At 62.3% G+C, this 40,375-nt stretch carries 28 protein-coding genes and 2 pseudogenes; 24 read left to right on the forward strand and 6 right to left on the reverse strand.

What is annotated here, in order from left to right; translation table 11 throughout:
- Positions 1 to 6: 6 nt before the first annotated feature.
- Complete coding sequence (locus CN933_RS29945) at positions 7 to 1,407, reverse strand: DUF3300 domain-containing protein (RefSeq protein WP_010967358.1); 1,401 nt, start codon at positions 1,405 to 1,407, stop codon at positions 7 to 9.
- An 860-nt stretch (positions 1,408 to 2,267) separates the two neighbouring features.
- Here CN933_RS29945 and arcA point away from each other — a divergent pair.
- The 5 genes from arcA to CN933_RS29980 all read left to right on the forward strand — a co-directional run bounded on the left by arcA (position 2,268) and on the right by CN933_RS29980 (position 7,043).
- Positions 2,268 to 3,497, forward strand: a complete 1,230-nt coding sequence (arcA, locus tag CN933_RS29955) for an arginine deiminase (protein WP_102763286.1) — start codon at positions 2,268 to 2,270, stop codon at positions 3,495 to 3,497.
- Positions 3,498 to 3,532: 35 nt separating this feature from the next.
- A complete protein-coding gene (locus tag CN933_RS29960) occupies positions 3,533 to 4,537 on the forward strand; it encodes an ornithine carbamoyltransferase (protein ID WP_010967360.1) in 1,005 nt (334 codons plus the stop codon).
- Between the two features lie 2 nt (positions 4,538 to 4,539).
- Positions 4,540 to 5,514, forward strand: coding sequence for a carbamate kinase (arcC, locus tag CN933_RS29965; protein WP_010967361.1), 975 nt, complete (start codon positions 4,540 to 4,542; stop codon positions 5,512 to 5,514).
- Positions 5,515 to 5,732: 218 nt separating this feature from the next.
- Positions 5,733 to 6,203, forward strand: coding sequence for a hypothetical protein (locus tag CN933_RS29970; protein ID WP_010967362.1), 471 nt, complete (start codon positions 5,733 to 5,735; stop codon positions 6,201 to 6,203).
- A gap of 405 nt (positions 6,204 to 6,608) precedes the next feature.
- The gene (locus CN933_RS29980; protein WP_102763287.1) at positions 6,609 to 7,043 is read left to right on the forward strand and encodes a potassium channel family protein; all 435 of its coding nucleotides are present in this window, start codon (positions 6,609 to 6,611) and stop codon (positions 7,041 to 7,043) included.
- Positions 7,044 to 7,521: 478 nt separating this feature from the next.
- On the opposite strand, the gene CN933_RS29990 is transcribed toward CN933_RS29980, so the two are convergent.
- Positions 7,522 to 8,463 (reverse strand): 2-dehydro-3-deoxygalactonokinase, encoded by a 942-nt coding sequence (locus CN933_RS29990; RefSeq protein ID WP_102763289.1) that lies wholly within the window; start codon positions 8,461 to 8,463, stop codon positions 7,522 to 7,524.
- 84 nt (positions 8,464 to 8,547) lie between these two features.
- Between CN933_RS29990 and CN933_RS29995 the strand changes: the two genes are divergently transcribed.
- The 10 genes from CN933_RS29995 (at position 8,548) to CN933_RS30045 (ending at position 18,921) form a co-directional block, all read left to right on the forward strand.
- Positions 8,548 to 9,477 carry a dihydrodipicolinate synthase family protein gene (locus CN933_RS29995; protein WP_180980853.1) on the forward strand — a complete coding sequence of 310 codons (930 nt, stop codon included), beginning with the start codon at positions 8,548 to 8,550 and terminating at the stop codon, positions 9,475 to 9,477.
- Entirely contained in the window at positions 9,474 to 10,643 is a 1,170-nt protein-coding gene (locus CN933_RS30000; protein ID WP_102763306.1) for a mandelate racemase/muconate lactonizing enzyme family protein, read from the forward strand. Before CN933_RS29995 ends, CN933_RS30000 begins: the two co-directional genes overlap by 4 nt.
- Before the next feature lie 32 nt (positions 10,644 to 10,675).
- On the forward strand, positions 10,676 to 11,941 hold the full coding sequence (locus tag CN933_RS30005) for an ABC transporter substrate-binding protein (protein ID WP_102763291.1): 1,266 nt from the start codon (positions 10,676 to 10,678) through the stop codon (positions 11,939 to 11,941).
- An 82-nt stretch (positions 11,942 to 12,023) separates the two neighbouring features.
- On the forward strand, positions 12,024 to 12,929 hold the full coding sequence (locus CN933_RS30010) for a carbohydrate ABC transporter permease (RefSeq protein ID WP_014989919.1): 906 nt from the start codon (positions 12,024 to 12,026) through the stop codon (positions 12,927 to 12,929).
- A gap of 11 nt (positions 12,930 to 12,940) precedes the next feature.
- On the forward strand, positions 12,941 to 13,771 hold the full coding sequence (locus tag CN933_RS30015) for a carbohydrate ABC transporter permease (protein ID WP_003532212.1): 831 nt from the start codon (positions 12,941 to 12,943) through the stop codon (positions 13,769 to 13,771).
- 1 nt (position 13,772) lies between these two features.
- Entirely contained in the window at positions 13,773 to 14,861 is a 1,089-nt protein-coding gene (locus tag CN933_RS31675) for an ABC transporter ATP-binding protein (RefSeq protein WP_164827847.1), read from the forward strand.
- A 1-nt stretch (position 14,862) separates the two neighbouring features.
- Positions 14,863 to 15,843: an NAD-dependent epimerase/dehydratase family protein gene (locus tag CN933_RS30030; RefSeq protein ID WP_102763292.1), complete on the forward strand. Its 981-nt coding sequence runs from the start codon at positions 14,863 to 14,865 to the stop codon at positions 15,841 to 15,843.
- Positions 15,822 to 17,531, forward strand: coding sequence for an SMP-30/gluconolactonase/LRE family protein (locus CN933_RS30035; RefSeq protein ID WP_102763293.1), 1,710 nt, complete (start codon positions 15,822 to 15,824; stop codon positions 17,529 to 17,531). Before CN933_RS30030 ends, CN933_RS30035 begins: the two co-directional genes overlap by 22 nt.
- A 9-nt stretch (positions 17,532 to 17,540) precedes the next feature.
- Positions 17,541 to 18,308, forward strand: a complete 768-nt coding sequence (locus CN933_RS30040; protein ID WP_164827403.1) for an SDR family NAD(P)-dependent oxidoreductase — start codon at positions 17,541 to 17,543, stop codon at positions 18,306 to 18,308.
- Positions 18,309 to 18,477: 169 nt separating this feature from the next.
- Positions 18,478 to 18,921, forward strand: a complete 444-nt coding sequence (locus CN933_RS30045; RefSeq protein WP_088198147.1) for a VOC family protein — start codon at positions 18,478 to 18,480, stop codon at positions 18,919 to 18,921.
- 45 nt (positions 18,922 to 18,966) lie between these two features.
- Here the strand turns inward: CN933_RS30045 and CN933_RS30050 are convergent, their stop codons facing one another.
- On the reverse strand, positions 18,967 to 19,557 hold the full coding sequence (locus CN933_RS30050; RefSeq protein ID WP_102763295.1) for an SOS response-associated peptidase: 591 nt from the start codon (positions 19,555 to 19,557) through the stop codon (positions 18,967 to 18,969).
- 57 nt (positions 19,558 to 19,614) lie between these two features.
- Here CN933_RS30050 and CN933_RS30055 point away from each other — a divergent pair.
- Positions 19,615 to 20,107: pseudogene (locus CN933_RS30055) on the forward strand (SOS response-associated peptidase family protein).
- On the opposite strand, the pseudogene CN933_RS32170 reads toward CN933_RS30055, so the two are convergent.
- Positions 20,104 to 20,220, reverse strand: a pseudogene (locus CN933_RS32170) (DNA polymerase IV); the annotation flags it as partial. The pseudogenes CN933_RS30055 and CN933_RS32170 sit on opposite strands and share 4 nt — an antisense overlap.
- 3 nt (positions 20,221 to 20,223) lie before the next feature.
- On the opposite strand from CN933_RS32170, the gene CN933_RS30065 reads away from it, so the two are divergent.
- From CN933_RS30065 to CN933_RS30080, 4 genes are all read left to right on the forward strand, one after another.
- A complete protein-coding gene (locus CN933_RS30065) occupies positions 20,224 to 21,339 on the forward strand; it encodes a putative 2-aminoethylphosphonate ABC transporter ATP-binding protein (protein ID WP_102763296.1) in 1,116 nt (371 codons plus the stop codon).
- Between the two features lie 5 nt (positions 21,340 to 21,344).
- Entirely contained in the window at positions 21,345 to 23,387 is a 2,043-nt protein-coding gene (locus tag CN933_RS30070) for a putative 2-aminoethylphosphonate ABC transporter permease subunit (protein WP_102763297.1), read from the forward strand.
- Positions 23,388 to 23,571: 184 nt separating this feature from the next.
- Positions 23,572 to 26,910 carry a M10 family metallopeptidase C-terminal domain-containing protein gene (locus CN933_RS30075; protein WP_102763298.1) on the forward strand — a complete coding sequence of 1,113 codons (3,339 nt, stop codon included), beginning with the start codon at positions 23,572 to 23,574 and terminating at the stop codon, positions 26,908 to 26,910.
- Positions 26,911 to 26,983: 73 nt separating this feature from the next.
- The gene (locus CN933_RS30080; protein WP_102763299.1) at positions 26,984 to 27,385 is read left to right on the forward strand and encodes a hypothetical protein; all 402 of its coding nucleotides are present in this window, start codon (positions 26,984 to 26,986) and stop codon (positions 27,383 to 27,385) included.
- Between the two features lie 38 nt (positions 27,386 to 27,423).
- Here CN933_RS30080 and CN933_RS30085 read toward each other — a convergent pair whose 3' ends face one another.
- A complete protein-coding gene (locus tag CN933_RS30085) occupies positions 27,424 to 28,215 on the reverse strand; it encodes a LytR/AlgR family response regulator transcription factor (RefSeq protein WP_102763300.1) in 792 nt (263 codons plus the stop codon).
- On the reverse strand, positions 28,203 to 29,354 hold the full coding sequence (locus tag CN933_RS30090) for a sensor histidine kinase (RefSeq protein WP_102763301.1): 1,152 nt from the start codon (positions 29,352 to 29,354) through the stop codon (positions 28,203 to 28,205). Before CN933_RS30090 ends, CN933_RS30085 begins: the two co-directional genes overlap by 13 nt.
- A gap of 230 nt (positions 29,355 to 29,584) precedes the next feature.
- Here CN933_RS30090 and CN933_RS30100 point away from each other — a divergent pair, with 230 nt between their 5' ends.
- From CN933_RS30100 to CN933_RS31680, 4 genes are all read left to right on the forward strand, one after another.
- On the forward strand, positions 29,585 to 36,433 hold the full coding sequence (locus CN933_RS30100; RefSeq protein ID WP_180980854.1) for an autotransporter outer membrane beta-barrel domain-containing protein: 6,849 nt from the start codon (positions 29,585 to 29,587) through the stop codon (positions 36,431 to 36,433).
- Positions 36,434 to 36,632: 199 nt separating this feature from the next.
- The gene (locus CN933_RS30105; RefSeq protein WP_102763302.1) at positions 36,633 to 37,544 is read left to right on the forward strand and encodes a sulfurtransferase; all 912 of its coding nucleotides are present in this window, start codon (positions 36,633 to 36,635) and stop codon (positions 37,542 to 37,544) included.
- Positions 37,545 to 37,651: 107 nt separating this feature from the next.
- On the forward strand, positions 37,652 to 38,866 hold the full coding sequence (locus CN933_RS30110; RefSeq protein WP_180980855.1) for a YeeE/YedE family protein: 1,215 nt from the start codon (positions 37,652 to 37,654) through the stop codon (positions 38,864 to 38,866).
- Positions 38,867 to 39,247: 381 nt separating this feature from the next.
- Positions 39,248 to 39,835: a DUF6969 family protein gene (locus CN933_RS31680; RefSeq protein ID WP_180980856.1), complete on the forward strand. Its 588-nt coding sequence runs from the start codon at positions 39,248 to 39,250 to the stop codon at positions 39,833 to 39,835.
- Positions 39,836 to 40,375: the final 540 nt, after the last annotated feature.

The following is a 40,375-nucleotide window of genomic DNA, read 5'->3' on the forward strand; positions in this document are numbered from 1 at the left end:
AGCCGCTCACCGCCTGCCGCCGCCACGGCCGCCGCCACCGCGACCACCGCCGCGGCCGCCCCCTCCCATCGGCGGCCTGCCGCCGCCGCGACTCATCTGCGGCCGCCCGCCGCCTCGTTGCCCGCCGCCCATGCTGTGGCCGCCGCGCCGTGAGGCAGACACCTCCCGCCGGCCGGAGTTGACGTTGCCCAGCCCGGACGGTTTTTTCGGCCTGTTCTGCGCCTTGGAAGCCATCTTCTTCTTGCCTGCTGGCCGATTGGCCGAGGACTTCTTGCCCTTGGGGCGGTTCACACCAGCTTTCGCGCCGCTGGATTTCGCCTTTGCCACCGCCTGTCCGCCGCCGGGCTTTGCGGTGGGACGTGCCGCGGCGTCCCGTCTCGGCTGCGCCTTCAGGCCCTCGAGCGTGCTCTTGCGCACGTCCTTTAGTTGGCTGGCGCCACCGCCCGGTCCCGACTTCAACCGATCGCGATTGATCTCGGTGGCGCGGTTACGGATGTTGTTGTCGCCGTTCGCCTTGATATTGTTTTTTAAGTTCGTCCTGTCCAACTTCTGGAGCTGGTCGCGATCGAACTTCAGCTTGCTGCGGTCGACATTTTTCCAATCGATGTCGTTCCACTTGACCTTGCCGTCTATATCGACGTTGTTGAAGCAATTGTCGCAGTCCACATCAATGTCGCCGCCCCAGTCTCCGCCCCAGACCCCCCAGTCGTCCCAGTCGACGATAGCGCCGAAGACCGCGCCGGTGACCGCCCCGGCAAAAAAGGCTGCGCCCGGGTAGTAATAGGAGGGATAGGGCGTGTCATAGTAGTCGATGGGCACCGGCGCATAATCCGGCTCGTACAGCATTTCCGGAGGATATTGCGGCACGTAGATAGTCTCCGGATTCGCCGACTGGATGATGATGTTGTCGCCCTCCTGGACCACCGTCATCTTGTCGTCCGACTTGATAATGTCCTTGGCTACCGCTTCGTCGCGCAACTGCTGGATCGCAATCAGCACGTCCTTCTGCTGATAGGCGACCGCTTGACCCAAGGCCTGCGTCCATTCAAGGTCGTCACTCATCATCTTGACGACGTCGGGATAGTTCAGCAGCGAAATTACGCTGCCATCCCAGCTTTCCTTCGGCTTGAGGTCAGGCTTCTTTTTGTGGTTCTCAAGAAAACGCTCCGCCTCAACGATCTGTAAGGGGTATAGCGACACAGCTGAAATCAGTGCAACCAGCTCGTCCGGGTAAAGCGCAATCCGCGCCACCAGGACCTCCAGTTCGTCGTCAGTCAACGGCTCCGGGGTTGATGCCACGGTACCGGTTGCAGCTTTCGTCGGTTCTTGTGCAAGTGAGCCGTTGACTTGCATCGACAGCATGAGCGTCATTGCGCCCGCAAGTGCAAGGGTCATCCCTCTCATCATCTTTCCGCCTCCCAGGGGCCGGGTCTTTCGCGATTATCAAGATCGTGCTGACGTCAATGCGGCCGCGCGGCCGCGATCTCGGCTTCGAGTGCGCCGCGCCGAATGCGCACCCCTCATCTTTCTTCCCTGACAGATGGAGCGGCGAGACATGCGGGCTATGCGAGCCCGGTCCGCGATTGCAGCGTCAGACCTGATCCGCGGTGGCGGGCTCTCTGCAATCTGCACCAGGTTACGGGCGAACGGTGGTTGTCGGTGCGCGCGCTGCTGGGGCCGGCTTTGGCACGGAGCCCGTAGTTGATGGAGGCGGGTTCTGGGCGGCGGCCCTACGCTTCAGTAGGTAAGTATTAATGGGCTGTCTTTTTCCGTCGATTTGGCGTTGGTTGATGTCGATGCCTTCATAATACTCGTCTGCAGCCGCTGGCACGGCGGCGCCCAGGAATAAACAGAAGGCCACCATCACCGCCCGGATGAATGGAGTCGTGCTCATTTTCTGATTCCTTCGCTGCGATTGGCGCAAACCCATTTTTAGTTAGTTCCGAACGACAAGTCGTTGATCGTGGTCAAGAACGAGAAAAAATCCGGCGTTATGCGGGAGCTGCTTTGGCGCGAATGGACATGCGAGCACTTGATCGCACGGTGAAGTTACATTTTTGGGAGAATTGTTCCTGATCAATGCCGGCGCTTGCGCAAAGAATTATTCTATCCGCAGCGAAATACTGAGGGGGCATCCAAAGGCTGCAGAACTGTTTGGCCTCTGGCCAAAATACTCTTCCGCAAGCGTTGGTATGACCGACCCAGCCCGACTTTCGTCGAATTTCGACCAACGCAGGCGAGTCTGAGTGTCGCGGAAGGAGATGCCAATGCGTACTGTCGGTGTCCATTCGGAAGTCGGTAAGCTCAGAACGGTGATGGTCTGCAGACCTTCCTTGGCTCATCAACGACTGACGCCGGGCAATTGTCACGACTTGCTTTTCGACGATGTCATCTGGGTGCATGAGGCGCAGAAGGACCATTACGATTTCGTTCTAAAAATGGAGGAAAGAGGGGTGGAGGTCCTCGAGTTGCACGACCTGCTGAGCGACACCCTCATCGATGCCGAAGCGCGCAAGTTCGTGCTTGATCGCCGGGTCACCCCGAACGTCATGGGATCCCAGATCGCCGAGCTTATGCGTCCTTGGATGGAGGAAATGGACTCCAGGCGGCTGGCTGCCTTCCTAATCGGTGGGATCTCTATTGCAGACCTTCCCGAAGGACAGGGCAAGGCTCTTATGGCATCTGCCTTCCACTCCACCCAGTTCGTTCTCCCTCCGATACCCAACACATTGTTTCAGCGCGATCCGTCCTGCTGGATCTATAACGGAGTAACCTGCAATCCAATGTTCTGGCCGGCGCGGCGCGCGGAAACCCTGATCCAAAGGGCGGTCTACAAGTTTCATCCATCCTTCAAGGGCGCGGCCTTCGACATTTGGTGGGGCGACTCCGACGAGCAGTTTGCCAATGCCACGATGGAAGGCGGCGACGTCATGCCCATCGGCGACGGTATCCTGCTGGTGGGAATGGGTGAGCGGACCACCTACCAGGCGGTCGGCCAGGTTGCCAAGGCGTTGTTCAAGGCCGGCGCCGCTACTCGCGTCATCGGTTGCCTGATGCCGAAGAGCCGGGCGGCGATGCACCTCGACACGGTATTCACATTCTGCGATCGCGACGTCGTGACGCTCTTCGCCGACGTTGTAGATCAGATCCGCTGTTACAGCCTTTTCCCTCTCGACGACGAGGGAAATTTCGAGGTGCGGCAGGAAGATCGGCCCATGCTTGAAGTTGTTGCCGAAGCTTTGGGCGTCGACAAGCTTCGCACTATCGCCACCGGCGGCAACACCTATGAGGCTGAGCGCGAACAATGGGACGACGGAAACAATGTCGTCGCGCTCGAGCCGGGAGTAGTCGTTGCCTACGATCGGAACACGTATACCAACACCCTGCTCCGCAAGGCAGGCATCGAGGTGATCACAATCCGCGGCTCCGAATTGGGCCGAGGACGCGGCGGCGGTCATTGCATGACGTGTCCGATTTGGCGAGAGCCGACTGACTGACTTTGCAACCGGGTTTCAGCAAATGGAGCAGCACCATGAGTTTCAATCTCCGAAATCGCTCGCTTCTGACCGTGCAGGACTACACACCGCGGGAGTTTCGTTATCTCGTAGATCTCGCCCGCGATCTGAAGCGCGCGAAATATGCGCGGACCGAACAAGAACACTTGAAAGGCAAGGAAATCTGCCTGATCTTCGAAAAAACATCAACGCGTACAAGATGCGCATTCGAAGTTGCCTGCTCGGATCAAGGCGCTAATGTTACCTATCTTGACCCTGCCGGCTCGCAGATCGGGCACAAGGAGTCTTTCAAGGACACCGCCCGCGTACTAGGCCGCATGTACGACGCCATCGAATACCGCGGCGCCTCACAAGCCGGTGTAGAGACTCTCGCGAAATATGCGGGTGTGCCGGTCTACAATGGCCTCACCGACGAGTATCATCCCACGCAGATGATCGCCGACGTTATGACTATGCGCGAGCATAGCGACAAGCCGATCAGCGAAATCAAGTACGCCTATATCGGCGACACCCGATCGAACATGGGTCATTCTCTGCTCATTGTCGGCTGTTTAATGGGCATGGATGTGCGCATATGCGGTCCCCGATCTCTGTGGCCGTCAGAAGAATATCAGACTATCGCGAAAAGACTTAAGGCTCAGTCTGGCGCGCGCCTCATGATCACGGACAATCCGAGGGAAGCAGTGGAGGGAGTTGACTTCATTCACACGGACGTCTGGGTTTCGATGGGTGAGCCGAAGGAGGTCTGGAAAGAACGCATTCAGTTGCTTACGCCCTATCAGGTCAATGCCGAGTTGATGGCCGCAAGCGGCAACCCGCAAACCAAGTTCATGCATTGCCTCCCGGCTTACCACGATACCGAGACCACTATCGGAAAGCAGATTTCCGATGACTACGGGATGTCGGACGGTCTCGAGGTCACTGACGAAGTGTTCGAGTCGCAAGCGAACATAGCATTCGAACAGGCCGAGAATCGCATGCATACGATCAAGGCACTGCTGGTTGCAACCCTGGGAGACTGACTATGCGCGTCGTGATCGCCTTAGGTGGCAATGCGCTCCTGAAACGAGGGGAGCCGATGACCGCCGAAGTACAACGTCAGAACATCAAGATAGCGGCCGAGGCTATAGCGCCGATCGCCGCCGAGCATCAGATCGTGGTTACTCACGGCAATGGACCGCAGGTCGGGCTATTAGCCCTGCAGGGATCCGCATACAAGCCCGAGGAGGCCTATCCGCTCGATATACTTGGAGCCGAAACCGAGGGCATGATCGGCTACATGCTGGAGCAGGAACTTGGAAACGTCCTTCCTTTCGAGGTGCCGCTGGCAACAATCCTCACGATGGTTGAGGTCGACGGCAACGACCCTGGATTTCAGAATCCCACCAAGTTTGTTGGCCCAGTTTACGACGCAAGCGAGGCGGGAGAGCTTCATCAGCAAAAAGGATGGGTATTCAAGCAGGACGGGAATAAATGGCGTCGCGTGGTAGCCTCGCCGATTCCCAGGCGTATCTTCGAGCTTCGCCCTATCCAATGGCTTCTCGACAAAGGTGCTGTTGTCATCTGTGCCGGCGGTGGCGGAATTCCGACAATGTATGAGCGGGGAAAGGAACGGACACTGATTGGCGTGGAAGCGGTTATTGACAAGGATCTCTGCTCGGCCCTTCTTGCCCGGGATATTGAAGCAGACCTGCTCATATTGGCGACCGACGCAGAAGCTGTATTTACCGGATGGGGAACCCCGGAACGGAAGGCAATCTTCAAGACGAATCCCCGCCGGCTAGGCGAGTTCTCGTTTCCTGCCGGGTCTATGGGACCAAAGGTCGAGGCCGCTTGCCATTTTGTGAATGCAACTGGGCGCGTTGCGGCAATAGGTGCACTGGCCGACATTCCAGCAATGGTGCGTGCTGAGCGGGGCACCATCATAAGCTCGTCGTTTTCTGACATCACGTGGCACGTTGAGGTTCCAATTCCAGGTCCGGCCTCCCGTCCAGTCTAGATTGTCTGCGCACCGTCGGCGGGTACGAAATCGTGATTGCCTTCGAGGTGACGGATAAAGGTCACTGGAACCTCCGATATTCAAAAGCGCCCTTGCGTGAAAAGGTGCAACTGCGAGCAAAGAAATCCCAAATGGCCTCCGCAGTGGCGAAGGCCGCACTGATAACTATGCTGCGAGATGCGGCTTCCGATCCGTTTGACTGAAAGTGGAGCAAGGAAATGGCTGAAAAACAACATATCGACTTGGAGGCCGCACCTGCGAGCGCCAAGGACCTGCGTATGCAACTCCTTCAACGACAGATGGAGGAGATGGAGAAGGAGCGACAGTTCAAAGCGGTACAGGAGCAGAAGCTGACTGACTTTGCCGGCGTATTCCTCGAGGAGCACGTCACGCCAGAGGAGGTCGCCGTCGTGCGCCGCCTCGTGGCGAACGCCGTACGCGACGGAAAATTCGAGGCGATGGTTTACAGCTTCCCTTCGAATCTTTGCACCGATAGTGGCCGCGCAATAAACAGCGCCGACCGCGATTGGCCGCAGACCCTCCAGGGCAAGGCGAAGGAATTCTACGAACGATATCAAAAATTCGGCAAGCCTCAGGGCTTCAAGCTGAAAGCTATGATTGTCAACTTTCCGGGTGGAATGCCGGGTGACGTGGGCTTTTTCCTGAACTGGGCTCCTGATGACGCTTAGGAATGAAGCCTGCATTCCCGAGTTAGGCGACGCCTGGACGACAGACCTCTTGTCGAGACAGTTCTCCGGAGTTGAGCACGACTTGTTAGGCCTAGTCCAAGCCTATGGATTGGCGCATCGTCTCCTGATCGCCGCTCAGAACGTATCTTGCTGGAGCGCCTCCTGGACGCGCCGGCAGAAAGCGTGACTCAATCGCAAATTTCCGGCGGGCATTTCAATCCTGCCGTGTCGCTGGGGCTGCCGTGACCGGCCGAGTTCCGATCGCCCGCGTGGTCGCTTAGTCATCACGCAGGTCGCAGGCGCGATCATTGCCGTCGCGGTACCTTATGTGATTGCCACCGGCAAGGCGGTGTTCGCTACACTGTCGGCGGCGACAATGGCGCGTTCTGGTCGACCCGCCACGGTATGGAGGCATGGGTGCTATTTCGGCTGGCTATCGCGTGCGGTCTTATTGCGGCAACCGTCGCCGTTCAGGCGTCCTTCATGTCCGCCGGACTTGGTGTTTTTCGCAGGCTGGAAGAAGATCGCCGAGATTTTCTGCTTCGTTACCCGACGGTGACGACCGTCATCTGGATGGTCTACCTGATCGTTCCGATCGCACTTGATGTCGTGCTCTGGGCCACTTTCTATTATCTCTCGCGAGCGCTGCCTGACTTTGAAGACGCGCTCTACTTCTCGACCGTCACATTCACGACGGTCGGCTATGGCGACATCGTTCTCGGCAGAGACTGGCGCCAGGTTGCAACTTTCGAGGCCGTCAATGGCTGGATCATCTTCGGATGGGCAACGGCACTGATGATGGCCGTCATCCAGCGTCTGCATTTTCGCGGGAACGACTAGGCAGGGCCCACGGCCGTGAGTGGCGAACGCTGTGCACTCACGCCGGTGGCTGCTGCTCATCGTCATCCTGCCCGTGATTACATCATTGTTCAGTGTGCTGCCAATCAAGGGCTGCACGACCCCCGGCAGCGGACGGGTTCAGAGGCGATTGACAGTTCGGCACTCGGCCCGCTCGCCAGTTAAGCGATGGCGAAAGGCATCATTGCGAAGGAGACGTTCCTTCTTCCGCAGGAGCGGGCCCCAAAGGTAGATGCCACCGCGGGCGTCATAGAGGCGCCATGTCGCCCGCAAATCTCCCGAGCCTGAACCTCGGAGATCGCCGTTTTTCTTTTCGAGGGCAACGGAAAGGGGGGCCACTATTCAACCTCGGGCCCGACGATCAATGGCCGGCAAACACCGGGTAGGACGCGATCTGGGCGAAGAGTTGGTCGCGGTGTCTTGGTTCCCATTGGCCGTGATCAATCGGGAGATCGCTCTTTTATTTCGCGGCGAGGCGATGCCGCCGCCAGATCGTTAGCGCGCCGCGGATCGCCGCGTCGGCAGGCGCGGGCGCGAGTTTCACCCCGAAGTTTTCTGCCACCCTCCCATAGACCTCGACAAGATCGTCGTCTCCGACGACCGCGATCGTGTCACCCTCCTTGAACCAGCCACCGGTCCGAGCCTCTACGAATTCCCACCCGATGATGAGACCGGAAAGGCGGCTTTTCATTTCATCCGGCGCAATGGCGCCCGCAAGCCAGCCGGTCCGAACGGCAAAGAGCCGGGTCAACAAGCCGCCGGCGCGGGTGCTCTCTTCCTGCGCGAGCGCAACGCCTTCCGCGAAGGCGTCAGCGGCGTGATCTCGCTCGGCGGTGGCGACTTTCGACAGGAAGGAATGGTCGGCCAGCGTCGCGTAGATCTCACCGGTGACGAAGGTGCGGAACCGCTCGATGTGGCCGCCGCGGATCTCGGCCCATTTGGCGTGGGTTCCGGGAAGGACGACGATTATGTCCCTGTCGAGGCCGAAGCCGACAAGCTGCGCCTCCTCTCCGCGCATGACGTCCGGAAATGGGAATCCGGTGGGATCAGTCAAGCCAGGCAGGAAAGTGATTCTGTTCCCTTCCGGGAGGCCCTCGGTGCGGGCCGCTGCGGCCACATCCGCTGCGCTTGCCGGGGTCGGCACATAGGGCATCTCGATCCATCCGTTGCGGCTTCCAATCATCCCTGCCGCCACGATATCGAGGGGCCCATACTCGGCGCGCCAGGATGCAAGCGCCTCGCTGACGACGCGCCCATGCTCCCCTTTCGCGATCGACTGAATGCCCCGTTCGCCTTCCTTTTGATCGACGAGCGAGCCGTCCGATCTCACCAGGAAAGCCCGAAAGCCTGTGGTGCCCCAATCGAGCACGACCGTGACGGGTTCGAACGCAGAGTTGGACAAGGTCGATCTCCTTCGAAGTTCGATGATTGACACGACCTATCATGTCCGCGTATGGTCCACAATATAGAAAACAAGTCTCACAATATGGATCGTCTTATGCGGCTGACAGGAATTCTCCCGGTTCTCCCGACCCCTTTCACCGAAACGGGTGTCGACCTTGATGCCATGCGCCGCATCGTTCGTTTCGCTTTGGATGCCGGCGTAGCGGGTGTGGTCTTCCCAGGCTTTGCAAGCGAGGTGGAGGCGTTAACGGGGGAGGAGCGTCAAGCCCTTCTCAAGGTGGTCGCGACCGAGGTGGGGGACCGCGTACCAATCGTGGCCGGCGCCAGCGCGCCGACGGTGGACGAAGTCGTCGCGTATGGTCGACAGGCGCTCGGGCTCGGAATCACGCGGCTGATGATCCAGCCGCCGAAACCGATCGGTGCCGGCGCCGGTGCGGTGACGGCTTTTCTCGCGGCCGCGGCCGCGCAACTGCCCGAGGTGGAAATCATCCTTCAAAACGCCCCGGCGCCGCGTGGTTCGGATCTCGCTCCCGAGGCAGTCCTCGAAGTCGTCCGTCGGGTTGCAGCCGTTCGCTACGTCAAGGAGGAGACGCTGCCCGCGGGGCCGGCGATTACGGCCATCCTGGCGAACGCACCGGAGCATATGCTTGGCGTCATCGGCGGCGGAGGAGCCCGCTACATTCTGGACGAGTACGATCGAGGCGCATGTGCGGCTATGCCGGCACTGGAAATCGCCGATCTGCATGCCGCACTCGACCGCAGTTACCGTGACGGTCGTGGAAGCGAAGCGCGGGCGCTTTACGTCAAGTCTCTACCTCTGTTGGTGTTGCAGGCCGTTTACCGTATGCGCTTGACAAAACATGTGCTCGGCTTGCGTGGGGTTCTCGACAACCCCATTGTACGCGCGCCGACGCCGGATCTCGATGCTTTGGCCGTGCGGGACATCGAACGATGCTTCGAGGAGTGTGGCCTCGAGTCCGTCGGGGCGGACAAATGGAGGCGGACAAAATGAGCGATCGCGTCAAAAAAATCGAAAGCTTCACTCTGACGCTGCCGCGCGAAACGCCTTATCTCGGCAAACCGCGGCCGGGGGAGGAGCCGAACGGGCGCGGTTATCTAGTGCGCAAGGCCAACCGGACCGTCTATCCGACATTCGATCGCAGCGTGCTCGTGCGCATTGAGACCGAGAATGGTGCCGTCGGATGGGGCGAGACCTACGGGCTGGTTGCCCCACGCGCCACGGTGGAGATCATCGATGATCTCCTTGCGGATTTCACGATTGGCCGCGACCCCTTCGATGCGGCGGCTATCCATGACGATCTGTACGACCTCATGCGGGTGCGCGGCTATACCGGCGGCTTTTACGTCGATGCGCTCGCTGCGATCGACATCGCCCTATGGGATCTGGCCGGCAAACTCGCGGGACTGCCTGTATGCAAGCTTCTCGGCGGGCAGCGGCGCGATCGTATCGCGGCATATATCTCCGGGCTGCCCGAGGATACGCGCGCCAAACGCGCAGAACTCGCCGCGGCCTGGCAGGCAAAGGGATTTTCGTCTTTCAAATTCGCATCGCCGGTCGCCGACGACGGCGTCGCGAAAGAGATGGAAATCCTGCGCGAAAGGCTGGGTCCGGCCGTGCGCATCGCCTGCGACATGCATTGGGCCCATACCGCAAGCGAGGCAGTCGCGCTCATCAAGGCGATGGAACCGCACGGACTGTGGTTCGCCGAGGCGCCGGTGCGCACCGAAGATATGGACGGCTTGGTCCGGGTCGCCGAGAGTGTCTCGACGGCCATAGCTGTCGGCGAAGAATGGCGAACCGTTCACGATATGGTGCCGCGCGTCGCTCGCCGTGCGCTCGCGATCGTGCAGCCTGAAATGGGTCATAAGGGGATCACCCAATTCATGCGCATCGGCGCATATGCCCATGTCCACCACATCAAAGTCATCCCTCACGCAACGATCGGGGCCGGCATTTTCCTTGCTGCGAGTTTGCAGGCGAGTGCGGCGCTGGCGAATGTCGACTGCCACGAGTTCCAGCATTCGATCTTTGAACCCAACCGGCGGCTTCTCGTCGGCGATATGGATTGCCTGAACGGCGAGTACGTCGTGCCGACCGGCCCAGGTCTCGGCGTCGAGCCGTCAAAGGAGGCTCAAGGGCTGCTCAAGAAGCATTGAAAGAAGATTCTCTCGGAGGAGTGGAGGAGAAAATGAAGACCATCGGAAAATACGCCGTCGCGGCAACGGTGACCGCAATGCTTGCCTGCGCCGCCTCGGCGGCGCCCGCAAGCGCGGAAGTGCTCAAATTCGTGTCATGGCAGAAGGATGAGAAGGGCATCGGCGACTGGTGGGGTTCGGTGATCAAGGAGTGGGAGGCGAAGCACCCAGGCAATACGATCGAGTGGACCAAGGTCGAGCGCAGTGCCTACTCCGACACGATGACGACACTGTTTGCTGGCGGCACGCCGCCGGATATCGTCCACCTGGCCTCGTTCGAGTTCCAGACCTTCGCCAATAATGGCTGGCTTGAGGATCTTGGCCCCTGGGTCGAGAAGGCGGGGCTCGAGCTCGACGGCTGGAGCGGGCAGGACATCTGCAACTTCCAGGATACGACCGTCTGCATCATGATGCTCTATTACGGCACGATCTTCGGCTACAACGAGGAGATGTTGAAGCAGGCGGGCGTCGACGTACCTACGAATTACGAGGAATTCCTTGCCGCGGCTCGAGCGACGACCAAGGACCTGAACGGTGATGGCATTGTCGATCAGTTCGGAACCGGCCACGAAACCAAGGGTGGCGGTGGCCAGTACATAGCCGAGATGGCGAGTTACCTTTTCGACGCCGGCGCGCGCTTCACCAATGCCGAAGGCGAGGTGACCATAGACACCCCTGAGATGGTCGAGGGGCTGACGCGCTGGAAGACGGTGGTCAAGGAAAACCTGACACCGCGCGATCTATCGGCCGGCGAAGTCCGCAAGCTCTTTGCCGATGGAAAGATCGCGCTGAAGGTCGACGGTCCCTGGATTTACTCCATCATGCAGCAGGGAGCGGCGAAGGATAAGCTGAAGCTCGCAAGCGTTCCCTTCGACCCGCCGCTCGGCGGCTCCTCCAACATTCTCGCCATGCCGAGCGAGATTACCGAAGAGAAGAAGCAGCTTGTCTGGGATTTCATCGCAATTGCGACTTCCGACAAATTCCAGACCAGCTTCGCGACGCTTGCCGCCTCAACGCCGCCGAGCCCGCGCGCCGATCTCACCGAAGCCAAGGCGCAGATTCCGCATTTCGACCTGATGGCGCAGTCGCAGAAGGCAGCGGCAGACCACAAGATCGACCGCATTCCCATCGGCCTCGAGATCCAGTTCAACGAGTTCTCGAAAATGATCCAGGAGGAGGCGCAGAGGATGATAATCGAAGATCTCGATCCTGCTGCGGTCGCCAAGACAATGCATGAGAAGGCCGAGGCGCTTCAATAGACGCTTGCCGCCCTCGGCACATAAAGGAAAACCGGGCGCCCCTTATGTGGCGTCTGGTCCCCGCAAGAAACAAGAGGCAATCATGAGCCTACGCTTCCTCGATCTGGCACGGCCGAGCCGGCAGCATTGGCTGGGCTATCTGTTGTTGCTGCCGGCCGTCGCGCTGGTCGCCCTGATCATCGTCTATCCGCTGTTCGTGTCCCTCGACTTGTCTTTCCAGAAGATCGGCATGGCGACGCTCAGCGCACCGCGCAAGCCGTTCACACTGGAAAACTACCACAAGCTATTCGCCTCGCCGGATTTCTGGAACTCGTGCTGGGTGACGATCAAGTTGGTCGTGGTCGTCAGTGCAGCCTGTTTCGCCGTCGGTCTGGGAACGGCCTTGCTGGTCAATAACCGTTTCAAGGGGCGGACGCTGGCGCGTCTCTTCGTGGCTCTGCCCTGGGCCGTTCCCGAAGTCATCGCCGTCGTCATTTTCGCTTGGATCTTCGATTCTTCCTTCGGCTTGATGAACTGGCTCTTCATCAAGCTTGGCATCACGAGCCAGATGATCAACTGGTTCTCCGAACCGACCGCCGCATTCTGGGTGGTGGCGATAACGATGATCTGGAAGGGTTACCCCTTCGTCTCCATCATGACGCTTGCCGGTTTGCAGTCCATTCCGGAAGATTTCTACAACGCCGCCAAGGTCGATGGCGCGAACGCGTTCCAGCGCTTCTGGTACATCACCATTCCCGTGCTCATGCCTGTTCTCGGCGTGACGTCGGTGCTCGTTGTCCTTTGGGTCTTCCGGGATTTTTCAATAATCAAAGTGCTGACCGACGGCGGGCCGCTCAAGGCGACGCAAACGCTCTCGATCATGACCTACGATCAGGCTTTCGGCTTCTTCAACATGGGTTACGCCTCCGCAATCGGCATCGTAACCCTCGTGCTGTGCGTCGTCGCCAGCCTGTTGATGCTCGGCCGTAAGTCCCAGGCAATGTATTAGGAGGTCGAGCGATGCAGCGCACCACCCTTCAAACGCTCTCGCTCTACGCCGGCCTTGCCGTCGTCTGCGGTGTCCTTCTCTTTCCTATCTATTGGCTGTTCGTCACGGCGCTGTCGACGCTCGCGGAAATCCGCCAGTTGCCGCCGTCCTTCTGGCCGGCCGAACCGCAGTGGAGCACCTTCGCCAAAGTGGGTACCGAGCGGCCGATCTTCCTGTGGCTGTGGAACTCGACGCTCGCGGCGCTCGGTTCTGTAGCCCTGTCGATGGTTGTTTCGGTCTTCGCAGGCTACAGCCTGTCGCGCTTCAGCGTGAAGGGCGGGCGATCGCTCGGCCTCTTCATTCTCACGGCGAAGATGTTGCCGGCAACGCTGCTTGTCATTCCGCTTTTCGGCATCTTCCGCTCGATGGGGCTGATCGGGAGCCTCTGGTCGCTTGTCCTCGCCCATGCGACGCTGATCATCCCCTTCACCACCTGGATGTTGAAGGGTTACTTCGACACGATCCCGCGCGAGTTGGAGCAGGCGGCGATGGTCGATGGCTGCTCACCGCTTGGCGCCCTGTTCCGGGTCGTGCTTCCGGTAGCGACGCCTGGTCTAGCTGCAACGGCGCTTTATGCCTTCGTCCTCTCCTGGGCGGACTATGCCTATGCTCGCACCTTCCTGACCAATGCCCAGGGCAGTTGGACGGCCAATCTCGGCATCACCACGATGAAGGGCGAGTACGTCACCGACTGGAACGAGATCTCGGCGGCGGCCGTGTTCATCGCGCTGCCGATCATCCTCATCTACCTGTTCCTCGAACGCTATTTGGTCGGCGGCCTGACTGCCGGCGCGGAGAAGTGAAATGGCCGGAATAAGCATTCAAAACGTCTACAAGGACTACGGAGCGCTCAACGTGCTCAAGGAGTTCTCGCTGGAGATCGCGGATGGCGAGTTCGTCGTACTGGTCGGTCCTTCGGGTTGCGGCAAGTCAACGATGTTGAAAATTCTTGCCGGGCTGGAGCCGGCAAGCGGTGGCAAGATCATGATCGGCGACAGGGACGTGACGGACCTTGCCCCGGGCGACCGCGACATCGCGATGGTTTTCCAGAACTATGCTCTCTACCCGCATCTGACGGTGGGTCAGAATATGGGCTTCGGGCTCAAGATGCGTGGGATGCTCAAGACAGAGATCGACAAGCGGGTCCGCGCGGCGGCCAAGATCCTCGCAGTCGACCATCTGCTGGACCGGCGACCGAAGGCGCTTTCGGGCGGACAACGCCAGCGCGTCGCACTCGGCCGCGCTATCGTGCGCGAGCCGCGCGCCTTCCTTATGGACGAGCCGCTTTCCAACCTCGACGCCAAGCTGCGCGTCCATACGCGCGCCGAGATCAGCGCGCTTCACAAGCGCATCGGGGTCACGACGGTCTATGTCACGCACGATCAGATCGAGGCGATGACCATGGCCGATCGTGTCGTCATCATGCGTGACGGCGCCATCCAGCAGATCGCCGACCCTGATACTTTGTTCGCCAAGCCGGAGAACCTCTTTGTCGCCGGGTTCATCGGCTCGCCGGGCATGAACTTCCTGCGCGCCAGGATCGAAGCCGGCAAGCTGACGCTCTTCGGCCAGACCTTCAATGCGGCTGTCGGCGTCGGCGCGGGAGAGATCATCGTCGGCATCCGGCCCGAACACCTCGCGCTCGGTCCAGGTGACGTCACATTCACCGTAAAGCCGACTTTGGTGGAAAGCCTCGGCTCGGAAAAGTACGTCTACTTCGAACCTGGCGAGCACGCCTACAGAGCGGATGCGCGCGACGAGGAGCGCGGCAAGGGTCTTATCGCCCGTATCGCACACGCAGGCCCCATCCGCGAGGGCGAAGAGCTTGTGCTCTCGTTCAATGCCTCAGAGGTCCACCTCTTCGACGCAAAGACAGAAAAGGCAGTAAACTGACATGAAAGTGCTTGTAACGGGCTCTGCCGGAAGGGTCGGCGCCTTTGTCGTCCGGCGGCTGATTGCCGGCGGCCATCAAGTCCGGGGCTTCGACCTTCGCTCGGCCGGTATCGAGGACGGCGGCTTCGACGAAGTCGTCGGGGCCTTCGACGATCGGGAAGCGGCGATACGCGCTTGCGAAGGCACCGACGCGGTGCTTCATCTCGGCGCTTTCATGTCCTGGCTGGAAAGCGATCGCGACAAACTCTTTCGGGCCAATGTCGAGGGGACGCGCATCGTGCTCGAGGCCGCGGCCGCGGCTAAGGTCGGGCGCTTCGTCTTCGCGAGTTCCGGCGAGGTCTACCCGGAAAACAAACCGGAGTTTCAACCGATTACCGAAGACCACCCGAAGAAGCCGCTGTCGCCATACGGCCTGACCAAGCTTCTCGGCGAGGAACTGGTGACGTTCCAGGGGCGCGTATCGTCGATGGAGACGGTAATCCTGCGCTTCTCGCACACGCAGAACGCAAGTGAGCTGCTCGATCCCGAAAGCTTCTTCTCCGGGCCGCGCTTCTTTCTTCGACCCAAAATCAAGCAGCAGGAAAACTTTGGCAATAAGGCTGCGGCCGATCTTCTGCGTGCGGCCGACCCCGGTCGGCCCGCGCTGGTGCTGACCCGCAATGAAGAGGGACGGCCGTTCCGAATGCATATAACTGACACCCGCGACATGGCCCAAGGCGTGCTGCTTGCACTTACGCACCAAAGGGCAGCCGGTGGTATCTTCAATCTGGGAGCTACCGAAGCTGTTGACTTCGCCGAGATCCTGCCCGTAATGGCGCAAAAGACCGGGTTGCCGCTTATGACGGTGGATCTGCCTGGCGCCGGTGTTTGGTATCACACATCCAATCAGCGCATTCGCGAGACACTCGGTTTCGAGCCTGACTGGCCGATCATGCGAATGCTGGACGAGGCGGTAGCGGAATGGACGACAAGGCAGGCTTAGGCGGGCTGGAGGATCGCGGTGCGCCGGCGGGGGCGGCAGCGCTCGCCAAGGGGCTTGCTCTCCTCGACCTCATAGCCGAGGCGCCGAAACCGCTGCGCTTCGCCGATCTGCAGAAAATGAGCGGTGTGCCGAAGCCAACGCTTGCGCGCATGCTCAAGACGCTGATGGTCTTCCGGCTGATCCGGCAGGACGAGACCACGGGGGCCTATCTGCTCGGCCACCGTTTTGTCGAGCTCTCACATCGGGTTTGGGACAAATTCGACCTCGTCAGCGCCGCCATCCCCGAACTCGATCGCCTTGCGAGCGAGCTCGGAGAGACGGTTGCGCTTTGCCGGCTGGACGGTCAGCGCGTGGTCTATCTGGAGGAGCGGTCAAGTGGTGGTTTGGGCGTGTTGATCGAGGTCGGTCGGCGCGTGCCGATTCATTGCACTGCGGCCGGCAAGGTCCTGCTTGCGTTTCAGGAGCCGTCTTTCGCCCGGTCGCTGGCGGGGCAGATCACATATGATCGATTTACGCCAAACACCATCACGGATTCGCAGGCGCTGGAGGCCGATCTCGTTCTGACACGTGCCCGCGGCTACGCCGTTTCCTACGAGGAGCATCTGGCCGGGGTCAATTCCGTCGCTGCTCCGATCGCCGGGCGCGATGGAGTGCCACTCGGCGCACTCGTCGTGCTTGGGCCGGCTTCCCGCCTCGACAGTTCCGCCATCCATCCGGCTGGGCGCGAGTTGATGGCGGCGGCGCGACGGATCACTGGCACGGTCGGGGCGGTTGCGATCAGCTCTGGACCACGCCCCCGCACGCGCTCGGGGGGCTTCAGCGACGTGCAATGCGTCTTGCCCTGGGGCGCTCAGCTCGGAGAAGCACCAGTTTGGGTCGAAAGGGAGAAGCGGCTCTATTGGGTGGACATCCTGCATCCGGCTGTGCACCGCTTCGACCCCGTCACTGGTAAGAACGAGAGCTGTAACGTCGCCAAACTCGTCAGTGCTGTCCTTCCGACGCGGAATGAGGGACTGATCGTCGCCTCCCAGGATGGCGTCGAGCACTTCGATTTCGACCGCGGCGACTTTAACCCCTTCGCCGAGCCGGAACCCGGGTTGCCGGAAAACCGCCTGAATGACGCCAAAGTCGATCCGAGCGGCCGCCTATGGGTGGGATCGATGCGGCTCGACGTGAGCCGCCCGACCGGCAGCCTTTATCGCCTTACGAGTGCCGGCGAAGTAACCCGCGCCGGGAGCGGTTTCACGGTCGCCAATGGGCTGGCCTGGAGTCCGGACAGTTCGACCTTTTACTTCGTTGATACGGTGCCGGGCATCATCTATGCCTACGACTTCGATGCACGCGAGGGGAGCATCGCCAACCGCCGTGTCTTCGTTAGGGTGCCCGAGGCGGAAGGCCGCCCGGACGGCCTTGCTGTCGATGCCGATGGCGGGATCTGGTGTGCGATCTGGGACGGATGGCGCGTGAACCGCTATAGGCCAGATGGCCGGCTGGATCGAGCCGTCGAACTGCCGGTGCCGCGCCCCACCAGCGTTGCCTTCGGCGGGGACGATCTTGCGACTTTGTTCATCACCAGTGCGCGCACCCGTCTCCCGGCCTCAACGCTGACGGAAGCACCGCTCTCCGGCGGCATTTTTGCCTGCAATCCCGGCGAGCGCGGCCTGCCCACCTCGCTCTTCGGCGTCTGAGGGACAGTTGTGAGCACGTATAAGGACATATTTTCGCTGAAGGGCAGAACAGCTCTGGTGACCGGCTCGAGCCGCGGCATCGGGGCCTCGATCGCACAAGCCTATGCAGCGTATGGCGCGCGTGTTGTCCTGCACGGACAGAGGCCCGGCGCTACGGCCGAAATTGAAAAGGCAATACGCGCTGCCGGCGGTGACGCGGTCTCGATCCATCGCGAGCTTTCGCCGCCCAGTGCCGGGCGCGACTTGATTGCGGCGGCTGAAGGCGCCGCAGGTCCCCTGGATATTTTGGTGATCAACGCATCGGCGCAAATCAACGGGGCGCTCAACGATGTGACACCTGAGGATTTTGCCACCCAGATCGATGTCAACCTTCGCTCTACAGTCGAGATGCTGCAGGTGGCGTTGCCCGCCATGGCGGAACGCGGCTGGGGCCGCGTCGTCAACATTGGTAGCATCAACCAGTTGCGGCCAAAATCCATCGTCTCCATTTATGCGGCGACCAAGGCAGCCCAGCATAACCTGATCCAAAGCCTCGCTCGCGATTATGCCTCCCGCGGCGTGCTACTCAACACACTTGCACCGGGACTCATCGACACGGACCGAAACGCCGCCCGCCGCGACGGCGATCCTGAGGCATGGTCGAACTACGTCCGGACGCTCAACTGGATGGGCCGCGCAGGCAGGCCCGACGAAATGGTGGGCGCTGCGCTCTTTCTCGCCTCGGATGCGTGTAGCTTCATGACCGGTGAGGCCGTCGTGATGTCGGGTGGCTTCTAGAGGGTCGTCGTATTCGATTGTGTCATGCGGGTAGCGCATGAATTTCGCTGGTGTCACATGGCATGAATTTCGGTTGACATGGAAACACGTGACACGGCACTGCTGTTTGGACGCAAAGACAGCGCGAAACTGGATGTGGCAAGCCACCGGTTTAACGGGAGAATTGCTCGTGAAGCCCCGCATTTCTGTACTGACGCTTGGCGTTGCAGATCTTGAACGGTCTCTCGCTTTCTATCGTGACGGACTGGGACTGCAGACTCCAGGGATCGTGGGCCGCGAATTCGAGCATGGCGCCGTCGCGTTCTTTGATCTTTCGAACGGTGTCAAACTTGCGATCTGGGATCAGGACGATTTAGCTCACGATAGCGGACTGACGAAAGTGCCGGCCAGCAGCACATCGTTCTCGATCGGCCACAACGTCTCGCAACGAAGCGAGGTGGATGAAGTCATGGAACAGGCACGCGAAGCGGGCGCGGCCATCGTGAAGCCCGCCCAAGAGACGTTCTACGGGGGATATGCGGGCTACTTCACCGATCCCGATGGCCATCTGTGGGAGGTCGTGTGGAATCCGGCCAATTTGCCGGAGGAGACTGACTTGAGTCCACTCCCGTAAGGCTTAAGGCTTCCGCGAAGAGCGATGTTGCAGAGTGTTTACCAGTTAGCCCACGTGATCGATGACTAAAGTGCCTGCGGGTAGAGGTTTGATGAGCGACTTGGCGGAAACGGTCGGATTCAGCCAGTCGGCCCAGGCGTTCCGCTCCAGAATAACAATCTGTCGATCGTGGTAGGGGGCAATGTCCGCTCCCGGCTCCATCGTTAGCATGGTGAAGGCCTGGCCGACCTCCGGCGTCTCACGCCAGATTCCGGCGATACAGAAGATCGGCTCGTCCTTCTTGGTGAAGAGCCATTTGTCCTTGCGTTTCTTCTTCGGGTCCTTCGGTTCGGTGAACTCGTAAAAGCCGTCGGCGATGATCAGGCAGCGATTGGAATTGAACTCGCGACCCTCAGATCGGAAATTATACACCGGCCGTTTGTTCGGTCCGGGCCAGCTCCAGCGCCGCTGCACGAGCTCGACTTCATCCGGGGCTCCGTCAAGCGTTCTGACGATGGGGCCGACATCGGTGATCTTGATGTCCTCGCGCGGTTCAAGATTCGGCGCGCCTTCGCCGAAACGGACCTTGATCTTCAGGTCGGCGAAGTCCTCGATGATCGAGGCGACATCCACCATCAGCCGATAATCATTGCACATGCGTCCTCCATCTCAGGTCTGATTGTGTGGGGAAGTTGTTCCTGCTATGTTCTAACTATGACGAGTGCGACCGTTTTCCAGTCCGACGCTCCGCTCGACGAGCGCCGGGTGATCATAAGGCGCCATGACGGCGATGTGGAGATGGTGGAATTGCCGTGGGGGCTGCGCCCGCGCGACGGCGATGCGCGCGCCGTGAACGTCGTTCGATCGGAAGGAAGGACGTTTCCGACCCACCGCTGCCTGGTGCCCGCTTCCGAGTTTCGCCACCGAACCTTCAGTTTCTCGCTCGCGAATGGTGACTGGTTCTATTTCGCGGGGATTTGGCGGCCGGCGATCAACGACTGGCCAGACTCCTATGCCATCCTGACGATCGAGGCGAATGACGATCTTGCGCCGATTCAGGCAGATGGTGGTGCTGAGACGGGAGCAACGCATGGCCTGGTTCGACGGACTGGTACCCGAAGGCGAAATCCTTCGCCGGCTGCCGGCAGGGACATTCCGGGTTACGCGCCATTCAACCTCTCCTGTTCAGCCGATGCTGGCAGTCTAAAGCGCCAGCCGCAGCTGCGGTTCCGTTTGTAGCGTCTGCCGTTCCAACGATGACAGGGAAACGCCGAGCAGGCGGATTCCCCTTCGCGGCGGAAAGATTGGTGCGAGAAGCCCGCTATCCATCAGATCGAAAGACGGCCATTCCTCGAAATCGGCGGCCTCTGGAAGGCCTATGGCGATTTCGTCGCGCTGCGCGACATCGACCTTCAGGTGAAGGAGGGCGAATTCATCTGTTTCCTCGGACCTTCCGGCTGCGGAAAGACCACGCTTCTGAGGGCCATCGCCGGCCTCGACATCCAGTCGCGGGGCACCATTTGGCAAGGCGGGCAGGATATTTCCAGGCTACCGCCGGCGCAGCGGGACTATGGCATCGTCTTCCAGTCCTATGCGCTCTTCCCGAATTTGACCATCGAGAAGAACATCGCCTTCGGGCTCGAGAATATCGGCCGCCCGCGGCACGAAATCGCCTCACGCGTCGCTGAGCTTCTGGAACTCGTCGGCTTGGGCAGCCAGGGCCGGAAGTATCCGGCCCAGCTATCCGGCGGACAGCAGCAGCGCGTGGCGCTTGCCCGCGCCATGGCGATCTCGCCGGGCCTGCTGCTTCTCGACGAGCCCCTGTCGGCGCTCGACGCCAAGGTGCGCGTGCATCTGAGACACGAGATCAAGGAGCTGCAGCGCAAGCTCGGCGTCACCACGATCATGGTCACGCACGATCAGGAAGAGGCGCTCTCCATGGCAGACCGGATCGTCGTCATGAACCATGGCGGCATCGAACAGGTCGGTACGCCGACCGAGATCTATCGCCACCCGAGGACACTCTTCGTCGCCGACTTCATCGGCGAGACCAACCAGTTCCCCGCAACGGTCGGGAAGGGGGCGCAAGTCGAAATCGGTCACACGCGATTTGCCTGTGCCGAGCATCGGTTACCCCCGGGTTCGGCGGTCGTAGCCGCTGTCCGTCCAGCCGATATCATCCCGCACGGCGCCGCCGCCCATCGGGCGACCGGGCTCGATGCCGTCGGCAATGCGGACAATCTCATCGACGCCCATGTGGAGGATATGGAGTTTCTCGGCATGTTCTGGCGCACACGGCTCTCAGCCCCGCGCCTGAAAGAGAAGGCGCTCGTCGCGGATTTCTCGACAAACGCGGTTCGCCGCCTGAGCATCGAGATCGGCAGCGCCATTCAGGTCGAAATCCCGCAGGAACGCCTGCTCCTTTTTGCAAAGGCCTGACGCGAATGACGCTTGCTGTCGATTTCCTCCCGCCCGGCCGAGCCGTTCGCCAGCAGATTTCCGGCGACGACAGGCTCAAACGCGCAGTCATGCTCGTCGTCGGCATCTATCTGGTCGTCGCTCTTGCACTACCGCTCTTCGTGATGCTGTCGAAATCGTTCTCCACCTACACGTTCGATCTCCGCCAGTTCGAGTTCCAAGTGAGCGACCAAAGCGGGCAGGGGTGGAGCGATGCCGTGACCGCTGCGGCGCTCAATGCCGCCGTCGCCGCCTTCCCGGAAAGCGATCTCAAGGCCAGCGCCGATGGGCGGCTGCAGGCGGCGAAGCTCTTCCCGGATTTCAGCTTCCGCAGCCCGGTCAGATATCGCATTCGCGGCACGAGCGACGAGGCGCACTTTCTTGCCGGTTCGCAGCTGGTGCGCGGTACCGAGTGGCAGGAATATGACAGCAACAATTTCCGCAGGGTAATGCTGCGGCCCTCGCGCTCGATCGGACTTTCCAATTTCGCCGAGTATTTTTCAACACCTTCGCTCGTCCGTTCGATCAGGAATTCGGTGACGATGGCGCTGATCAGCACCGCAGTCACGCTCGTCGTCGCCTTCGGGCTCGCCTATGCCGTGAACAGGAGCCGGATGCCGGGGAAGGGGCTGTTCAAGCTCATCGTCACGATCCCGATCCTGGTTCCGTCCCTCTTGCCGGGCATCGCGCTCGTGTACCTGTTCGGAAATCAGGGCGTCTTTAAGGATCTGTTGTTCGGTCATTCGATCTATGGCCCGCCCGGCATCGTCGTGGGCTCGGTATTTTTCACGCTGCCGCACGCATTTCTGATCATATCGACGGCTCTCTCGGTCGCCGATGCCCGTCACTACGAGGCGGCGACGTCGCTTCGCGCAAGCAAGTGGCGGACCTTCTGGACGGTGACCGTGCCCGGTGCCCGATACGGCCTGATCTCCGCGGCTTTCGTGGTCTTCACGCTGGTCATAACCGATTTCGGCCTGCCCAAGGTGATCGGCGGGCAATATGGCATGCTGGCCGTCGACATCTACAAGCAGGTGATCGGTCAGCAGAATTTCGAAATGGGCGCCGTCGTGTCGGTCATCCTGCTCGTTCCGGCATTTCTGGCCTTCGTCGTCGATCGCATGACGCAGCGCCGGCAGGTGGCTTTGCTTTCCGCGCGCGCCGTCCCCTACGAGCCGAAGCCGCGGCGCGGTTTCGATGCGGCTTGTTTCGCATTCTGCTCCCTGGTCGCGGTCTTCGTCCTCGGGATGATCGGCATGTGCCAGGTTGCGGCGGTCGTGAAATTCTGGCCATACGACCTCAGCCCGTCGCTGCGCAACTATGCCTTCGACCTTATGGATGGCGGCGGCTGGGATGCCTATTACAATTCTATCCGGCTCGCTCTCATGACGGCTGTGATCGGCTCGCTGATCGTGTTCACCGGCGCCTACATGGTCGAAAAGACCAAGGGCTTCGGGCTCGGCCGGGCGACCTTTCATATGCTCGCAATGCTCCCGATGGCCGTGCCGGGCATGGTGCTGGGACTTGCCTATATCTTCTTCTTCAACAATGCCGCAAACCCGCTTCACGGCATCTACGGCACGATGACCATTCTGGTGCTGTGCACCGTCACGCATTTTTACACCGTCGCCCATCTGACGGCGCTCACTGCGCTGAAGCAGTTGGATCCGGAGTTCGAGGCTGTGGCGGGTTCTCTGAAGATACCTTTCTACAAGCTCTTCTTCCGGGTCACACTGCCGGTTTGCCTTCCTGCCGTGCTCGAGATCGCGATCTATCTCTTCGTCAACGCCATGACGACGGTCTCGGCAGTGGTGTTCCTCTATGCCACGGATACCAAGCTCGCCTCGGTTGCCATCCTGAACATGGATGACGCGGGCGACATAGCGCCGGCGGCCGCGATGGGCATGATGATCTTCTACACCAATGTTGCGGCAAAACTTCTTCATGCGTTTGTATCGCGGCTTCTTCTTGCCCGCACACAGGGCTGGCGGCGTGTATCGCAGAGTGCAGCGGCCACCGCTCCGCACTGACCGCCGCGCCGGCTAAGGTGACGTCACCCCCGGCTTTGTGGGGGTGACAAGTCGACGTTTCCAATCTCATTATTTCAGGTGGGGCTGACGGGCAGGCGCACGCCAAGCGTGCGGGGTGGAAAATTGGCAGCTGCAGAACGGCAAAGCCGTAAATGCGCACAATCGTCAGAGAGGGAAGCTTAAGATGCCGAACCCTAGCCAGACCAGCGACAATTGGTGGATCAACGATCAGACGCCGGATAACCCTTATGGCAAGAGCGAGGACTATGAGTCCTTTCTCGACTACCTTGGGGCGTTGCCCCGCAGTCTGACGCCGGAACTGGCTGCGGGAACGCTGAGGATCAACGTTTACGAGCTCAACGATCACCCCGAATACAAAGCCGCCGCGATCGGCGCGTTGCAGATGTGGGCGTCCGTCACCCCTCTAAAATTCGAGATCGTCGACGACGCACCGTTCGACAGCACGACGGACTGGATGGAGGTCGTCAGCCCCGAGCTCGGCGAGGAGGACGATGGCAGCGCCTATTCGAGCAACCGCTATGTCAGCATCGGGCAGCGTTTCCACGACACGGAACCCAATAAGGCGGACATCGGCGGCTATGTCTTCGATTCCTTCATCCATGAGTTCGGCCATGAATTCGGACTGAACCATCCCGGACTTTACAATTACAGCGGTCCCGGCGGCGTGCAGATCAACTATCTGAACAATGCGACTTGGACTTATGATCGCCAGCAATACAGCGTGATGTCCTATTTCGACGGGATCGATGTCGGGGAAACCAGCCGCTGGTCTGCCTCGACGCCCCTCATGGCCGACATCGAGGCGGTCATCCGCCGCTTTTTCTCGACCGTGGACGAGAACGGAGTGCGCACTTATCAGCACATCGAACTCAACACGGGGGACAACGTCTACGGCTTCGGGAGCACGCAATACGGCTATCAGTTGACCTCCTCGGGCATGCAGCATGACATCGGCTTTGCGATCCACGATACGGGCGGAACCGACACGATCGACTTCTCCGGCTCGACCGCGGGTACGATCCTCGACTTGCGCGCCGGTCAGTTCTCCAGCGTCAACGGTCACAGCAACAACGTGTCGATCTTCGCCGGCCACAACGCGGATGGGACCGATTATTACATCGAGAACGGCATCGGCAGCAGTTTCGACGACATTCTGATCGGCAATGACGGCGCCAACACGCTCGATGGCCGTGGCGGTGGCGACCGCATGGCCGGCAATGGCGGCGACGATACTTACTTCGTCGATTCACTTGACGACATCGTTCGTGAGGAGGTCAACGGCGGCAACGACACCGTCATCCTCCTGTCCAGGAACCTGAAAATCAGGAAAATCGCCAACGTCGAAAACATCATCTATGCCGACGAGTCGACGACGCAGCCTGGCGGCGGCGGAGCGTCGCCGCCCAGCATCGGCGACAACACGATGACAAGCATCATTTTCGGCGGCAGCGGAAACGATACCCTCGACGGAGGCGCCGGCGACGACACGATCTTTGGTCAGGGTGGTGACGACCTGATTATCGGGGGCCGCGACTCGCTCGCCAGCCGCGACATCAACAATACGATCGACGTCGAAGACCTCGAAGACCAGACCGAGAGCGATGACGGAAACGATACGCTCTACGGCGGGGCCGGCAACGACACGATCCTCGGCGGCCAGGGCAATGATATTCTCGACGGCGGCGCCGGCGACGATACGCTGAGCGGCCAGGACGGAGTTGATATATTCAGGGGCGGGGCGGGGATCGATACCGTCGATTTCAGCAGGGAAAGTCCGTTTCAGCTGCTCGTCAACCTTGCCACGAATGTCGCCAGCGGCGGCACCGCCTCGGGCGACACTTTCTACAGCATCGAAAACCTGATCGGGTCCGATGACCGCATCGACCGCTTCATCGGCACATCCGCCGCAAATCACTTCTGGGGCCAGGGCGGCGGAGATTACTTCAATGGCGGCGGCGGCAACGACACCCTGGATGGCGGCAACGATGGCGACATCCTGTATGGCGAGGCCGGCAATGATACGATCATCGGCGGCGCCGGTCAGGACTATCTGGATGGTGGTTCCGGTATCGACACGGTCGTCTATGCGGGTAGCCCTGACGGCGTCACGATCGATCTTGCCAACGGCACTGCCAGCGGCGGCGACGGTGATGGGCCGGTGCAGATCGTCGGGCGAGGCGCGGTTATCCGGCACGATATGCTGGTCGGCTTCGAAAATGCCGTCGGCTCGTCCTTTGACGATCATCTCATCGGCAATGCGCAGGCCAACGATCTCGCCGGCGGTGCTGGCGACGACACGCTGACCGGCGGCGGCGGCGCCGACAGATTGAACGGCGGCGCCGGCAGCGACACGGCAGACTACGCCGATGCGGCGAGCGGCGTCAGGCTCAGTCTCACTGGAGGCAGGTCCGGCGGAGACACGTATATCTCCATCGAGAATCTCGCAGGATCGGGGTTCAATGACCGGCTGACCGGCAATGGTGCGGCCAACGTGTTGACCGGCCAGGGCGGCAACGACACAATCGACGGCGGCCGCGGCGACGACACCCTGCTCGGCGATTTTGCCTATCAGGGGGACGCGCCGCCACGCCCGGGTATGGGAACCGGCTACGCGACGCTCGGACCGGACGCGACGAACAATTCGATCGCGGCCGCGTTCGACATCTCCGACAACTTCTCCCTGACCAGCGACCCCGATATCTTCGACTCGACCACCGTCCTTCATACGACCGTCAACGCCACCGGCAACGGCCAGGGCGGATACTACAAGATCGATCTGGCGGCCGGTACGGTGATTACGATCGACATCGACGGTATCGCCGATCCGAACGTCCATGACAGTTGGGTCAGGCTGCTCGACAGCGCCGGCAACATCGTCGCTCAGAACGATGACGGCGGCGGCGATCCGGGCTCTGCCAGCAACCGGGATTCGAGCCTGGTATTCGTGGCTCAGGAGACCGGAACCTATTACATACTGGAAGGCAGCTGGTCGCCCACGGCGCCGGGCGACGGCTGGGCAGAAGCCGTGCCGGCAGGCTCGTCATACGAGCTTAATGTGTCGGTCGAGTTCCCTCCGGCTCCGGCCCAGCCGGGCGTCGCGGGATCGGACACCCTGATCGGCGGCGCAGGCAGCGATCTGCTGGATGGCGGACTGGCGGCAGACATGCTCACCGGCGGCGCGGGAGAGGATACATTCCGCTTCTCGACGGCGCTTGGGAACGGCAATGTCGACTGGATCAAGGACTTCGATGTCATCGACGACACGATCCTGCTGGACAACCTCGTTTTCGAAAGCGTGGGTGGCGAAGGCACTCTCGCCCTGGGCGCATTTTACGGAAGCGCGGGAGGTGTCGCCCATGACGCAGACGACCGCATCATATACGACACGGACAGCGGCGCCTTGTCCTATGACGCCGATGGCGGCGGAGACGTTGCAGCCATTCAGTTTGCGCAGCTGAGCACGAATCTGAGGCTTTCGGCCTCCGACTTCATTATCATCTGACGCACGGACGGGGGCGCCTCAGGCGCCCCATCCGCAGCGCCGCGTTTCGCGGGGCTTCCAGGGAGAGTGTGTGATGAAGCGCCCTACCGACCGCCGCACGGTACTCTTGACCGTCGGAGCTGCCGCCGTCGCCGCCGTCGCCGGGCCGGTCGCCGCGCAATCGACGGATATCCGCGGTGCAGTCACCTTCGAGGGTAGCGCGGTCATCCCGGAAGGTCATCTCGAGATTTATCTCGACGACCCTGCCATTCAGGACGAGACGCGGCGTCGCGCCACGCAAACGCGCATCAAAAGCGACGGAAAATCGAAGTCGATAGCATTTTCCTTGCCGTCGCCTGCAAGCGCGACGCCTTCTCCGACGCGGCGGATCGTGGCGCGTCTGGAGCGTGCGGACGGCTGGCTGATTGCGCGCGGCAGCGCACGGCTGGAGGCGGGCTCGCCTGTATACGTAACACTCAATGCAGTGATTTATTGAAGGCCGGCAGCAGTCTCCGACGGCGCCGGTCTGATCGGTCAAGCGGGAGCGTCATTCCCGTCAGATACAGTTTTCACTCGCTGGACTCCGTCGAGCGCACGCCGCAAGCGCGTGGTGGCGATTCGACCGAGCATGATGGGCGCAAGGGACCGCCCGAGCGACAGGAGCGAGCGCCCTTTGTCGTGCGTTCTCACGCGTACCACCCGATCCAGATTTATCATCAGGGAGCGGCTGACGCGGAAGAATGGCGGCGTCGGAAGGTCTGCGCCGCATTGGCCGAGCAGCCGGCACACCAAATAGTCCCGCCCATCCGCCATCACGATGCGCGTGAAGTCCGCTTCGGCGGCGAGCATGGCGATCCCGTCGGTCGGCAGGACGACTGTTTGGCCCGCCATCCTGATGTGCAGGCGTCTCCTGTCGGGCGTGGCTACCGGCGCTGTTGCCGTGTCCTCGATCTTGCCGTCAAGGTCGTGCGCGCGCCGATAGCGCCGCAGCCGGTCCAGGGTCAATGCCAGACGTTGCCGCTCCACGGGCTTCAGCAGGAAATCCAGCGCTGCGACGTCGAACGCCTGCGGCGCGTAGGTGCCGTGTCCGGTCACAAAGACGATCGCCGGCACCTGATCGAGCCGCTTGATCAGGCCGAATCCGTTATCGTCGCCAAGATCGATGTCGAGGAAGATCGCATCTGGCCGCAGGGCATGCGTCAGTTGCTGCGCCTGGTCCAGCGAACCGGCTTCGCCGATGACTTCGACATCCGGGTGCGCTTGGATCAGACGTTTCAGCCCTCGCCGGGCCGGCGGCTCGTCGTCGACAACCATCACGCGAAGCATGCATCCCCCCTCAGCATCAGGCGCGCGATCACGTTGTCGCCGGCCTGGATCAGTGTCAATGCGTGACCGAGCGGATAGTGCAGTTCCAGCCGGCGGCGAATGTTGGCGAGACCGATGGCCGGGCGGTCACGTTCGCCCGCTTCCAGCCTGCCGGGATTGCTGATCTCGATGACGAGGTCGGCGTCTCGACGCTCCACGGTGATGCCGACCGCGAAACGGCTGGCCGACGAGCGCAGTCCGTGCTTCACGGCATTCTCCACCAGCGGCTGCAGAATGAGATGCGGCACGGCGATCGACCGGGCCGCGGGGTCCACCTCGACCATCAAATCGAGGCGGCCTTCGAACCGCAGCTCCTGGATACGGATGTAGGCGAGCATTGCTTCGATCTCGTCCGAGAGCGGACAGATGCGACGCGTCTGGTTCTCGAGCAAATAGCGCAGATAGGCCGTGATCCGGTGGATCATCTCGAGCGCCGTGTCCGGCTCCTCGGGAATCTCCATCGCCACGGTGTTCAGCACGTTGAACAGGAAGTGCGAATCGAGTTGCAGGCGCAACTGGTGAAGCTCGGCCCGCAGCGCCTCCTCGCGGGCCCGGTGGCGCCGGATCCGTTGCTTTCTCGCGTCGGCATCCGCCTTGATCCAGAGATAGGCAAGAGACCATCCCAGAAAGATCAGGGTATAGTAGATCGCCGGGATCACCGAGCCGTTGGCGCCGTAGTCCGGATCGATGTTCGGCTGCAGGATGTCCTTTATTCCGTTGGCGATCAGCATCTGCAGCAGGCCACCGGCAATCGAGAGCGCCAGGGCGACCGCGACGACCGTCAGCGTGACGCCGCCGATCCGGTGGCGAAATACCCGGTAAGCAAGGGTGGTGAGCGCGAAGCCGAGGGGCTCGAGAACGGCGGTCAATGCAAACGCGAACGCCACGTCCTCGAATGCGAGAATACGGCTGACGACGGCAAACAGCGCGCCGAAGAGCCAGCCGGCCGTCTGCGCCCGCCAGAACGAACCGAGCGCACCCACCAGAACGGTGCCCGACCTGTCGGTTTTTCGCGTCATCCGGCTCCGCCCGGAGCTCGGATCCGCGATGTGGCCTCCACTCAGCTCGCGACGAGGATCGGGCTCGGCAATGACAACCATCGAAGCTGTAATTCCCTAATTGCCGTCATCCCCGGGCTGGATTGGTCTCTTCACCGAGTAGATCGACCGGTTCATCGAATAGGGCGTGTCCATGCGCGGAGAGCGCATCATTAATACCTATGAGGAGTCGCATATTCAGTGCGTCGCACACTCGCACGTTGAACATGGCGGTGCAAGGCTTGCCGCCGTGTCTCGCTGTACGGGCGCCATTTTTCGGGGGGATACATCGGATGAAGCACGCCACCAGAAGCAGGAAAGCCCGGCCGAGGTCTTCGCTCACAGCATTCCGGCCCGGCGACCAAGCGGCGCTTCCGTCCGAGCGGAACACGTCGCATTTTTTGTTCGTGCTGGCCGTGGGTCTCGGCGGGGCGGCCCTGGCCGGCGAGGCGTATGCGGGTTGCAATGGAAGTGCAACCCAGACGATCGGCCAGGTCGACTATGGATACACATGGTCGGCCTGTTGGGGCGACAGTGGTGTGGATGACAAGGATGAGAAGAACGGTGATCCCGGAGCGAACATAACGATCGACACCCAGGCCTCGTACACGGCCGGCGCCAGTCTCCCTTACACCATGCCCTGGGATTCCGTCGGCGGTGTCATCATGACGTACACAATGGGTGGCGCTGGCGTCGACGAGGGAAGCGCCGGCGCAGGGGGCACCGTGACGATCACCAATTACGGGCCCATAACTCTGACCACCTCGACGGATCCAGGCTCGATCGGCAGCCTGATTTCCGCGACGAGCTTCGGCGGCTCGGGGGACGGGGATAACGACAATTACAAGTCCAACGGTGGGGCAGGCGGGTCCGGAGGCGCGCTGACGATCACCAACTACGGAGCGCTGAGCGTAGAGTCGCTCAGCTCCAATACGGCCAGGGGCATGGCCGGCATCCATGCCGTGAGCAAGGGTGGCACCGGCGGCAACCAGAACAGCGGCGCGGCAGGCGACCAGTTCGGGGGAGTCGGCGGCAGCGGCGGAAGCATCAGCATCACCAACACTGGACAGGTGAATCTCGGCAGCGCGACCAACCCGCTGAACGGGCTGGACTATGTCTGGGGTCTCGCCGCCCAATCCATCGGCCAGGCGGGGGGGCACGACAATGGCGCGGGTGGGGCAGGTGGCGCCATCCGCATCAGCAACGGATCAACCGGCGGAAATGCCTCGGTCGGTGCGATCAACATCTACTCGAACAGTGCCGACAGCGTGCGCGGCATCTATGCGTTGAGCCAAGGCTCCTATGGCACGGCCTCTCAGGATTCATCCGACAATGGCGGCGCCGGCGCGGACGGCGACCAGTTCATCATCGACACCTATTCCGACATCACCGTGGTCGCCACCGGCTCCGGTCCGAACGAACTGTCCGGCGGCATCGTTGCCATCAGCCAGGGTGGTGATGGCGGCGCCGGCACCAAGTCAACGACCGGAGGTCGTGGCGGGAACGGCTCTGCGTTCAACTCGACCCTGAGCGTCCAATCGGGCGTCACGGTTTCGACGAAAGGCGATTATGTCGCCGGCGTCGTCGGGCTGGCGCAGGGCGGTAGAGGCGGCGACGGCGCCAGCGGCGAGAAGGACAGCTCCGGCGGTAAAGGCGGCGACGTCAGCGAGATTCAGATCAACGTCTATGGCGGTTCCATCGAGACCGACGGCCTTGAGGCCTACGGCCTGCTGGGGGGAAGCATCGGCGGTCAGGGAGGCAATGGCGGCGACGACACGGCCCTTGTCGGAACGAGCGGCGGCGGCGGCTACGGTGGCAATGCCGGCGGTGTCGGCGCGTATGTCACTGCTGGCTCCAAGATCACGACGACAGGGGACTTTTCGGCTGCGGTCACCCTGCATTCGATCGGCGGCGGCGGCGGCACGGGCGGCGATTTCACCGACGTGCTCGGCGGCGGTGCCGGCAATGGCGGCAATGGCGGCGATGGCAATACGGCCACCATCAACAATGCTGGCGGGACGATCGACACCTCGGGCGACCATTCCTATGGCATCCTGGTACAGTCGATCGGCGGCAGCGGCGGCACAGGCGGCATCGCCGACGGGCTGACGCTCGAGCTGGGTGGCGATGGCGGCGACGGCGGGAAGGCCGAGACGGCCAGCGTCCAGCATACCGGAATCATCACCACGACCGGCTATTCCGCGCACGGCATCATCGCGCAGTCGATCAGCGGCGGCGGCGGCGCTGCCGGCACGGCGGGCGGGGTGCTGTCTATCGGAGGTACCGGCGGCGCCGCCAACTACGGCGGTACTGCCGAGGTCCGGAGCTCGGGTGCCATCAGCACCGCCGGCGACGCGGCGATCGGTATCATGGCGCAATCCATCGGCGGCGGCGGCGGTTCAGGTGGCGGTGCTGAAGGCATCGCGGGCGTCGGAGGCTCGGGCGGCGCCGGCGGCTACGGTACTCATGCCAACATATTGCTGTCCGGCGGTTCGGTCACCACGCAGGGAGAAATGGCGCATGCGATCATGGCGCAGTCGATCGGCGGCGGCGGCGGCAATGGCGGCGATGTGATCGATATGTCGGTTGCGGTTCCGGGGCTGGGCGTCGGCGGCAGTGCCTCGGGTGGCGGTAGCGGCGGATGGGTCTGCGTCACCAATGCGAATCCCAGCAGCGATTGCTCCGCAGGTTCCGGAGCGCCGCAGCCCGTCACGATCGCGACCGGGGGTTCCGGAGCGGTCGGCATTCTCGCGCAGTCGATCGGCGGCGGCGGCGGCAATGGCGGCAACGCCACGGGCGGCGATGCCGGGTTCGGCAGCTTCCAGATCGGGGGCGGCGGTGGCGGTGGCGGCTATGCAAATACCGTGGATGTCGGCTTCCAGGGCCTCAGCCTGATGACCGGCGGCTCGCACGCCGCGGGCATCGTGGCGCAATCGATCGGCGGCGGCGGCGGCACCGGCGGTACCGCGAGCTCCTATTCCGCAGGTCTCGGCTTCACCGCGTCGGTCGCCGTCGGCGGTACCGGTGGCAACGGCGGGTACAGCGACAAGGTTACAGTGCATCTGACCGACAGTTCCATCTGGACCGGACAGGACGACGGCGACGTGACCGATGCCATCGGCGTGCTCGCGCAGTCGATCAGCGGCGGCGGCGGCAGTGGCGGCTCTTCGATTGCCGACGCACTCACCGTGGCGGTGCCGACCGGTGAGGACGTCTCCCTGGCGATGAGCGTCTCCACGGCGGTTGGAGGCAGCGGTGGATCGTCCCATGACGCCGCCGCGGTGTCACTGACGCTCGACGGCAGCACCGCGGTCTCCACGAAAGGCGCTTCGTCGCATGGCCTCGTGGCGCAGTCGATCGGCGGCGGCGGCGGCAATGGCGGCAGCGCGTCGTCGTTGGCCGCGACGGCGGGCACGGTGGACACGGTTAGCGCCAACATCGGCGTCTCGGTCGGAGGCTCGGGCAGCGGCGGCGGCAATGGCGGTACCGTCACGGTCGATCTCGATGACAGCGCCTCGGTGGCGACGGCCGGCGACTATGCCAATGCGATCGTGGCGCAGTCGATCGGCGGCGGCGGCGGCAATGGCGGCGTCGGCAGTGTCAACAGCAAGCAGATCGGCAGCGGCTTCAACCTGACGGCAAAAGTCGGGATCGGCGGATCGGGCAGCGGCGGCGCCGGCGCCGGGAACGCGACTGTGACGCTCGACGGCGGCACCAGCCTGCAGACCAGCGGGTCCGGTTCGCGCGGCGTGCTCGTCCAGTCGATCGGCGGTGGCGGCGGGACTTCGCAGGGCGCCAGCGTCGGGCTTTCGGCCAGCGCCAGTCTGCCCGGCGGCGAGGAAGCCGAAGAATCGGAAGAGGGCAGCGGCGCTTTCTCCGCATCTGTCGACGTTTCGCTTGGCCGCACCGGCGGCAGCGGCGGCTCGGCCGGCACGGTCGACGTCACCACCGCAGGTAAGATCACTACTTTTGGCGCCGATGCCGACGGGGTATTGGCGCAGTCGATCGGCGGTGGCGGCGGGCTGGGCGGCTCGGTGGGGCAGGCTACTTCCGACGGTTCCGAGCCGCTCGACGACGAGGGAGAGAGCGATTGCTCCAGCGTCGACGGCGATGGTGAATCCGGCTACTGCTTCGGCGTCAGTGTCGGCGCGACCATCGACGACGGCGGCACTGGCGGTACGGCCGCCAACGGCAACGCGGTCACGCTGACGCATGCCGGTCGCATCGCCACGTTGGGCGACTGGGCCGACGGCATCGTCGCCCAGTCGATCGGCGGGGGCGGCGGTGCGGGCGGCACCTCCACCGCGTCCGGAAGCCAGGCAACGGCCAACATCACCGTCGGTGTCGGCGGCAGTGGCGGTGCGGGCGGCAATGGCGGTGCGGTCGACGTCACCTTCGACGACAATCATGGCAACAGCATCAGCACCGCGGGATACAGCGCCTATGGCGTGCTGCTGCAGTCGATCGGCGGCGGCGGCGGGCAGGGCGGCGATGGTTCCGACCAGGCGGCAGGCAGGATCACGGTCGGCGGCGGCTTCGGCGGCAGCGGCGGTGCCGGCGGCAGCGGCGGTACGGTCACCGCCAAGGGGTGGATCAACCTTTCGACGAGCGGCGATGACGCGCACGGCATCGTAGCGCAGTCGATCGGCGGCGGCGGCGGCGTCGGCGGCGCCGGAAGCAGCACCGCCGCCGAAAAAGAGCACAGCCACACGATCGATCTCGTTGTCGGCGGCAGCGGCGGTGTCGGCGGCAGCGGCGGCGAAGTCGATCTCAGCGTCGGCACGACCCTCAACACTTCGGGCGCACGGGCATTCGGCCTCGTCGCCCAGTCGATCGGCGGCGGCGGCGGCATCGGCGGCGCTGGCGAGGCCGACAGCATTGCCTCGCTGGTGGTGGGCGGCTCGGGCGGTGGAACAATAGACGGCGGCGCAGTCACCGTCGACCTGACGAGCCAGAGCTCGATCACGACGCGGGGCATAGCCGCTCATGGCCTCGTCGCCCAGTCGATCGGCGGCGGCGGCGGTGTTGGCGGCGCCGCCTCGGATGCGCCGCTCTCTTTCACCGGCAACAGCCCCGGCAGCTACGGTGACGGTGGCAACGTCGCCGTCACGGCCGACGGCAGCATCTTCACGCGCGGCGACTACGCCTTCGGCGTGCTGGCGCAGTCGATCGGGGGCGGCGGCGGCTTCGGCGGCAATGCGACGAGTGCCTTTATCGGTTCCAACGGAAATCTCTCGTCGAACGGCAAGAGCGGCAATGTTACGGTCAGCCTCGCTGCCGGCAGGACTATTCAGGCGTCCGGCAAGGACTCGATCGGCATATTCGCGCAGAGCGATGCAGGAACGGACAACAACGGCACGGTCGATGTGACCGTCAGTGGTACTGTCACCGGCGGTTCCGGCGACACCGGTGCCGGCATCTGGGTTTCGGCCGGTAAAAACAACGTGTTGACCGTCAACTCCGGAGGCAGCGTCTCGGCCGCTTCGGGCGTCGCCGTTCAATATACCGCCGGCGTAAACTCGCCCGGAGACAGCACCCTGATGGTGAACAACGCCGGTACCATCAGCGGCAGCTTGAAAGGAGCCTTGCCCGTCGCGGCCAAAATGTCGAGGGTGGCCCGCTTGGGCGGCGACACGGCGGTCTCCGTTGTCAACAAGGCAGGCGGCCTGCTGGCGGATGCGGAGATCTACGAGGCTGACGTAATGAATCATGGCAGCCTCACGATCGGTCGTTCCGGCGGTATCGACGGCACCCGGATCACAGGCGACCTCACGCAGGACGCAGGTGGGCTGCTGGGGATCACCGCCGACTTCGCCGGCTTCCGTATGGACCGGCTGATCATCGACGGCGACGCCACGCTCGCCGGCAAGTTGACGGTGAACGCCATCAGCGTCCTGCCAGACATCAGCCTGCCGTTCCTCACTGTCGAAGGCGCCCTGGACCATTCGTTGAGCGCCGAGTCGTCGATCTTCGATTATTCCATCAGCCGTGCGGGAAATGAGCTGTCGGTTTCAGCGGACTCGGCTCACTTCACCGATCCCGGTGCCGTGCTGAACGAAGACCAGAACAATGTCGCCGGTCATCTGCAGGAGGTTTGGGACGCCGGCGGCGGTTCCTTCGGCACGCTTTTCGGCACGCTCGGATCTCTGGCCGACCACGATTCCGGCGACTACGCGGCTGCTCTCTCCGACATGTCGCCCGGCATTTCGGGCGCGGCCGCGGCCGGCAGCATCGCCATGACGCAGCAGCGTCTCGACCTGCTATTGAGCTGCCCGATGTTTGCCGATGGCACCTCGGCTCTGGTCGAGACGAGTTGCATGTGGAGCCAGGCCGGCGCACAAACACTGGACCAGAAGGCCGGCGGCGGCGTGTCGGGCTTCGATACGACGACCTACGCTCTTCGGGCGGGGGCTCAGGTGGAGGTATCGCCGGACTGGTTCGTCGGCTTCGCCGGTGGCTATGACCGCAGTTCCATTCGCGGCGACGACGGCCGGGTCAACGCCGACGGCGACATCATCTATGCCGGCGCCTCGCTGAAGCATGAGATCGGCCCATGGCTGCTGTCGGGCGCCGTCGCCGGCAGCTATGGTTGGTACGACAACACGCGCACGATCCGCATTCCGGGCTTCGCCGGCCAGGCCGAGGGCGATCCGGAGATCTACAACCTCAGCACCCGGGTACGCGCCGCCTATACCTTCGCGCAGGAGCCCTATTATGTGCGGCCTCTGGTCGATCTCGATCTGATCTACTCGCATGCCAGCGGTTATCGCGAGTCGGGAACCGGCGCGCTCGATCTCCTGGTTGACGACTCCGGCCAATGGAGCTTCCACGCAACCCCGGCTATCGAGGTCGGCATGCGGGTCGAGGTGAACGAAACGACGGTGATGCGGGCGTTTGCAGGCGCAGGAGTGAGCTTCAGCACGGTCGACAGCTGGGATACCTCGGCCCGGCTGGCCGGTGCTCCGGCCGTGATCGGCATGTTCGACAGCGAGGTGCCGCTGGCAGACGTGGTCGGGCGGGTAACCGCGGGCATCGATCTTGCAACGGATAGCGGCTTCGGTCTCCGCGTGGAATATAACGGCTCATTCTCGGACACCTACAACAGTCATGCCGGTTCGCTGCGCTTGAGCCACAAGTTCTGAGGAAACGACCGGAGACAATGCAGCTGCACAGGAGCAGCGGACGCTCCCGGCGGGGCGTCCTCGACGCGGCTTACCGCATCGCTGGTACCGTACAGAAAGATTTTCCAAGAGTTGGCGGATCTCCAGCCAAACCATGTCCTGACTCGACGTACATCGCGGGGTAGATGAGGTTCACATATGAATTCGGGAGCCTCACGAAATGCGCATCGCATCATTAGCCTTCACGCTGTCCTTCCTCGCCTCTTCAGCGCTGGCTGCCGACATCAGTCCACTCGTAGATGCCGAATGGGTCAAGGCGCATGCCGGCGATAAGGACGTCGTCATCCTCGACATCCGCGACAAGGTCGCCGAGACAGAACTTGGCGACAAGCCCTATATCCAGGGCGCGGTGGTCGCCCCCTATGCGAGCGCCGGTTGGCGTACCGAGGTGGGTGGCGTCCCCGGCATGCTGCCGCCGCTGGAGCAGATCACCAAGTTGATCGGCGATCTCGGCATCGACGATGACGATCACGTCGTCATCGTGCCCTGGGGTACGGATTCGACCGAGTTTGGTGGCGCGACCCGCGTCTATTGGACGTTCAAATATCTCGGCCATGAGGAAGTCTCGATCCTCGACGGCGGGTGGCGGCAGTACGACGCCGCCGGCGGGGCACGCTCCGCCGAGGCCGTAAAGCCCGAGCCGGCGTCGTTCCACGCCGAGCCGCAGGAAAAACTGCTGGCGACGACCGAGGAAGTCGCTGCCGCGCTTAAGGCCGGCGTCAAGCTCATCGATGGCCGGCCGGCCGAGCAGCACGAGGGCAAGTCCAAGAGCCCGGTCGTGCGCGCCAACGGCACTATTCCTGGATCGATCAATATCGAGCACTCCAAGCTCTACAGTCAGGACCACGCGCTTTTCGTCCGACCCGAAACTGTGAAGGCCCTGACCGAGGCCGCCGGTCTGGCTGCGGAAGAGGAAAACATCGCCTTCTGCAACACGGGGCACTGGGCATCCGTAACATGGTTCGCCCTGTCCGAGGTGCTAGGCAACAAGAACACCACTATGTATGACGGCTCGATGGCCGAATGGACGGCCGACCCGGCGCGCCCGGTCGAGAACAAGTCGGGCACCTGACGCCAGCGGACCGGGACCGATCCGCGGTAGCGGAAGAACAGGCGAATGTCCGCAAGCTGCGGACATTCGCGATTTGACCAATGCCGCACAAGCGGCAGGAATTCGAAATGACCGACATTTCCTTTGATCGTTCGGGATATTTGCCGCCGGCGATTGTCGATCGTGGGCCGGCGCTCGTAGCCGGCGGCGCACTGCTGATAGGCTTTCTCGTCATCGCGCAGCTGATCGATCTGCGGCAGGCGGCCCTCTTCGTCGTCGGCGGCCTGTTGGGGGTCGCCCTTTATCACGGCTCCTTCGGCTTCACGGGCGGGTGGCGCCGGATGGTGGTCGAGCGTCGCGGGCGCGGCATCCGCGCCCAGATGCTGATGATCGGCGTGGCGGCACTGGCCATGATCCCGCTGATCTCGGCAGGCAGCCTCGGTGGCCAGCCGCTCGTCGGCGCGCTGGCGCCGGTCGGGGTCTCCGTACTCGTCGGGGCTGCCATGTTCGGGTTGGGCATGCAGCTTGGCGGCGGCTGCGGTTCGGGCACACTGTTCACGGTCGGCGGCGGTTCCGCCCGCATGCTCGTCACGCTTGCCTTCTTCATCGTCGGCGCGCTCATCGGCTCGGCGCATCTTCCGTGGTGGCTGACCCTTCCATCCTTCGGCACGATCGATCTCGGACGGCAGCTCGGGACCGGCACTGCCATCCTCGCGACGCTCGCAGGGCTCGGCCTCGTTGCCCTGGCGACGGCGGTGATCGAGTGGCGGGCGCATGGCAACATCGAAAGGGAGCCGGAACCGTCGCGTGCGGGTTGGGCCTGGCTGCTTTACGGTCCATGGCCTCTGGTTGGGGCAGGGCTGCTCATGGCTTTGCTCAATGTCGCCACGCTGCTGCTTGCCGGCCATCCCTGGTCGGTCACGTTCGGCTTCGGCCTGTGGGGCGCTAAGGCGGCGCAGGCGGTCGGCGTACCGGTCGCGACGTGGGAGTTCTGGAACTGGCCGGGGCCGCAAGCGGCGCTCAATGCAAGCGTGCTCGCCGATGTTACATCGGTGATGAATTTCGGTATCGTTCTTGGCGCGGCAGCCGCCGCGAGTCTTGCCGGAAAATTCGCACCGAAGGCGAAAATTCCGTTCGGCTCCATGCTCGCGGCCGTCGTCGGCGGTCTGTTGATGGGCTATGGGGCACGGCTTTCCTTCGGCTGCAATATAGGCGCGCTGTTCTCAGGCATCGCTTCGGGCAGCCTGCATGGCTGGCTGTGGTTTGCGACTGCCTTTGTCGGCTCGTTCGTCGGCGTCTGGATGCGTCCGCTTTTCGGTCTCGACGGGTTCAAGAAGAAATGACGACAAGGAACACGCTTCTTTTCGGTGCAGCGCTGGCGGCAGCGACCGCCGCTGTGGCAGTCGATCACCACAGTCATCCCGTTCCGCGCGCCCAGCCGGCAGCGGCCTCCGGTTCGGCGGGAGGGGCGGCGCCCTGTGCCGCAGGTGCCCCGTGCGCCGCTGCCGCGCCTTGTGCGGCCGGTGCGCCTTGCGCCGCCGGAGCTCCGCTCGCGGCACCACCTCCGCCGCCCGCGCCAGTGCCCATCGCGCCTTGTGCCGCCGGGGCACCCTGCACGGCAGCGGCACCCAAGCTCGCGCCGCCGCCGCCGCCGGTTCCCCTCCCGACCGAGAGCAAGAAGCTTCCGCCGCCTCCGCCGCCCATTCCCTTACCGGACCAGGAAAATGGCTGAGCAAGCCATAGAACTCGCGCGCCGCGAGATCGCCTACTGCGAAACCTTGCTCGCCAAGGGCGGTCTCAACGTGCTCAGCGAGACCTTTCGCGACACGGCCGAAATCAAGGCCTGGGACCACTACCCGACAGGCGATGTGTTCGACCCGACGAGCGGCGCTCAGTGGTTCTATCACTGCCACCCGGCTGAAGAGGCAGCGGAAGAACACGGCCATTTCCACTGCTTCTTGCGACCGCAAGGACCGCGAGGGCCGATCCACCATCTCGCGGCTGTGGGGGTCGACGCTCACGGGCGCCTTTTGCGGCTTTTCACGGTAAACCAGTGGGTGGTCGGAGATGACTGGCTCGGCGCGGAAGGCACGATCGCTCTTTTGCCGCGCTTCGACGTACAGATGCCGCGGCCGTCTTATCTCGTGAACCGTTGGCTGACGGCAATTTTCGCCGCCTACGAGCCGCAAATAACCGAACTGATCCGCGAGCGTGACCGCACCTTGCTCACACACCGCCAGCCTGAAGGCGTCGAAGCGCGCCAGGACCGCGCGCTGGAGGTAACCTCGGAGTTCAAGCTTTCGGGTCGCTAGATGTGGCGAACGAGGATCATACGGATCCCGTTAACCATACCAAAGCTCCAAAGAGTGCGGTTTCGGCTCAGAAACTGGGTGAGTGAGTGACTGGAAACGCCTGTAATAACAGGCGTTCTATGGAATCGTTGCTACCGACCCGAAGGTACAATGTGCCGTGGGGATCTGAAAGGCACGAGCTGGCAGCGAAGTACGTCCGGTCAGAGAAGCGGCCCAGGATAGCCTTCTGTTGCCTCAATCCCTGAGGCGGACTTTTGCGCGTGCACTCGCTTCAGCATGTCAAGATTTGTCTTGGTACGCGCTATCGCGTCTGAAGACGCGGATCAGGTCCAAGCATCTTGTTGTCATTAAGCAAAGCAATGGAAACAAAACCTGCGTTGTGTTCCATAAGATAGATTATCTGATTTTTGCATTGTAGCGGCCGTTTAGAGATGCGACATATGAGCCAGTTAGAGATGCGACAGTCGTCGCCGCTTGGGATGCTGGTCAAACGTCAACGTTTGGAAGGAAGACTGGCGACGTGAAGCGTGGCTGAGACCA

This window comes from Sinorhizobium sp. M4_45 (genome assembly GCF_002885915.1).
GTDB lineage: Bacteria > Pseudomonadota > Alphaproteobacteria > Rhizobiales > Rhizobiaceae > Sinorhizobium > Sinorhizobium meliloti_A.

Bases quoted from the DNA above. Each gene is read 5' to 3' on its own strand.
- CN933_RS29945 (WP_010967358.1), bottom strand. From the start codon at position 1,407: ATGATGAGAGGGATGACCCTTGCACTTGCGGGCGCAATGACGCTCATG.
- arcA (WP_102763286.1), top strand. From the start codon at position 2,268: ATGCGTACTGTCGGTGTCCATTCGGAAGTCGGTAAGCTCAGAACGGTG.
- CN933_RS29960 (WP_010967360.1), top strand. From the start codon at position 3,533: ATGAGTTTCAATCTCCGAAATCGCTCGCTTCTGACCGTGCAGGACTAC.
- arcC (WP_010967361.1), top strand. From the start codon at position 4,540: ATGCGCGTCGTGATCGCCTTAGGTGGCAATGCGCTCCTGAAACGAGGG.
- CN933_RS29970 (WP_010967362.1), top strand. From the start codon at position 5,733: ATGGCTGAAAAACAACATATCGACTTGGAGGCCGCACCTGCGAGCGCC.
- CN933_RS29980 (WP_102763287.1), top strand. From the start codon at position 6,609: ATGGAGGCATGGGTGCTATTTCGGCTGGCTATCGCGTGCGGTCTTATT.
- CN933_RS29995 (WP_180980853.1), top strand. From the start codon at position 8,548: ATGGATCGTCTTATGCGGCTGACAGGAATTCTCCCGGTTCTCCCGACC.
- CN933_RS30000 (WP_102763306.1), top strand. From the start codon at position 9,474: ATGAGCGATCGCGTCAAAAAAATCGAAAGCTTCACTCTGACGCTGCCG.
- CN933_RS30005 (WP_102763291.1), top strand. From the start codon at position 10,676: ATGAAGACCATCGGAAAATACGCCGTCGCGGCAACGGTGACCGCAATG.
- CN933_RS30010 (WP_014989919.1), top strand. From the start codon at position 12,024: ATGAGCCTACGCTTCCTCGATCTGGCACGGCCGAGCCGGCAGCATTGG.
- CN933_RS30015 (WP_003532212.1), top strand. From the start codon at position 12,941: ATGCAGCGCACCACCCTTCAAACGCTCTCGCTCTACGCCGGCCTTGCC.
- CN933_RS31675 (WP_164827847.1), top strand. From the start codon at position 13,773: ATGGCCGGAATAAGCATTCAAAACGTCTACAAGGACTACGGAGCGCTC.
- CN933_RS30030 (WP_102763292.1), top strand. From the start codon at position 14,863: ATGAAAGTGCTTGTAACGGGCTCTGCCGGAAGGGTCGGCGCCTTTGTC.
- CN933_RS30035 (WP_102763293.1), top strand. From the start codon at position 15,822: ATGGACGACAAGGCAGGCTTAGGCGGGCTGGAGGATCGCGGTGCGCCG.
- CN933_RS30050 (WP_102763295.1), bottom strand. From the start codon at position 19,557: ATGTGCAATGATTATCGGCTGATGGTGGATGTCGCCTCGATCATCGAG.
- CN933_RS30070 (WP_102763297.1), top strand. From the start codon at position 21,345: ATGACGCTTGCTGTCGATTTCCTCCCGCCCGGCCGAGCCGTTCGCCAG.
- CN933_RS30075 (WP_102763298.1), top strand. From the start codon at position 23,572: ATGCCGAACCCTAGCCAGACCAGCGACAATTGGTGGATCAACGATCAG.
- CN933_RS30080 (WP_102763299.1), top strand. From the start codon at position 26,984: ATGAAGCGCCCTACCGACCGCCGCACGGTACTCTTGACCGTCGGAGCT.
- CN933_RS30085 (WP_102763300.1), bottom strand. From the start codon at position 28,215: ATGCTTCGCGTGATGGTTGTCGACGACGAGCCGCCGGCCCGGCGAGGG.
- CN933_RS30090 (WP_102763301.1), bottom strand. From the start codon at position 29,354: ATGGTTGTCATTGCCGAGCCCGATCCTCGTCGCGAGCTGAGTGGAGGC.
- CN933_RS30100 (WP_180980854.1), top strand. From the start codon at position 29,585: ATGAAGCACGCCACCAGAAGCAGGAAAGCCCGGCCGAGGTCTTCGCTC.
- CN933_RS30105 (WP_102763302.1), top strand. From the start codon at position 36,633: ATGCGCATCGCATCATTAGCCTTCACGCTGTCCTTCCTCGCCTCTTCA.
- CN933_RS30110 (WP_180980855.1), top strand. From the start codon at position 37,652: ATGACCGACATTTCCTTTGATCGTTCGGGATATTTGCCGCCGGCGATT.
- CN933_RS31680 (WP_180980856.1), top strand. From the start codon at position 39,248: ATGGCTGAGCAAGCCATAGAACTCGCGCGCCGCGAGATCGCCTACTGC.